The sequence below is a fragment of the Staphylococcus sp. SUC_1.2 genome (assembly GCF_026222585.1).
In genome coordinates, this window is sequence record NZ_JANJPM010000024.1 from 1 (window position 1) to 41,413 (window position 41,413).

The 41,413-nt window shown below is 29.6% G+C and carries 42 protein-coding genes; 11 read left to right on the plus strand and 31 right to left on the minus strand.

The window, feature by feature from the left end; genetic code table 11:
- Positions 1 to 9 precede the first annotated feature (9 nt).
- On the minus strand, positions 10 to 2,103 hold the full coding sequence (locus NR218_RS08950; RefSeq protein ID WP_070813329.1) for a DHA2 family efflux MFS transporter permease subunit: 2,094 nt from the start codon (positions 2,101 to 2,103) through the stop codon (positions 10 to 12).
- Between the two features lie 12 nt (positions 2,104 to 2,115).
- On the minus strand, positions 2,116 to 2,763 hold the full coding sequence (locus tag NR218_RS08955; RefSeq protein WP_048682185.1) for an HlyD family secretion protein: 648 nt from the start codon (positions 2,761 to 2,763) through the stop codon (positions 2,116 to 2,118).
- Between the two features lie 121 nt (positions 2,764 to 2,884).
- Between NR218_RS08955 and NR218_RS08960 the strand changes: the two genes are divergently transcribed.
- Entirely contained in the window at positions 2,885 to 3,436 is a 552-nt protein-coding gene (locus tag NR218_RS08960) for a TetR/AcrR family transcriptional regulator C-terminal domain-containing protein (RefSeq protein ID WP_049413638.1), read from the plus strand.
- A gap of 53 nt (positions 3,437 to 3,489) precedes the next feature.
- Here NR218_RS08960 and NR218_RS08965 read toward each other — a convergent pair whose 3' ends face one another.
- The 3 genes from NR218_RS08965 to NR218_RS08975 form a co-directional block, all read right to left on the minus strand.
- Entirely contained in the window at positions 3,490 to 4,695 is a 1,206-nt protein-coding gene (locus tag NR218_RS08965) for a multidrug effflux MFS transporter (protein WP_049417324.1), read from the minus strand.
- 20 nt (positions 4,696 to 4,715) lie between these two features.
- A complete protein-coding gene (locus tag NR218_RS08970; protein WP_019834778.1) occupies positions 4,716 to 6,080 on the minus strand; it encodes a zinc ribbon domain-containing protein in 1,365 nt (454 codons plus the stop codon).
- A 99-nt stretch (positions 6,081 to 6,179) separates the two neighbouring features.
- Positions 6,180 to 6,641 (minus strand): MarR family winged helix-turn-helix transcriptional regulator, encoded by a 462-nt coding sequence (locus NR218_RS08975; protein ID WP_017174925.1) that lies wholly within the window; start codon positions 6,639 to 6,641, stop codon positions 6,180 to 6,182.
- A 171-nt stretch (positions 6,642 to 6,812) separates the two neighbouring features.
- Here NR218_RS08975 and NR218_RS08980 point away from each other — a divergent pair, with 171 nt between their 5' ends.
- Complete coding sequence (locus NR218_RS08980; RefSeq protein WP_416346228.1) at positions 6,813 to 7,769, plus strand: YdcF family protein; 957 nt, start codon at positions 6,813 to 6,815, stop codon at positions 7,767 to 7,769.
- Between the two features lie 69 nt (positions 7,770 to 7,838).
- On the opposite strand, the gene NR218_RS08985 is transcribed toward NR218_RS08980, so the two are convergent.
- Together NR218_RS08985 and NR218_RS08990 are read right to left on the minus strand one after the other, a co-directional pair.
- Positions 7,839 to 8,504 carry an ABC transporter ATP-binding protein gene (locus tag NR218_RS08985; protein WP_049413630.1) on the minus strand — a complete coding sequence of 222 codons (666 nt, stop codon included), beginning with the start codon at positions 8,502 to 8,504 and terminating at the stop codon, positions 7,839 to 7,841.
- The gene (locus NR218_RS08990; protein ID WP_061815614.1) at positions 8,504 to 9,559 is read right to left on the minus strand and encodes an ABC transporter permease; all 1,056 of its coding nucleotides are present in this window, start codon (positions 9,557 to 9,559) and stop codon (positions 8,504 to 8,506) included. The genes NR218_RS08985 and NR218_RS08990 overlap by 1 nt, the downstream gene beginning before the upstream one ends.
- Before the next feature lie 129 nt (positions 9,560 to 9,688).
- On the opposite strand from NR218_RS08990, the gene NR218_RS08995 reads away from it, so the two are divergent.
- Both NR218_RS08995 and NR218_RS09000 read left to right on the plus strand, forming a co-directional pair.
- On the plus strand, positions 9,689 to 10,363 hold the full coding sequence (locus NR218_RS08995) for a response regulator transcription factor (protein ID WP_017174929.1): 675 nt from the start codon (positions 9,689 to 9,691) through the stop codon (positions 10,361 to 10,363).
- The gene (locus tag NR218_RS09000; protein ID WP_070508191.1) at positions 10,356 to 11,729 is read left to right on the plus strand and encodes a sensor histidine kinase; all 1,374 of its coding nucleotides are present in this window, start codon (positions 10,356 to 10,358) and stop codon (positions 11,727 to 11,729) included. Before NR218_RS08995 ends, NR218_RS09000 begins: the two co-directional genes overlap by 8 nt.
- A 52-nt stretch (positions 11,730 to 11,781) precedes the next feature.
- Here the strand turns inward: NR218_RS09000 and mqo are convergent, their stop codons facing one another.
- Positions 11,782 to 13,260: a malate dehydrogenase (quinone) gene (gene mqo, locus NR218_RS09005; protein ID WP_070508190.1), complete on the minus strand. Its 1,479-nt coding sequence runs from the start codon at positions 13,258 to 13,260 to the stop codon at positions 11,782 to 11,784.
- A 310-nt stretch (positions 13,261 to 13,570) separates the two neighbouring features.
- On the opposite strand from mqo, the gene NR218_RS09010 reads away from it, so the two are divergent.
- A complete protein-coding gene (locus NR218_RS09010) occupies positions 13,571 to 14,716 on the plus strand; it encodes a glycosyltransferase family 4 protein (protein ID WP_017174932.1) in 1,146 nt (381 codons plus the stop codon).
- A gap of 44 nt (positions 14,717 to 14,760) precedes the next feature.
- Here the strand turns inward: NR218_RS09010 and NR218_RS09015 are convergent, their stop codons facing one another.
- Positions 14,761 to 16,362 (minus strand): L-lactate permease, encoded by a 1,602-nt coding sequence (locus tag NR218_RS09015; protein ID WP_002448432.1) that lies wholly within the window; start codon positions 16,360 to 16,362, stop codon positions 14,761 to 14,763.
- Positions 16,363 to 16,717: 355 nt separating this feature from the next.
- On the opposite strand from NR218_RS09015, the gene NR218_RS09020 reads away from it, so the two are divergent.
- The gene (locus NR218_RS09020; RefSeq protein ID WP_049413622.1) at positions 16,718 to 18,403 is read left to right on the plus strand and encodes a CDP-glycerol glycerophosphotransferase family protein; all 1,686 of its coding nucleotides are present in this window, start codon (positions 16,718 to 16,720) and stop codon (positions 18,401 to 18,403) included.
- 55 nt (positions 18,404 to 18,458) lie between these two features.
- Here the strand turns inward: NR218_RS09020 and NR218_RS09025 are convergent, their stop codons facing one another.
- Positions 18,459 to 18,974, minus strand: coding sequence for a GNAT family N-acetyltransferase (locus NR218_RS09025; protein WP_048680377.1), 516 nt, complete (start codon positions 18,972 to 18,974; stop codon positions 18,459 to 18,461).
- Between the two features lie 309 nt (positions 18,975 to 19,283).
- Between NR218_RS09025 and NR218_RS09030 the strand changes: the two genes are divergently transcribed.
- Positions 19,284 to 20,279, plus strand: coding sequence for an acryloyl-CoA reductase (locus tag NR218_RS09030; protein ID WP_048680383.1), 996 nt, complete (start codon positions 19,284 to 19,286; stop codon positions 20,277 to 20,279).
- Between the two features lie 89 nt (positions 20,280 to 20,368).
- On the opposite strand, the gene NR218_RS09035 is transcribed toward NR218_RS09030, so the two are convergent.
- The 21 genes from NR218_RS09035 to NR218_RS09135 all read right to left on the minus strand — a co-directional run bounded on the left by NR218_RS09035 (position 20,369) and on the right by NR218_RS09135 (position 37,296).
- Positions 20,369 to 23,773: a DUF1542 domain-containing protein gene (locus tag NR218_RS09035; RefSeq protein ID WP_265883336.1), complete on the minus strand. Its 3,405-nt coding sequence runs from the start codon at positions 23,771 to 23,773 to the stop codon at positions 20,369 to 20,371.
- Positions 23,774 to 23,935: 162 nt separating this feature from the next.
- Positions 23,936 to 25,159: a hypothetical protein gene (locus tag NR218_RS09040; RefSeq protein ID WP_265883337.1), complete on the minus strand. Its 1,224-nt coding sequence runs from the start codon at positions 25,157 to 25,159 to the stop codon at positions 23,936 to 23,938.
- The gene (locus NR218_RS09045) at positions 25,149 to 25,658 is read right to left on the minus strand and encodes a hypothetical protein (RefSeq protein WP_265883339.1); all 510 of its coding nucleotides are present in this window, start codon (positions 25,656 to 25,658) and stop codon (positions 25,149 to 25,151) included. Before NR218_RS09045 ends, NR218_RS09040 begins: the two co-directional genes overlap by 11 nt.
- 2,502 nt (positions 25,659 to 28,160) lie before the next feature.
- Positions 28,161 to 28,733: a terminase small subunit gene (locus tag NR218_RS09050; RefSeq protein WP_002448435.1), complete on the minus strand. Its 573-nt coding sequence runs from the start codon at positions 28,731 to 28,733 to the stop codon at positions 28,161 to 28,163.
- Between the two features lies 1 nt (position 28,734).
- Positions 28,735 to 29,073 (minus strand): sigma factor-like helix-turn-helix DNA-binding protein, encoded by a 339-nt coding sequence (locus NR218_RS09055; protein ID WP_070813167.1) that lies wholly within the window; start codon positions 29,071 to 29,073, stop codon positions 28,735 to 28,737.
- Positions 29,070 to 29,507 carry a pathogenicity island protein gene (locus NR218_RS09060; RefSeq protein WP_070813166.1) on the minus strand — a complete coding sequence of 146 codons (438 nt, stop codon included), beginning with the start codon at positions 29,505 to 29,507 and terminating at the stop codon, positions 29,070 to 29,072. The genes NR218_RS09055 and NR218_RS09060 overlap by 4 nt, the downstream gene beginning before the upstream one ends.
- A 54-nt stretch (positions 29,508 to 29,561) precedes the next feature.
- A complete protein-coding gene (locus NR218_RS09065) occupies positions 29,562 to 29,774 on the minus strand; it encodes a hypothetical protein (protein ID WP_002476277.1) in 213 nt (70 codons plus the stop codon).
- A complete protein-coding gene (locus NR218_RS09070; protein ID WP_145463050.1) occupies positions 29,774 to 30,364 on the minus strand; it encodes a pathogenicity island protein in 591 nt (196 codons plus the stop codon). Before NR218_RS09070 ends, NR218_RS09065 begins: the two co-directional genes overlap by 1 nt.
- Before the next feature lie 69 nt (positions 30,365 to 30,433).
- Positions 30,434 to 30,766, minus strand: a complete 333-nt coding sequence (locus NR218_RS09075; protein ID WP_002448465.1) for a hypothetical protein — start codon at positions 30,764 to 30,766, stop codon at positions 30,434 to 30,436.
- A gap of 422 nt (positions 30,767 to 31,188) precedes the next feature.
- The gene (locus tag NR218_RS09080) at positions 31,189 to 31,587 is read right to left on the minus strand and encodes a pathogenicity island protein (RefSeq protein ID WP_265883340.1); all 399 of its coding nucleotides are present in this window, start codon (positions 31,585 to 31,587) and stop codon (positions 31,189 to 31,191) included.
- Between the two features lies 1 nt (position 31,588).
- Positions 31,589 to 32,110, minus strand: coding sequence for a hypothetical protein (locus NR218_RS09085; RefSeq protein WP_265883341.1), 522 nt, complete (start codon positions 32,108 to 32,110; stop codon positions 31,589 to 31,591).
- Between the two features lie 325 nt (positions 32,111 to 32,435).
- Positions 32,436 to 34,145, minus strand: coding sequence for a DUF927 domain-containing protein (locus NR218_RS09090; protein WP_265883342.1), 1,710 nt, complete (start codon positions 34,143 to 34,145; stop codon positions 32,436 to 32,438).
- 13 nt (positions 34,146 to 34,158) lie between these two features.
- Complete coding sequence (locus tag NR218_RS09095; RefSeq protein ID WP_265883343.1) at positions 34,159 to 35,028, minus strand: primase alpha helix C-terminal domain-containing protein; 870 nt, start codon at positions 35,026 to 35,028, stop codon at positions 34,159 to 34,161.
- 93 nt (positions 35,029 to 35,121) lie between these two features.
- Positions 35,122 to 35,463 (minus strand): hypothetical protein, encoded by a 342-nt coding sequence (locus NR218_RS09100; RefSeq protein WP_265883344.1) that lies wholly within the window; start codon positions 35,461 to 35,463, stop codon positions 35,122 to 35,124.
- Positions 35,464 to 35,474: 11 nt separating this feature from the next.
- Positions 35,475 to 35,681: a hypothetical protein gene (locus NR218_RS09105; RefSeq protein ID WP_265883345.1), complete on the minus strand. Its 207-nt coding sequence runs from the start codon at positions 35,679 to 35,681 to the stop codon at positions 35,475 to 35,477.
- Between the two features lie 10 nt (positions 35,682 to 35,691).
- Positions 35,692 to 36,030 (minus strand): hypothetical protein, encoded by a 339-nt coding sequence (locus NR218_RS09110; RefSeq protein WP_265883346.1) that lies wholly within the window; start codon positions 36,028 to 36,030, stop codon positions 35,692 to 35,694.
- A 1-nt stretch (position 36,031) separates the two neighbouring features.
- Positions 36,032 to 36,235 carry a hypothetical protein gene (locus tag NR218_RS09115; RefSeq protein WP_265883347.1) on the minus strand — a complete coding sequence of 68 codons (204 nt, stop codon included), beginning with the start codon at positions 36,233 to 36,235 and terminating at the stop codon, positions 36,032 to 36,034.
- On the minus strand, positions 36,225 to 36,380 hold the full coding sequence (locus NR218_RS09120) for a hypothetical protein (RefSeq protein ID WP_265883354.1): 156 nt from the start codon (positions 36,378 to 36,380) through the stop codon (positions 36,225 to 36,227). Before NR218_RS09120 ends, NR218_RS09115 begins: the two co-directional genes overlap by 11 nt.
- 16 nt (positions 36,381 to 36,396) lie before the next feature.
- Positions 36,397 to 36,780, minus strand: a complete 384-nt coding sequence (locus NR218_RS09125; RefSeq protein ID WP_265883348.1) for a hypothetical protein — start codon at positions 36,778 to 36,780, stop codon at positions 36,397 to 36,399.
- Between the two features lie 18 nt (positions 36,781 to 36,798).
- Positions 36,799 to 37,071, minus strand: a complete 273-nt coding sequence (locus NR218_RS09130) for a helix-turn-helix domain-containing protein (RefSeq protein WP_153983440.1) — start codon at positions 37,069 to 37,071, stop codon at positions 36,799 to 36,801.
- Between the two features lie 3 nt (positions 37,072 to 37,074).
- Entirely contained in the window at positions 37,075 to 37,296 is a 222-nt protein-coding gene (locus tag NR218_RS09135; RefSeq protein WP_044466900.1) for a helix-turn-helix domain-containing protein, read from the minus strand.
- A 154-nt stretch (positions 37,297 to 37,450) separates the two neighbouring features.
- Here NR218_RS09135 and NR218_RS09140 point away from each other — a divergent pair, with 154 nt between their 5' ends.
- The 4 genes from NR218_RS09140 to NR218_RS09155 all read left to right on the plus strand — a co-directional run bounded on the left by NR218_RS09140 (position 37,451) and on the right by NR218_RS09155 (position 41,197).
- Positions 37,451 to 38,107 carry a helix-turn-helix domain-containing protein gene (locus tag NR218_RS09140; protein WP_265883350.1) on the plus strand — a complete coding sequence of 219 codons (657 nt, stop codon included), beginning with the start codon at positions 37,451 to 37,453 and terminating at the stop codon, positions 38,105 to 38,107.
- Positions 38,108 to 38,227: 120 nt separating this feature from the next.
- Entirely contained in the window at positions 38,228 to 39,304 is a 1,077-nt protein-coding gene (locus NR218_RS09145; RefSeq protein ID WP_265883351.1) for a DUF5067 domain-containing protein, read from the plus strand.
- 49 nt (positions 39,305 to 39,353) lie between these two features.
- Entirely contained in the window at positions 39,354 to 39,962 is a 609-nt protein-coding gene (locus NR218_RS09150) for a hypothetical protein (protein WP_265883352.1), read from the plus strand.
- A gap of 20 nt (positions 39,963 to 39,982) precedes the next feature.
- Positions 39,983 to 41,197, plus strand: coding sequence for a tyrosine-type recombinase/integrase (locus NR218_RS09155; protein ID WP_265883353.1), 1,215 nt, complete (start codon positions 39,983 to 39,985; stop codon positions 41,195 to 41,197).
- Positions 41,198 to 41,413: the final 216 nt, after the last annotated feature.

Genomic DNA, 41,413 nt, shown 5'->3' on the forward strand with positions numbered 1-41,413 from the left:
TTTTATTTATTAAAATTTATTACTTTCTTTACTCATCAATCTGTCATGTTCAGCTTTAGCACCTTTTTTACCTTTTAAGAATAAACTTAAAACGAATGCTAAGACACTTAATGCTGTAGCAATCCAAAACGCATCATTGATCCCTTCGATTGAGGCTAATTTATTTACATAAGTCAAGATAACTTGTAATGCGCCTTGTTGACCCCCATATTGTGCTGCCATTTCACGTACATGATCTTGAATGACTGGATTAGTTTTATCTAATTCAGTTGAAAATGCATTCAGATGATTTGTAGATTGAGTTGTCATTACAGTAACGAGAATCGCAGTACCAATTGAACCAGCTAATTGTCTCATCGTATTTAAGAACGCATTACCATGAGAAATTAAGCGAGGTGGTAAGGCATTGATAGCTGCAGTCATTAACGGCATCATAACAAATGCCATACCTAGTGAACGTATTACATAAATACTCATAATATGAAGATAAGAAGTATCCATATTCAGTTTTGTTAATTCATACGTTCCGTAAGTCATCACTGCAATACCGAATAAAGCAAGTGGTTTAAGACCAATAGTATCAAGTAATTTACCAGCAACAGGTCCTAATACACCCATTAATAATGAACCTGGTAATAATAGTAAACCAGAATCTAATGCTGAGAAACCACGTAAATTTTGAAGATATAATGGTAATAAAATCATACCTCCAAATAAACTCATCATTACTACCATGTTTATAATAGTAGTAAGCGTGTATGTTGGTGATTTTAGCACTTCTAAATTAAGCATTGGTGCTTTCATTGTTAATTCACGAATAGCAAATAAGATGATGAACACAACACCAATGATAAACATTATAATGATTTCAGTTGAACCCCATCCTTTATTACCAGCTTCACTAAAGCCATATAATAAAGCACCAAATCCAATTGTACTATATACGATACCACGATAATCTGCTTTTGGATTGATTGTTTTTTGATAGATTTTGAACCATACTAATCCAAATAAGAAAGCAAGTAATCCTAAGATAAACATCATATAGAACATAACATTCCAATGATAATTTTGGACGATGTAACCAGATAATGTTGGTCCAATCGCTGGAGCAAGAATCATTGCAATACCCATTGTTCCCATTGCCACACCACGTTTTTCAGGTGGGAAAATAGTAACAATTACATTAGATCCTAATGGCATTAATATACCTGCACCAATTGCTTGTAAAACACGTCCTCCCATCATAATTGGGAAGTTAGTTGAAATACCACAAACTAATGAGCCGATTGTAAATAATAAAAGCGCTATTAAAAATAGCTTACGATATGAATACTTATTAAATAAAAACGCACTTATTGGTATTAAAATACCATTTACTAACATGAATCCTGTCATCAACCATTGCCCAGTTGAAGCAGAAATATTGAACTCTGTATTAATTCTAGGTAAAGCTACATTAAGTAATGTTTGGTTTAAAATTGCGATAAACATACCAAACAACATAGCAGCTAAAATTTTACCTCTTGTAATCCCTGCACCGAAGACAAAATCTTGTGTTTGGTCTTTTATACGTTCGTTCACACGTCCTTCTTGTGAATCAGGATTAATAGGTTCATAAATAGAATCTTTGGAAAGATGTTGATTATTAACATCTCTATCATTATGATTTACTGTATCTTCAGAATGCGTATTGCGTTGTTCATCATCTGAGTAGTGTAAGGAATGTGACGTTTGTTTTTGCTCAGGATGAATTTGTTCTGAAGATGAATCTTGTTGTTCTTGTTCTTCTTCAAAATGATTTTTTCTTTTATCATTATTGATATCGTTATCTTCCTTATAATGAGATTGATCATTATTAAAGTAACGTTTTTTCTCTTCACTGATTTGAGAAGAGGATGCATTCTTTGCATCGTTATTTTGTTCTAAGTCACTCATTTTAAATTTAGATGGATTATTTTGACTCTTAGATTCTTCATTTACTTGTTGTCCCTTTGATTGATTTAATTTAGATTTATGACGTGATTTCAACACGAATAAATTAATTAAACCAACTAAAATGACCGCTGAAACGATATATCCAATAATGAAGGTCACTGTCATTTTATGACCTCCTTAGTCTTTATGGATTTTAACTTCAGCGTTCATTCCAGGAACAACATTTTTAGATGGTTGTGAATCTAAAGAAATTTTCACAGGAATCACTTGTGAAACTTTAGTATAGTTACCGTCACTGTTTGATGATGGCATTAATGAGAAACTATTTGCAGTTGCTTTTCCGATTTCTTTAATTTTACCATCGATTTTAGAATCTTGACCGTCGATTGTTACATCAACTTTATCGCCTTTTTCAATGCTGCTTAAATCATTTTCATCGATATTAGCTGTAATGTATAAATCATCTAAATTATATGCATAAGCAATTGGTGAACCTGCTTGAGCGATAGAGCCTTCCATTCCATCAGTTTTAGCAATTGTACCATCTTGTGGCATTTTAATTTTTTGATCTTGAGTTTGACCATCTTGACCTTGAGCAGTTACTTCTGCCACTGTGTCACCTTTTTTCAATTGATCGCCTTGTTTTGCGTCAAAAGATTTAATTTGTCCAGATGCTGGACTCGCAATTTTAATTTGATTACCGTCAACTTTAGCATTATCAGTTGTTACATAGCTAGTTGCATTATGATAGAAATAAAATCCAACTACTCCGATAATAACTAAAGCAACGATAGTAATGATATTGATTAACACCATTTTCTTCATTGAACTTTCCTCCTATTTGCTTTTAAAAATCACTTTATATATTATAAAGACATATCAATAAAAAAAACACCAACAAAACTTAAAAAATTGTCGGTTATTCTTTTTAATTTAGGTGACATACATGAAATTAAAAGCGAAATATAAAATTATAATAAGTATGATCGATTTGCTAGAAGATTATCCTTTCGAACAAATTTCAATTAAAATGATATGTGCAAAATGTAAAATTAATCGTTCAACCTTTTATGATAATTTTCAGGATAAATACGACTTATTGTCTACAATCCAAAGTTACCATTTAAATAAGTATGAAAAATTATTAAAAGCACTTTCTAATAATTTTCACAATATAAAAAAAGAGCCTGAAAAAGTATTTAAGTTCTTCCATATTATTCTCAAATATATATATAGAAAGAAATCTTTTTTCCACGCTATTTTCATCTCAAATCCAAATAAAAGTTTAACTATGGACTACTTAGATATTACAAAGAAATATTACGCTAAGATTTTAGTTGAAAATGAAACTTTAATTCAAAATAGAGAACTTTTTATTTCTTATACCGTTAGCGGTCAAATTGGAGTAATTCTTTATTGGCTAAGAAGTGGTTGCCAAGAAAGTCCTAAAGAAGTAGCAAATTCTTTATTATCCAATACAATTAAGTTACAGAGATAATAAAGAAGGGAGCAAGACAGAATCAAATTAAACTCTGTTTTGCTCCTTTTTATTTATCTTTTTGTTTTAAACACTTTAAAATTAATAAGGTGTAAAATAACAAGGATTACAATTGCACTAATAATGATTGTTAGATAAGGCATACTGTTATATTCTCCTTTTACATTTACCAAAGGTGTAACAATACCTCCAAATAAAAATTGTACAAGTCCTAATAAACTTGAAGCACTACCATTACCAGTGGTACTTTCCTCCATCGCAATAGAAAACCCTAAAGTAGCTACACCTGTAACTGGAGCTACTAATGTTATAAAACCAATCACTAAAAAAATGAATGATCCATGTTGGATGAGCGTTAACGAAACTATACATACACCAATAACTTGGATACATGTCAATAACCTTAAAAGTGTTTGCGTATGAATATAATCTACTAATTTTCCTGTTAATTGACTAGAGACGATTAATGTTATTCCTATTCCAGCAAACATCCAACTAAAATGCAGTGGAGAGACACCATAAATTTTTTGAACTAAAAACGGTGAAGCAGAAATATAACTAAATAATAAAATAAATGAAACACCTTGTATGAGCATGGGTAGCACAAATCGTGGTGTACCTAATAAGCTTTTAAAATTCTGAAATATCACTTTGATACCACTGCTATCTCTATACTCTAAACTTAACGATTCTGGTATTTTTGTTAGACTCCCCATTACCATTAATATACCGAAGATAGTTAATATAACAAATATGACTCTCCAAACTGCTACACTTAAAATGATACCTCCAAGCGCAGGCGCAATAACCGGAGCAACACCATTAACTAGCATTAATAAAGATAGGAATTTAGTTAATTCATTACCTTTATATAAATCACTTGCAATGGCTCTTGAAATAACTGCCGCGCCTCCCCCAGTAATACCTTGTAAAAGTCTTAAGATAATCATAAGCCATATGTTATGAACAAATATGATTCCGAGACTTGCAAGAGTAAAAATGGTCATAACGATAATTAAAGGTTTTTTACGCCCCAAACTATCGGAAATCGGTCCTACAAATAAATTACCAATTCCAAGACCAATCATAAAAAACGATAGTGTTAATTGAGCATGAGCTGTCGTAGTGTTGAAATCATTTTTCAATTCAGGTAAACCGGGTAAGAACATATCAATCGCTAAAGGTCCTATAGCAGTCAACATACCTAGAATAATAATAAATAACAAGGAATGCTTATCTTGGTTATGTCTTTGTTCCATTTAAATATTCTCCTTAGTATCTATTTAATGTTTATAATTTGTAATATTCCATTATCTTTATTTTCTTCTATTTCATAAGTGACATATTCTATTTCTCCGCGTTGATTAATTTGTTGTACTTTAGCTTTAATAATATCTCCACTTTGAGTTGCACTTAACAACTGTGAGAACTCAAAATGCTTTGAATCACTTAAATGATTTTTTATATCTATATATGCATCAGACTTATTTTTTAGAAATGGACTTATTATATCAAAATTTTGTTGATTAATAGCATTATTTAGAGCATAAGCATATTGATTAAAAAATGGTTCTAACGTAACTCTAAGTATACTTTCTTCTTCAGTTTTCTTTGAAACATAATCAGAAATTTTATCTTCATCAAAGTCCAGTATGGCACTATTAATGTTTCCTAAATCTTTTGCTTTTATTGTTTTACTTGTAGACGTAAATGTTTTGTCTTTAACCATACCTGTAGCTGAAACACTAATGTCTTTATTTTGAGGATATGGACCATATATTTTTGATGCATCATATTTCATTTCTTTATCATTAATAGTTACTTTTAATGTGTTTTTATCTAAGTCACTTTTACCCTTTAATTTAACTTTAAGTGCAGCTTCGTTAAAGTTCTCATTAACATCCACAGTATTTCCTTTAGCATATCTAAAATCAAATTTCATTTGACCTGTAAAATGACCATATTCCGTGTCTTTTTCAGCATCGATAGCATAAACACCTGGAATGTATTTGCCAATAGAAGTTGCTTGATTCGCCTTTGCATGAATGACTCTACGTTTTCCACCAGCTTTAAATTTATATTTTGTATCTATTTTCGGCTTAACAATAACCGTTTTTGTAGGTGGTCTATAACTCATATTATTAAAGATTAAAAAACGCGTTCCATTTTTACTAATTTTTAATACATTTTTATCTGTTTTTGTTTGTATATAGGCAGAATCATGATTACTTTTATTTAATTTATCTGTTGTGTGTTTGACATCGTGAATAAATTTCATCATTCCAACTTCATCTTTAATATATTGAATATAAACACTTGCTTCTTCATCATCTACAGGAACATCTTTAGTACTAATTAACGTAGCTACTTTTTGAGCATCGTTGTTATCAATTGCGTTTACAAGAATTTTAGTTTGAGCTTCGGGGGAATTGAAATTTCTTAATAGTATGAAAACAATACCAATTAAAACAACAATGAAAGCTATAATGACCCACGGAATAAACTTTTTAAATTTTAAATTAGATTGTTCTGATTGAGAGGACGATGTTGCTTTATTTTTTTCTTTTGGTATCATATTTCCACAATTAGAACATTGCTTATCACTTTTATTTAATTCTTGTCCACAATAAGGACATTGTTTCATTTTCTCATCAACTTCCTCTCATAAGATGCAATGTCATTTATATTTTTCACACAAATATTATAACCCTTTTTTCTTGTGGAGATAACTTCCGATTAACGTTTATTTTACCTTAGCATTAAACTGCTTCACACGTTCATCTATAATATAAAGCACACTCAGAGCTTTTTCTATATCACTACTAGATAAGTCTTTAACCATATCATTCACAATTTGACTTATAATTTCGTTATTTTCTTCCGTATATTGGCGCCCTTTCTCTGTTAAAACAATATACTTTAAACGTTGATCTATTTTATCGTTAGGCTTCTGTAATGCAACAAAGTCACTTTCTATTAATTTTTTTATACGACGACTTACTGCCGCTTTATTAACCCCTTGTTTTTCAGTAATTTCTGTTATAGATAAAGCTTGATGATGACTAAGTAATCGTAGTACATTCGATTGCTCAGTAGAAACACCATATTTTACTTGTTGATCTTTTAAAAGTTTAGACGTTAATGTATTTGTATCGTCTATGAAATGTTTCATAAATTCAATATGATTTTTTGAGATTCTATTCATTACAAATCTCCTTACTTAAATAATTTCATATATTATGTAGTTAATTTTTATACTCTGTTAAATAATATCAATAATTTTCCACGTTGAAAACAAATAGAAAAATATAATAGTTGCTAAATTGTGACCCTTTCATTACATTTAAATATATAAATAGATATGAGGTTATTAAATATGCTAGCAATCATTTTATTATTTATTGTTTTAATTATTATCCTAAGTGTTTTGTTTAATATAAGACATTTTATCTCCCTTTCTTTTTTTATTACAAGCGTGATATTATGTTTCACCATTAATCTCATTAATATCATGACCATGACTCTACCAACTGGATTGTTTATATTAATTATCATTTCTACCATCGGTTTGCTTGTCAAACATTCTCATCTATTTAAAATAAAAAAAGGAACCCGTTTCTTAAACAAAATGTTTCGTAGATTAATAAATGGTGTCTTATTTATTGGTATATTTATATATCTTAGTACAATACCATTATCTATTTTAAATGGCATGTTTTTATGGATTGCTTTAATTTTATTTAGTGCTTGTTACACTTTCATTATATATTTAATTTTTTCTTCTGCATTTGGACGTGCTAAAACCCATAAACAATATGATGTGATTCTTATACTTGGCGCAGGTATATTCACTGAAACAATCACTCCTATGCTAGCCTCTAGACTGGATAGAGCTTTAAAAATCTATAAAGTACAGTCGCATAATTGCAACATATTGGTAAGTGGTGGTCAAGGTCCTGACGAACCAATTTCAGAGGCCTTAGCAATGAAGAATTATCTCATTAAATGTGGTGTGTCATCTTCTTCAATATTGATGGAATCACAATCAAGCAGTACATATGAGAACTTTTTATATTCTAAATCTTTCATTAATACATCGTTTGAAAATGTCCCTAGTATTTTATGTGTGACGAGTCAATTTCATATTTTAAGAGCCTTACGTTTTGCACAAAAGTTAAATATAAACATAATAGGATTAGGAAGTTCAACGCCTTATCATTTTCTAGATAAAGCGCTCTTACGAGATTTTCTTTCACTTATATATCAATATAAATTACTTTTGACTTTGTATTTAGTCGGAGTATTTATAGCATCAATTTGGATATTACTTTAATATACAAAAAGTCTGGATCATTTTCTTATATGATCCAGACTTTTCCATAGTATGAATACTATTCACTTTTTAATTAAGTATTTTGCCGTCTTCTAATTTTACAACGCGATCAGCATAGTCAAATAATCGCTCGTCATGTGTAATCATAATACCTACCATCTCTTCAGATTTTATACGTTCCTTAATCATCTCTACTACTTTCGTAGCACGACTTGCATCTAAACTTGCTGTTGGTTCATCTGCAAGAATAATTTTAGGATTATTTGTAAAGGCACGCATAATTGCTACACGTTGCTTTTCTCCTCCTGATAACATATGTGGAAATGCATCCAAACGATCTTTGAGACCAATTTCTGTTAATAAATATTTAGCATTTGAAACGGCTTCTTTTTTATTTACTCCCGCTTCCTTAGCAATAACAGTGAGTTGTTCTTCAACCGTTAGATAAGGCACAAGATGTGACGATTGAAAAATAAAACCAATATCATTAAGTCTTAATTCTGTACTATTTTTATAATTTGAATACAAATCATGACCTTCATATAATATCTTACCATCAGTAGGTGTTAACAACCCACCTAATATATTTAATAGTGTCGATTTACCTGAACCTGATGCACCATTTAAAATAATAAACTCTCCTGGTTGAACGTCTAAATTAATATCCTTTAATACTTTTGTCTTCGCTAAACCTTCTCCAAATGTTTTACTAATATGTTCGAGTTTTAATGTCATTATTCCATACCTCCAATAGCATCAATTGGATCCACTTTTACTACTTTGATAAATGATAGTAAGGCACCGATACATCCTACAATAAGAAAAATAACAATCATTAATAAAATTGTACCGTAACCTAAATAAAATGGCATAGTCACTGGCATAATTAAACTTAATATTAAAATAAGTACTGTGGCTAAAATAACACCAACCATGGTAGTTAAAATAATCTCTATAATTAATGAGCTTAATAAATGTCTCGTTTTAATACCTACTGCTTTTAATATGCCTATTTGTGAGATTTTTTGAATGGTCATAACATAAAAGAATGCACTTAATACAATTGCTGTAATCACAAACAAACTAATTATCATTAAATTCAATGGCATTTGTTCTGTTTGGTAACTTGCAATGTTATCAGTCAATGTTTTTTCACTAACAGTTGTTACATTAGAAATATCATTAATTCTATTTTTATCTTTTTTACTTAATTCTTTAACTGGATAGAATGTAGAATAATTTTTATTAAGCGTTTTAAAATCTGAATGATTCATCATAACCATTGAACTATGAGAATACATTGTATCTTCAATAATACCACTTACTTTATAAGCTTCTTTATGACCTTTAAACTTAATCATATCTCCTTTTTTTACATCTTGTCCCGTTAATTTATCATTTATTGCAACTTCATGTGAATGATTAGGATAGCGACCTTCTTTTAAAGAGGGACGATCTTCTTTAGAAGTAGAGAACGTAAGAATATCTTGATCTTGTTGTTTTAATTTTAATGTTTGTGGTCCAAGATGTGTTGCTTGTTGATTTATAATATCTTCTATCTTATTTTGTTGATTTGAATCAAGTTGTGATGTTTCAATTTTAGGTTCTTTCATTTTTTCAATAATATATGTTTGTGCATTTTGATTATTTAAAAATGACACATTTTCTCTCGCTAAACCTTGAGCTAAACCATTAATAAATAATACCATACTCCCTAGTAAGAAGATGATTAGCATAATTAATATATATCGAAACTTATAAAATTTTATTTCTTTCCAAGCTAAATTCATTTCTTTTTCCTCCCTATTTATCTTTATTAAACAGTATAGAGAGTAAATATGAACTGAATATGAACAACAAAGAAAATTGTCTTAGATTTTAAAGATTCGTATAATAATTAGAAAAGGAGCGAAAAGTAAATGATAAAATGTTTAATTGTAGATGATGATCCAAAACTCTTGCATTACGTTTCTAAACATTTAGAAGCGGATCATATAAAAACCGTGACACATTCGAGTGGAGAACAAGCATTAAAATATCTTAATCATCATCGCGTGGATATCGCAGTTGTAGATATTATGATGACAGGTATGGATGGATTTGAATTATGTCAATTATTAAAAGATCACTATCAATTACCAGTTATTATGCTAACAGCACGAGATGCATTAAGTGATAAAGAACGCGCATTTGTCAGTGGCACAGATGACTATGTAACTAAGCCATTTGAAATTAAAGAATTATTATTTAGAATTCGTGCCGTTTTGCGTCGTTATCAAATTAATACACAAAATAAGATTGAAATAGGAAATGTCATTTTAAATGATGAATTTATGGAGGTAAGTGTAGCATCTAAAAAAATGAATCTTCCTACTAAAGAATTCCAACTCCTATTTTTATTATGCACTCATCCAAGACAAATTTACACAAGAGAGTCTATTATTGAAAAAATTTGGGGTTTCGATTATACAGGCGATGAAAGAACAGTAGACGTTCATATTAAGCGTTTAAGAACACGGTTAAAAAAATTAGAGGCAACTATTGAAATTCAAACAGTAAGAGGCCAGGGATACAAGGTGAATAAAGATGTTTAAAACATTATATAGTCGCATTGCGATTTATACTATTACTGTGATTATTTTTAGTGCATTAGTTAGTTTTTTCATAGCAAATATATATTATCATTTCAATCTCAAAGAAAATAATGACACTAAAATTATGCGTACGTTAAAAGAAGCTCGTACATACGAACATCAACTTCCTTCAAAATACGTAAAGTCTTATTTTCAACATTTAGGACAAATGAATTATCAAATCGTTACCGTCGATAAACAAGGACAAAAAACATTTTATGGTGAACCTTTTAGAAAAGATACACTGTCCTCATCATCTATTAACCAAGTTATGCGTGGTCATGATTATCACGGTATAAAAAACAAACCTTTTGAATTATTTGTGACAGGTTTCTTTGATAACGAAACAGATAACACGGTGGGCATAAGATTTTATGAAGACCATGAACCTATAGCAGTATTTATGCGGCCAGATATAGGTAAAACATTCGGCGAGTTTAGAATATTTTTATTTGTATTACTTATTTTCTTATTGCTGATATCTATTTCGCTTGTTATTGCTTCAACATACTCGATCATTAAACCTATTAAAAAGTTAAAATTGGCGACAGAACAATTAATGAATGGGAATTTTGAAACACCCATTTCTCGTACACGTCATGATGAAATTGGAACTTTACAGTTTCGCTTTGATACCATGCGTCAGTCATTAAAACAATTAGATGACATGCGTCAGCATTTTGTTCAAAATGTTTCACATGAAATTAAAACACCTCTTACACATATTGAAAGACTATTAACTGAATTACAATCTGCGCATTCAGAAGATGAACGTCATAGTTTAATCAATGATATTCATTTAGAAATTACACGTCTTAGTAACTTAATAAAAGAACTACTATTACTATCTGAATTAGATAATGCGAATCACTTATCTGTTGACGATAAATTAGAATTATCTTCACTCATTACTGATATCATTCGACATGAACAATACACGATTGATGATAAATCATTGATGTTATTATCTGATATGCATAACATATATTTCCAGGGAAATCGTCGCCTTTTACATCAAGCATTTTCGAATCTAATTCAAAATGCTATTAAATATTCAGATATAAATGGCATTATCGATATTACTTTGAATCAAGAAAATAATCATATTATTTTTGCGGTAACAAATGAAGGACAAACTATTTCTAAACAAGCGATACCACATCTATTTGATCGTTTTTATAAACTCAATGCTAGTGATAATAGTAATGGTTTAGGACTAGCAATTACTAAGTCCATCATTGATTTACATCACGGTAAAATATGTGTATCTAGTAATTCTGAAAGTGGCACGACATTTAAAATTCTATTTCCACATACCCTATTTTAACTTATTAGACAAAAACAGGCAGTGTTAAAAAGGACACTACCTGTTTTTTTGATTATTTCACATTTAAATATTTTCTTACTTCTTTATTTACTGCGTTATAAACTTCTTCATGCTCATTAAGTTTAAGTCCATACGATGGAATCATCTCTTTAATTTTTGGAATCCAAGCATCAAATTCATTTTTGTAACAGCGTTTTAATACATCTAACATGATATCGACAGCTGTTGAAGCTCCTGGAGAAGCACCTAATAATGCTGCAAGTGATCCATCATCAGAAGTAATGACCTCTGTACCAAATTGTAAGTTCCCTTTACTATCTTCTGTATCTTTAATCACTTGAACACGTTGTCCAGCAATAACAACTTCCCAATCTTTGTCTCTAGCATTCGGTAAAAAGATTCTTAAATCATTCATTCGATCTTTATGACTAAGCATTAATTGAGAAACTAAGTATTTAGTTAAATTGAACTCTTTAACTCCTGCTGTTAACATCGTCACAATATTATTCGGTTTAACAGAGCGAATTAAATCTAAATTTGATCCTGTTTTCAAAAATTTAGGTGAGAAACCTGCAAACGGTCCAAATAATAGAGAGCGTTCTCCATTTACAAATCGTGTATCTAAATGTGGTACAGACATCGGCGGTGCTCCAACATCTGCTTTACCATATACTTTTGCATAGTGACGTTCAATAACGTCTTCGTTTTTACAACGTAAGAAAAGACCACTTACTGGGAAACCACCTACATGTTTAGACTGCTTAATTCCAGTTTTTTGTAGAAGTGGAAGACTTGCTCCTCCAGCACCGATGAACACAAACTCAGATTCAAACGTATGAATTGTATTAGAGTTCAAATCTTTGACAGTCACTTTCCAATAACCATTGTTCAATCGTTCAATATTTTGAACTTCTTGATGATACGTAACGTCTACATTACGTTCTTTTAAATTAGAAATTAATTTTTTAGTGAGTGCTCCAAAGTTTACATCTGTACCAGTTTCATCACGAGATAATGCAATAGGAACGGGTGATGTTCTACCTTCTACCATTAACGGCACCCATTCATCAATTTGATCCCGATCTTCTGTGATTTCCATTTTTTGAAATAAAATATTTTCTTTTAAAGCTTTTACACGTTTTTTCAAAAAGTCTACGTTTAAAATACCTTTAACAAAGCTCATATGTGGCACAGATTGAATAAAATTACCTGGATGTTCTAGTTGACCAGTTCTGACTAGATAAGCCCAAAATTGTTTAGATACTTGGAACTGTTCATTAATTTTAATTGCTTTTGTTACATCAATACTGCCATCTTTATTTTCTTTTGTATAATTCAATTCACATAGAGCTGAATGTCCTGTTCCAGCATTATTCCATACATTAGAACTCTCCTCACCTGATTGTTCCAATTTTTCGAAAATTTTAATTTCTTTTTCTGGAGATAAGTCTTTTAGTAATGTTCCTAATGTTGCGCTCATGATTCCGCCACCGATTAAGATGACATCTGTTTTGCTATGTTCTATACTCATAACAACCCAGTCCCCCTTTTATAATTACATCTTCAGTCGAAATAAATACGACCATTTTCAATTTAAAACGCTTTCTTTAATTGATAAAAAATAAATATTAATTTGACGTTAAAAACGTAAACAAAATTTTAATTACTATAGTAATTATATACATAATTTCTCTTTGAAAAAAGTATTTACACGAATTATTACATTATGTCATCTCTGTTTTCAAAAATATTTTAATTTTATTATAAAGCCCACAATATTTATACAGTTGGTTTATTACATGCTATAATTTTTATAATATTATTAATAACGAGGTACAATCATGAAATCATTTACTTTTTTAATGCATAATATATATGCTTTAGGTGGCACAGTTAAAGCAATGACTGAATTAGCAAATACCTTAGCGGACAAAGGTCATAACGTTAAAATTATCTCTATTTTTAGAGCTAAAGATAAGCCTTACTTCAAACTTAATTCTTCTATTAAAATAAAACACTTAGTTGATTATAGACTAAAACCACAAAATGTGATTTCTATCTTCATGAATCGGCTTAATAAATACACTCCTTTATTAAAGCCTATCTACCTTTCAAAACATGAGCCTGGTTTAAATCAATTCTCGAAGTATATTGAACATAAATTGATACGCGCAATTAATGATATAGATACCGATGTACTCATAGGTACAAGAGCAAGTTTTAATATATTTATTTCTAAATATTATCATGGACATGCAATGACAATAGGTATGGAGCATATGAATTTAAATGCCTATCCCAAAGCGTATCGACAAGAAATATTAGATGCTTATCAACATCTAGACGCACTAACCACTTTAACTCATACGGATAAAGACCATTATGAATCATTCATTAAAACGCCTGTATATGTCGTTCCTAATATTATTCGCACTAAAAAATTAAATCTACCTAAAAAAAATGTTATTTTAAGTGCCGGACGTCTAGAATATGAAAAAGGTTATGATATTTTAATCGAAAGTGTCCAACTCATTAAAGATACGCTTAGACAGAAAAAATATAAAATTGAGATTTATGGTGAAGGTCAAGAACATCAACATTTACAAGAAACTATTAATCATCACCAGCTTAATGACTTAATAACTATATATCCAGCTACTCAACACCTTAATGAAAAATTAGCGCAAAGTCGAATGACTGTCGTTCCTTCACGAAATGAAGGGTTTGGAATGGTCATATTAGAAGCAATGGCTCAAGACAATATTGTTATTAGTTTTAAAGATACACTTGGACCTTCACAACTGATTCAACATAATAAAAATGGTTATTTAGCAGACTATGCGAATGCACAATCATTAGCAAAATATATTGATCTTGCTATTCAAAAGAAAGAGCATTCAGAAAATATGATTGAAGCAAGCCATCAAACTCTTGAAAGCTATTCTCCAGATAAAATCTATAATGCTTTTTATTCTATTTTCAAATAAAAAAAGGATTGCAATTCTCCGAATTGCAATCCTTTTTATTATAACTACATAAACATTGATAAAATAAATGTCCAAATACAGATAAATATCAATAAAGCAACACTGTATTTTAATGTCATTTTAAGTAATTCTGATTCTTTACCCACTTGTTTTACAGCTGCTGTTGCAATCGCAATTGATTGTGGAGATATAAGTTTTGCAGCCACACCACCAACAGTATTCGCTCCAACAAGTAACGGTGCACTTGTACCAATTTGTTGGGCAACTGAAGCTTGAATTGGTGCGAATAATGAGTTGTTATTTACAACAGAACCAGTCATGAACACACCAATCCATCCTAAGATTGGAGATAAAATTGGGAACACGCCGCCTGCTTTTGCGATACCTTGACCCATTGCAGCACTTAAACCACCATATGTAGTGATTTTAGAAATTGCTAAAATGAAACAAATAGTTAAAATTGGTAACCATAGTTCTTTGAATGCTTCTACGAACAAACGTCCTGCATCACCGAAATTAACTTTTTTAGACATTAAAACTGTAATAATAATTGTAAGTAAAATGGCTGTACCAGTTTGACCAATAAAATTAAAACTTAATGTAATAGGTTTATGTGCTACATCACTGTATGTTCCTGGTAAATTAAAGTTAAATACCAATGCTGATAAAGGACCATTTGGTGCAAATAAGTTTTTAAAGAATGTTGCACTCCAAATCATTACAATTACAGTTAAGATAATGAATGGGCTCCATGCATATAAAATTTCTTTACCACTATGTGGAGTAACTGCTTCTGGTTTAACATCTTTTTGTATTCTAAAAATATTTTTAGGTTGGAATTTTTTAGAGAATACTGCTAACACACCCATAGTCACTAATGGTGGAATGATGTCAGCTAATTCTGGACCAACAAATACTGTAATTAAGCCTTGTAATACTGTATAAGTAATTGAAGCTACTAAAATTTGTGGTAATGTTTCCTTAATACCTTTAAAACCATCAATAATAAAGATTAATAAGAATGGAATAATAAAGTTAATAATTGCTAAAGTAAGTGTAGACACTTGAGACACGCTCATTGCTTCAACATGTCCTGGTAAATGAAGTGTATTCACAATACCAACTGGAATACCAATTGCACCGAATGCACCTGAAGCAGCGTTGGCAATTAAACATAACATAGCTGCTTGTAAAGGTTTAAAACCTAGTTGTGCAAGTAATAATGCACAAATTGCAATTGGCACACCGAAACCTGCAGCACCTTCTAAGAAGCCATTAAAAGCAAAACCAATTAATAATAATTGAATACGTTGGTCTTGTGAAATGCTCATAATGCTATCTTGAATTGTACTAAATTGACCAGATTCTTGAGTCGTTTTATATAATAAAACGGCCATAATAACGATATAACCAATTGGGATAATACCTTGATAGAATCCTTCTATTACACCACCTGTAGCAATACCACCAGGTAATTTAAAGAATGGCAATGCAATAAGTAAAGTAACTACTAAAGTAGTGATTGCTGCATAAATCCCTTTCATTTTAAACACAGTTAAACATAACAAGAATAAAATGATTGGAATTGCTGCAATTAAACTAGATAACGCTAAGTTACCAAAAGGGTTAAAAGAATGTACTAACATAGTTTAAACGCTTCTTTCCTTAATATTTTATTATATTGATGAATTATCTAGCTAAACAACTAAAAATTCACTTTTATAATTTTAACAGGTATTCACAAAAATTAACATATTGTATTCAAGTTAAAATTAGAATATTACACTTTTTATTTTTGTGAATATTTTCACAAAAATAATATAACATTTCTTATCACAATTGACAATACTGTAAAAATAATTTATGTCAACAATAGTAGTAAAATCTATTTGAATTTTCATTAATATATGATTTTATATGATCATTCATGTAAATATGAATTTTTTAAAAGTGCATGGTAAAATAAAAATATGAAATTTAGGAGTTAAAGGATAATGCATAATGATTAAACAAATAAATATATCTAATATGGCACATCTAGATATACAACTTAATAAAGCTAAATCTGCAGGGTATTCACATTTTATCCCCTATTCTAACGAAATAAAAATTAATCAAGACATGCTTAATGCTGTCCCATTAGGTGAACATTCTATTGCGGTTGATTACACAATCCATGGTGTTTACCTTAATGATTGTCGTTATTTTGGGAATGATAAATTAAGTTTTCTCGCTTGGATGAATAATATTAATCATTATCCAAATATCATTTATAATATTGATACTGCGCTGATTTACCTTTCAAAATATCAAATTCAATCTATTATGGATCTAGCAGTCATCACTATTTTAAAAAATGAGATCGATATAGATGGACATGTTGTTTTTGATTTTATTGAAGAATTACAGACATCTAGTTCATTTTGGAATTCATTAGATACACGAGAAATTAAAATTGCCAATCACTTTGATTTAAATAAATTAGCTTATATCCACGACCATTCGATTCCATTTCCTAAATATAAGCATCCATTAGCTGACGAAACTCTTCGTTTTGCTGATAGCTGGCTTGTAACAACAAAATTTAAATTACCTAAATGGATGTACAATAAAATTCATCAACGTGCTATTCAAAATCATAAAAAATTAAGTTATATCTATACTAAAGATACATCCAAATTGAAAAATCATGTCGTATTTTTAGGATTCGATTATGGCTATAGGGGTAACTCTAAATACCTTTTTAATTATTTTGTAAAACGAAATCCAACAACAGAAGCTTATTACATTACTGACGATAGACGTGGACCGTATTTCCTTCCCATTGATGCAGAACATAATAAAGAACTTATTGAAACTGCAAAAATTGTAGTCATTGAAAGTTATATGCCTGAAGCTTACCAACCTAATGGTACAGTCATTCAATTATGGCATGGTACACCTATTAAAGAATTATTTTTAGATAGTAAAGAACCTTATCAAAATCAAACTATTTATAATTACAGAGCAAGAAAATATAATAAATGGAAACACCAATCATATGTCTTATTAGATTCAAAAGCTTCAGAAGGTTTATTTGAGACTGCTTTTCCTAATGAAACGGTTCAATTTCTTCCTTTTGGTTATCCAAGAGTAAGTTATTTACTAAACTATAAAGATAATCAAAATCAGCAAAGAAAAATACGTGAAAAATTAAAACTCAATCATACAAAACCTGTTTTATTATATGCGCCAACATGGCATAAAAATACAGAATCATTTACGCCTTTAACGATGACACCAGAGTTACTAGAAAAATACTATGTGATATATAAGGGGCATATTGAAGGTGATGATGCTATTCCAGAAGGTGTCATTGAGGCTCCTATGGATATCGAAACACAAGACTTAATCTTAGTATCAGACATTGTACTTACTGATTATTCTTCTATCATTTTTGATGCCCTAACTATTGATAAAAAAGTTTGTTTATATACTCCTAACCACGAAGAATATAAAGAAGAACGTGGCGTCTATATTGATGTGCTGAATAGTCTAGCAAAAGTTTGGTACACAGACGAAGAATTGTTACTAAATCATTTAATTCATGATAGGATTCCTACCATTCATCAACATGCACTTATAAATCGTAATAATCAATCTCTAAAAAAATTAACTCAACTTATGAGAGATATTTTAGATAAATAATAAAGCACTAAGCGTACAGAACTTTTCTGTACGCTTAGTGCTTTATTGTGTTATTTTAAATTTCTTTTTCCATAATTAAATCCGTGTCTATTACATTACCATTAATAAAATCATGTTGTCCTGTAATTTCAAAGCCTTGCTTTTTATAAAAGCTAATGGCAGAAGGATTATTTTCCCAAACACCTAACCATATTTTTGATTTATTATACTCCCTTGCTTTATCAATCGCTAATTGAATAAATTGACTTCCTCTCCCTCCACCTTGGTAATCCTTATCAAAATAAATGCGCTGAATTTCTAAATATTGATTACCTTTTGGTTCAGTTTGTGTTTCATTAATATTTAATTTTAAATAACCAGCAATCTCATCATCGACCTTATAGAAATAGTGAAATGATTGATGATGTTCGATTTCTGATAATAACTTCGTTTCATTATAGTTTTCTTCAAAAAATTTTTTAAAGTTTTCATCAGTATAACTACCTTTAAAAGTATCATAAAATGTTTTTTCTGCAATTTTTCTTAACTCACTTACATTATCTTGTTTAATTTCTTCAATTTCTTCTTTCATATTTCCCCTCTTTTATTGTACTTATTTTTTCACAAAACTAGATAATACCTTATTCCTTATCAAACACATTTTAAACACTATATTAAATTATTTTATTATAAATTAAAATATATATTGATAATCATTATCAATAAAATTATATATTTATGCTGTTTTACTGTCAATATAATTATTTTTTTATCAAAATACAGACTATTTTATATTTAATTTATATAAACTTTTTAACTTAATGACTCATTTAAAATGTGGTATGGTTATTTAGGATATGCAATTAACATCTAATTTTTTATTTTTAAGGAGTACGATTTTATGAGTGTAAATTTCAAAGCGTTTATGGTTGAAAAAGATAATGATGGCACCGTCACAAGTGATTTCAAGGATTTATCAATCAATGATTTACCTGAAGGTGAAGTTTTAATAAAAGTTCAATATTCTGGTATTAATTATAAAGATGCCTTAGCCACTGTTAAAGATAGCGGTGTACTTAAATCATATCCAATGGTTCCTGGAATTGATTTGGCAGGTACAGTTGTAGAATCTGATGACCCTACAATCGAAAAAGGTGAAGAAGTTATTATTACTGGCTATGATTTAGGCGTCAATCATTACGGTGGATTTAGTGAGTATGCCCGTGTTAAATCAGATTGGATTGTTAAATGTCCTGAAAATCTAACACTTGAAGAAGCGATGATTTATGGGACTGCTGGTTACACAGCTGGTTTAGCAATAGAAAAATTAGAAAAAGCAAACTTTATGACACTTGAAGGCGATAAAGTACTTGTACGTGGCGCTTCTGGTGGTGTTGGGTCTTTAGCTGTAATGATGTTAAATGAACTTGGTTATAAAGTTGTAGCAAGTACTGGAAATAAAAAAGCTACAAATAAATTAAAAGAATTAGGAGCAAGAGAAGTTATCGATCGTATTTCTGAAGATAGTAATGAAATATTAGGAAAAAGAACTTGGCAAGCTGCTATTGATCCTTGCGGTGGTCCTGGAACACCTTATATAGCAAAGCATCTAACAAATGGTGGTGGTGTTGCATTAATTGGTATGACTGGAGGTAACCACTTTGAAACTTCAGTATTTCCATTTATTCTTCGCGGTGTAAGCGTCGTTGGACTTGATTCAGTTATGACACCAATGAAATTACGTCAACGTGTATGGAGAAGATTAGCAACTGATTTAAAATCTGATAAATTACATGAAATTAAAAATACAATTGCTTTTAAAGATTTAAAACATTCTATTGAGACAGTACTTAATCATGAGAACGCTGGAAGGATTATTATAGATTTTGAAGCATAGTTAATATTTATTTAATAAAAAAGAGCAAGAAACCCAGTTTATATCGGTTTCCTGCTCTTTATTTTTAAAGATAATAAGTTATATCTTTTTTATCTTTTATTCTTGTTATTTTTTTGTTTTTTTCTACGATTCTTTAATACTAATCCTAGACCAACTAATAGTGTCATTAATTCAATTTCTAATTGAATAGATGTACCTTCTGAACCAGTATCAGGTAATCTATGTAATTTAGATAAATGACTGTTATTAGATTTAATACCGTCAGTGTTAACATTTGATTGATTTTGATTATTATCTTTGTTGTTATGACTTAAGATATTTTCAATTTTGTCAATATCAAACATATTCAATTTGTTTATTAATTTTTGGATAATTGAACCGATATCATCAATGTGTGATTTATCAATTTCTTTTAATGTATCATGTCTAAGTTTTTCAAGATAATCAATTAATTTAGCTTTTTGTTCATCTGTTAAATCTTTGCGTGCTTTAATTTCTTTAATTTTATTATTTATTAACGCATTAGTAATTTCTTTTGCAACAATTTTCGCTATATTATCTTTGCCTTCTTTAAGTTTATGGTTAATTTCATTGATATCATTTGCGTTATCAATGTTTTTAAGTACTTTTTGTAAAGCTTTATCTATTTCAGCTAACGCTTTTTGTTTCTGGGCACTAGTTAAGTTAGAATTATTTAGAATTTCTTGGCGTTTTTTATTAGCGAAATCAATAATTTCTTGTTTAGCCAAAATTTTAGCATCAATTAATGCTTTTAATTTATCGATTTCTTTTTGAATATTATCTTTAATCTTAATAAGGTCTGTTAATGTAGTTGCATTATTAATCTGACCTTTTGCACCTTCAAGAAGACGCTCTAATTTAGATTTAAGTTTTTCTTTATCTTCTTTAGAAAGATTAGGATTGTTGTCAATTTCATCTTTCAATCGGTTAACTTCATTTTCTAACTCTACTAAAGCTTTTTGTTTAGCTAATTCAACTTGATGTTTTCCATCTAAATCATATTTTGCTTTTTTAATATCTTGAATTAATTTATTAATTTCTTCAAGTGATGCATTTGTACCAATACCTTTATTTATTAAGTCTTCAGCTTTTTTAATAAGTTCATCGTAAGCGGATTTTTTATCTGGTGAAGCTTCTGAATAATTAACAGAATGCTTGATATCTAAATTATCAGCTATTTCATCAATTAAATGTTTCATAGCTTTATCCACTTCTTTAGCTTTATTAATAATTATATCTAAATTATCACGTGAATTTTCATTATCTACCATATTGTTAAACGCATCTTTTTGTGCATTGTTCAAATGTTCTAAGTTTTCCAATATGTGTTTAACATTATTTCTAGCATTTTGTAATTTTTCTGCACCATTTAAATTATTTTTAGCATCAATTATCTTATCTTTAAGTTGATTTATCACGCTAGGATCAATAATAGGATTTTTTGCATCATTAATTAGTTTTTCAGCTTCTTTTAAAGCATCATCATAGGTATCTTTTTTATCTTTATCTCCATCAGTATAATTAATACTTGCTTTGATTTTATCTTTTTCAGCGATGTTTTCTTTTAATTGTTTCATCGCATCATTTAATAAATTAGTATTATGTTTAATATTTTCTAATTCATCAGAAGTTGTAGAAGCTTTTGTCTTTTCTATTAATTTATCCTTCTGTGATTCTGTTAAATCAGTTTGTTGTTTAATTTTTTTAATGACAGCATCATAATCTAATATTAAGTCATGTTTAGCTTGTTCAAGTTCATCTTTAGCACGTTTCACATTTTCGATAGTTTTATGAATTTCATCAACTGTTGAAGTTGGGTTATCAATAACTTTTTGTGCATTAGCTAATGTATCTTTTGCTTGACTTAATTTATTTCTATAATTTTCAACAGAATCACTAGTCATATTTTTAGTTTCAGGCACCTGATTAATGCTTGTTTCTAAATTGTTTTTAGCATTATTCAATAAAGTTTTGTCTGGAATTAAATCATGTTTAGCTTGTTTTAATGCAACTGTAGCTTCATTTACTTTAGCTATTGCTTGCGCAATTTCCCCAGATGTTGCATCGTCATTTTCAATCACTTTTTGTGCGTCTCTGCTGACTTGTTCTGCTTCTGCTTTTTTCGCTCTATAATTATCTGCTGTTGCTGGCGTCATTCCTGGCGTTGGATCTTCCTCGCTAGTCGCTGCATCTAATTTCGCTTTTGCTTTCACTAATTCACTGTTGTTTTCTTTGTCGTGAAGTAAACTAATGGCATTATCTAACTTAGGTTGTACCGCGTCAATTTTTGCGATAGCCGCTGTTACTTGTGCTGGTGTCGCATTGTCATCATGAATCACTCTATCTGCTTCTGTTTTCGCTGCTTCCAGTTCATCATGAATTTTAGTCATTTCATTATTGTATGCAGTCACGCTCGCTGGTTTCTTACCTTCGGTAACTCCCACATGATTTAATCCTGGACGTTTTTGTTCTAGCACTGACTTATCTGCTTTTAATGCATTTTTTGCTTCAGTTAAATGAATTAATGCTTCTTCTACTTTTGCTTTCTCATCTCTGATTTCTTCAGCTGTCGCATCACCGTTATTAATCACACCTTGAGCTTCTGCACTAATTCGCTCTGCTTCTACTTTTTTCGCTCTATAATTATCTGCTGTTGCTGGCGTCATTCCTGGTGTTGGATCTTCTTCACCAATCGCTGCATCTAATTTTGTTTTTGCTTTCACTAATTCGCTGTTATTTTCTTTGTCGTGAAGTAAGCTAATGGCATTATCTAACTTAGGTTGTACCGCGTCAATTTTTGCGATAGCCGCTGTTACTTGTGCTGGTGTCGCATTGTCATCATGAATCACTCTATCTGCTTCTGTTTTTGCTGCTTCTAGTTCATCATGAATTTTAGTCATTTCATTATTGTATGCAGTCACGCTCGCTGGTTTCTTACCTTCGGTAACTCCCACATGATTTAATCCTGGACGTTTTTGTTCTAACACTGACTTATCTGCTTTTAATGCATTTTTCGCTTCAGTTAATTGAGTTAATGCTTCTTCTACTTTTACTTTTTCATCCCTGATTTCTTCAGCTGTCGCATCACCGTTGTTAATCACACCTTGAGCTTCTGCACTAATTCGCTCTGCTTCTGCTTTCTTCGCTCTATAGTTATCTGCTGTTGCTTGCGTCATTCCTGGTGTTGGGTCTTGTTCTGCTATTGCTTCATCAAGTTGACGTTTCGCTTCAACTAACTCACTATTATTTTCTTTGTCATGAAGTAAACTAATCGCTTCAGTAAGTTTTGGTAAGACTGCTTTCACTTTGTCTAATGCTTCTTTCACTTCTGCTGGTGTTGCTTTTTCTTTATTTAACACTTCTTGTGCTTTCGTCTTAGCTTCTTCAATTTCACTTTGTATTCTTCCTAGAGCTTCATTATAAGCAGTGATGCTTGCTGGTTTTTTACCTTCGAAAACACCATAATAAATCATTATATTTCTAATCCATTCAAAATACTATTAAATCAATGATTATAACCTTTCAATATTAAATATCACATTCATACCTTTGCCCTTTGTTTCAAATAAATGCCCTAAAATTGCCCTTGATTTTATTATTACATTTTAATATTTTCTAAATACATTTGTAAATTTCTATCTATCAAAATTCTTTTTGTTGTTTTCATTATCATTTTTTATCTCATTTTCAATATCATCTTTTATCTCATTTTCTTCTTCGTTAATTTCGATACCTGTCAAATGAATTTTATTTTCCTTTAGTGAACTTATATTCCCCTCAGTTAAACCATTTCTCATTTCATAAACTTTTGATTTTAATTTATTTGGTAATTTCTTAATTTTTTCATCTAATTCTTTTTCATTTTCATTAATCTCATTTAGCGTTAAGTCAGGATTTGTATAGGTTTTTTCCATCATTTCAATAATTTCATCTAAAGACCGCAAATCATCTTCTTGCGATTTATCTTTTTCCTTAGAATTACGCAAAGATTTCGACAATTTAATTAGTATAGGTATAAATTGTATTGATACTGCTAGTTCTATATACAAAGGACTATTTTGTTCTATTTTATTTATATCTAAAAACTTCGGATTAGAATGTTTAAAATACTCTTCTTTAATCATTTTAATACCTAGCATTTGCCATTCATTTTTTAAGTTCGAATTATCGTTTACTTTATTATCTAATTGAATATATAATATGGGTTTAGAAAGTCTAGAAAAGTTTTGTAAAAATTCGTTTTTTATTTTTTTAACATCTTGATAATTATCTTCTTCATTTTTATTTTCATTGATTTTGTTTTCTTTTTCTAATTTTTCATAAGTCTTAACTCTTTTATAAAGATTTATTGTTTTTTTAATACTCTTTATGATACTATTTATCTTTTCTTTACTATAAGAAGAATGAGATTTAAAGAACTTTTGAACTTTTAAATAATCTTCATCAAGAATAAATTTATAAAGTTCAAAAAGTAATGCTTCTTTGTCACCTAATGTCATTTTAATGTTTCTTTGATTATTATGTTGATATAAATTTTCGAATAACTCGAAAGTCTTATTCATCAACATAATATTTTTATCAATAATTAATGAAATAGGTTTTCCTTTATGGTATATATCAAGTAATGAGTTAGAATCGATCTCAAATTCATTTTCATTTATATCTTTATATTTTTGATTAATCTTTGTTGATTCAGATAAAATAATGATATTTTTTATTTTATCTGAATTTGCTATTTCATTAATTATTTCGTTTTTATAATGTTTTTCGCTAATTATATCAATGATTTGTGTTATCTGACGCGTACTATATAAATACTCTTTTTGACCTGTAATATTAATTTTTATTTTACTTTTCATCATTCTCACCTTTATACTTTTTCAGTTCTTTTTCATATTCTTCTATCTCTTTTTTATATTTTATTTCATTTTTAGCATATTGTTTTATAAGTTCTAATTTTTTCATATACTCAATTTTCATTTCAACTCTTTCGTTATATAACTTTTCTTTTTCTAAATTATTATTCTCAATTTCTAGCATAGCTATATTTGCAAATAAAATAGCTGTGTTAGATCCCCAAATAAAACCACTACTCATAATTGTTTCAAACCATTCAAGATTTTTTGAAGAAAAATATGATATAATTCCGATTACGATTGCAATTCCTAGAGATATAATAAAACTAATACCTTTTACATCTTTTTTATCTTCATATTCCTTTTTATTAAATTTAGAATAAATTTTTTCAATTACTGGTATAATGATGTTCATCAAAAAAATAGCTATGGTTCCAATTATTATAATTGGTTTTGGAAGTGAAGATAATACGCCTATCCCTACAAAAAATGTTAAAACCATCAATATCAAAGCTGAAGATATAAAAAAATAAACTTTAAATTTTATATTGTACACCTACTTTCTATAATTTACTTTATTATTTAATTTTTATAAAAAAAAATCAACTAGTATCATAATAAGTTACACTAGTTGTACACAAAAAAATATATCGTCCCATTCAAAAAAATATACAATCTAATGATTTTTTATTTATCATTTATATATAAATATCCTATCTTCACAAGTGGGGCTATTCTTCTATCTATATTCTTCACCAGCATTAAATTGAAACTATTAGCGTTAAAAAAAATATTAAATATAGAAAAAACACATCTTACTTACGCTCAGGTGTGTTTTTCTATGCTTTTATATTATCAGTTTATATTCATTTATTTTTCTCACTGCAATATAATGCGTCTCTCAGCGCCTAAAAATACAAAAAACGCCACTGAAAAAGTGACGTTTGAACTATTTCATTATTAATCGTTTTTATTATCTTTAATTTTGAAAATATCTCTTATCAATTCGCTACTTCCTATCCAATTAGAAATAGTGCTCATAATAAAGTTTGCTAACTTTCCTATTAGTTCCATAGACATATCTCCTTTAATATCTCTACTTTACTAATACCACTATTCAACTTTTTTAATTATAAATAAATATCCTATCATCATCTAACTTCACAGATGGTACTATTCTTCTATCTACACCATTCTTCACTAACAATAAATTAAAGGATAGTATAATGCCTACCCTTTCTGCTACATTTAGTTCGTTCCATATCTTTATTTCCTTATACGTCATTAGATCAATTAGCGTCATGTTTCTCCACTAACTAAATGAATTTTTCATGCAGTTCCTCTCATGAAAGATTACATAAAGTATATGTCTATTAAATAAAGTAGAGGTATGTTAAAATAATTCGTAGTTAACATTACTTTCATTGAAACTTAGTCTTACTAGTCGTGTACTAGTGAGGCTTTTTCGCATACAAAAAGGGGCTTTACGCCCCTAAAGAATTATGCTATTTATGAAAGCTTTTGAAATGTCGAGATTGCCTAAACAAACAGTATTTTCGATGGAGAAGAAATACTTAATGGAAAGGAAAAGTCGCCATTTAGACAATCTCAATTGTTATTATTACACACTAATTTTTATTTAGCCACATTATTATAATAAAAATCATTAATTGTATGTAATAAAGTAATAAAAACGTTTCACTCCTTACTTTTCATCTACACTCTCACTTAGTCCGTCATGAGCTAAGTTGAGAGTGCTTTTTTACGCAAAAGTTGAGATAGAGTAAAAACTCTATATGTACGTAAAGAAGTTAGAGGTCTTAAACCTCTTTTGCTATTATCTCATTATTTATATATTTGTCTACAATAAAATAAAAAGCTATGCCCAATGGACATAGCCAAGAAAAAATGACTCACATATAGAAAAATATAATATAGAAGTGCTTCATAAGGGAACAACTTCTAATGTTATTATACGCATTAAATTTATTCATTGTCTACAATTTTTACAGTATCTATAAATTGTTTACATTCTCACTCCCCACATTTGGGGATAATAAAACTAATACTAGATCATTATGTATGCTGCGTTGCCATTTTGACTACGCAGAGAAGCCACAAACTTCTTTTCTGAATTAGATAACCGACATTTCGGTTTTCTAATGCACTAACTTAGTGCGTCAGCTATTAAATTGATTAATAAGTCTATATTTAAATTTCTGATACGCTAACTTGACGTATCAGCTTTTAGAAGCGAAATACAACTTTCAATATATTCCCTTAATCCAAATTGTTTTTAGTAAATGCATTTATAATAACAAACTCACATTTGAGCTCATTACATATAATTAAAAGGTACCCCTAATTTGAGGTACGCTTTTTGTTTTACAAACCACTTCCCTATTTTAAGGTACTGGTTACAAGTAGACTTTTAAGTTCGTTTGTTATTGTATGAAATGTAAGGTTTTGACAGGTTATAAATAAAAAGACTGCACCCAAAGGATACAGTCATTTTAAAGGATACTCAATTTTGAGTAGTAAATTTTAGTAGCTACGGTTATTATCTTATAAAAGGCTCTAAATGTAAATAGAAAACGCTTACTTTTTATAACTAAAAAATAATACTACTCAAATATGTATACCTTACTTACTTCTTTTTCTTAAGAGATTTAAAGACTAAAACTAAAATTAAGAATATTAAAGCAACAGTGAGAACTGAGCCCATTTCTATTCCCTCCTAGCTATCTTTAAATTAGATACTACCAAACTAATCTCTTAATTAAAACTAAATACAAAATAAAGGTACTGTAAAATACCAATACCTTAATTATTTATTAATAAAAATATGCTTATATTCTTTTTGAGCAATAGTTTTGGTTAATCAAAAACTTAATAAAAAGCACCTACTCAAAATTGAGTAAGTACTATTTTCATAATCATTTTTTAATCTTCTTCATGCACATCATCAATGAATATCGATGTAGTAATTTCTACCTCATGCTTATCAGTCCTCATCTGGAATATCATTAATAATCATTGTTCTATTAGGGTGTTGTTCGTGTATTTCATCTAGTGCTTTACGTTTTTCTTCTTCCTCATCTTCTGGCCACTCACCTATATTAATAAAAATTGGTGTGTCCGTAGATAACTCTTTCTTATCAGTAAATAACTTATGATACTTACCTAACATATCTCTAGCACGTAAACGGTCACTAGGCTTAATAGGTACTTCCACCATTTCTACATGCTCATTGTACACTAAGTTCATTTTGTCAGTGTCTGGGTTGCGTTGAAACTCACCACGTTTAACAACGACCTCTCTTACTTCACTCTCATCTCCTACTGCTGCATTACTTAGGATATGAAGTAGTTCGTTAGCAGATAGTACACCTTCATCAATCACTTTCTTACGTTGCTCATCAATGTACTTAGCCACTTTTTCATTCTTAAGCAACCTACTACCTTGTACAGTTGCAGTATGAGGACTATAACCAGCCTTAATTGCACTTTGTGTTACATTTAGCGTCTTTAGGTATTCAGATATAAACTTTTCTTGTCTAGGGTTTAAATCACTCATGTTATCCCTCCTCTAATTTGTCTAATAAACCATTCAATAGTTGACGTATTCTTTCTCTACTTAACTCAAATATCTTTGCAATTTCATTCATAGATTTCCCTTCACATAGTAAGAAAAATATATAGTATTCCCTTCTAGTCGCTACTGCATAAATTAACTGATCTAGTTCATTAAAGAATACTTGATTACCAGTATTCTCACTTAGTTCAAAAGGTTCGACTTCATCACTCAGTGAAAAGAAATCATCTATATTAGTATCATCATAACTTACAACATTTGACGCTTTCTCTTTGTGATAGTCCATTATAAACTGTTTAATCGCTTGTTTATCGTACATCATGTAGCAACACTTACTTTATGCTTATAAGCGTATAAATCACGTTGTAGGCGTTCTATAAGGTCATAATCTATGACTGAGCCATTAGACTGCATATAATACATGACTTCCTTTTGTTCACTAGGTGTATATCGCTTAATAACCTGTTTTAATTGCTGCATGTTTCTATTCGATTTTGTTTTGAAACGATGTAACTTCTCTTTTTCATCAATTATATTAATCACTAGCTTTTCTAGTGGGTATGATATAGACACAACGCCATGAACATCACTTGTAGTCATATGTGAGATATTTAAGTGATACATCATCTCTATTTGTGTTGTGATGGCCTTAATCTTGGTATTTATAAACTTAGGGTTATATTCTGTTAGCAAAGTATATTCAGATATTTTAGTTTCATAATATGATAGTGAGTAGTTTACTCTTTTAAGGTTCATGTCTGCACCTCACAAATAAAATGAGCCTATCGCTAAGGATAGGCGTGTATGATATTAACCTTTGATAATGCGATTTTCTCTAGCCATCTGCATAAGACTTACATCTCTTTTTGATTTTTGTGATAATTCTTTTCTACGTTGTTCATTATTATTTTGGTTAATTTGAGCCTCAACGACATCTAATAATTTATCACGATCTTTATCTGACAAATCAGTTTCTAACATGATGTGATTGGATACCTTATCTAAATTGTGTTTTCTAGTCATTATTTATCACCTCTAAATTTAAGTTTATGATTGTATTGATCTGTGAATGGTAATTCTATACCTGTAATGTATGGACTATACAGAATATCTCTAAAGTGATTTCGCAATTCCCTTTTTACTTCATCATCTTCATCAAAGTTTTCTCTATGATATGGAATAGTGTAACGGTTATACTCTTCTTCGTATTTAGCATTTAAATCATTAATTTCAGTTAATACTGTGTTAAATTCTTCAATAATTGGCTTGAATTTTGCTAATATACGTTCTTTGTCTTTTTTGTACAAATGAGGTAAATCTGCTTGATGTTTAATAAGTTCAATCGCCTTTTTACGTCTAGCCTCATCAAACACTTCTTTTTTAGTCGATAAGCGTTTCTCTAAGGCTTTCAGTTTCTTCTCATTGCTATCAAATGTAGTATAGAGTTCATCAGCCTCATCATCTTGTGAGTTAGCAATTAGTTCTTTATATTTAGCTTTATCTTCTTTAATTTGTTGTGTGAGTTCCTGACGTTCTTTTTCAAGTTTATTGATACCCTCTCTTTGACCTATTACATATTCGTTGTATTCATCAAAATATTTTGCAGTTTTCAATGATATGCCTCTTTTCAATTTGTTTTTAAGCCTATTTTTCTTATGCAAATAGTTTTTTGTTACTTTATCTTAAATTTCAGTTTTCTTTAGTGCCTCATATCGTTTCATACTGCCCTCAATATGACGCTTTATACTTAGTAAGGCCAATTCCTTTTGTTCTTTCGACTTTATCCAGAAATAGCCTCTAGTATCTTTCTTATAGCTATATCCGATTGGATAGCCATAATCTACAACTAAACTATTAATAGTATGTTGTAACCATCTTTCATTGTTTTTAGTAAACTCCATATTCAATTGATTGAATATATTTTGTTTAGTAATAATATTGTGCTTAGTGTTGCGTAATACATTTAATACTTTAATATGATCTTGAGTTAATTCTTTTTCAATTGTTATTGTCATTATTTAATACCTCATTTTTTAGTTATTTTGAGCAGACCTAATTAAATGAGGAGGTAATAAATGAAAATCTAGTGAATTTGCATTTTTTAACTATCGTACTCATGATTTCAGAGAACAAGAAAACTAATCAAATTATATAAAAGTATAATTACTTCTATAACACTATTATACTAAATTTACACCAAAATTACAAACAAACGTTCTGTTTTTGTAGAATTTAAATAACTTCTTAACATTCCATTTAACACTATAAATGAAGTATTTATACTACTTTTCATACAATTTCATACGCTTTCTATTATAGAACTAATGTTCGTTTATTACCTTAACTCAATCTAAAATCATTAACAAATCTTAACAATTACGATTTACATATAAAAAAGCCATGCACCTACTAAGTGCATGACCTATAAATTTATATATTAAATTGTTTGTTCAATATCTATATTCCCAACAATTTGATTTAACGCCCACTCTAATATTCTAATGATATGGCCTTTTCTATCAGTAGTATGATAATGTTCACCATTCTCATCAGTCACGCTATACTGATATACGCTCTCTGTTTCTTTCATTACACTATCTAATGTTTCGTTCACTTCATTCAATAAGATAAATTCATTAGTATCAAATTCCAACGTTTCAACAATTTCCCACGTTTTACGCTCAAAGAATATGAGTGTGAACTCTAAAAATGTTGTCTTATTTACTTGTTGCTGCGTAAGTATATTAAAATCTCTTACGCTATTATCTGTTTCATTAATTACACTTTCCATAAAATGAGCAATCTTAGTTAATTCTTTTAATTGTTTATTATTCATACTATACACGTTCCTTTCTTCTAATCATTAGATTTTCATTATCTTTTCCAACTTTACCGATACTTTTAAAATTATGTCTTTCAAAATATTTTGTATTATTATCGCTTTCAGTCCATAAGCAAGACTCAAGATTGAGCTTTGTAGAAATCGCTAGTATATCTTTTAGTAGCATCTTGCCATGTCCTTTTTTAAGTGAATTTAAGTTATCTATTTCAATGATCCAATCACTATTAAAATACTGACTAAGTAACGGATTAGGCTTTCTAATATTAAATTTTATGAGTGCTTTGAAATCTTTAGTAATCAATAATATATCCCCACCATCACAATAGAGATAGTATTTCTTGGTTAGTTGAATTACTTCCTGTATAAAAGTTTGATGTGTGTCAGTTGGATTTGTTAAAAGACTTATAATCAAACCTTTAGCCATGTTTTCTTGTTCCTTCTTCACAAGCTGCTGAAATTTATTATTATTTATAAACATCTTAAATTGTTGGTGTCCTATTTCTGTAATTGTTGACATACTTAACCTCCATATTTATTAAATGTAGTACTAGTACCCAATGCGTACCCGTCATTAATAATTAAATGGGTACTCTTGAAATCGTTGATAGACAAGGATTTAAGGTTATTAGTACCCGTTGTACCCGTTAAAATACTTTTAGCATGTACATTTAAATAGTGAGTATTAATTAGTTATAAAATCTAAATTTCTTAAAATTATATACACTATTATTAATTAGTGGGTACTTCGGGTACTATCTTTTTCAAACCTTGATATTACAATGTTTATCGAGTACCCGTTTTCTATTTCTAAGTGGGTACTCAACGGGTACATGTGGTACTTTTTAAAATTCTGAATGTGGATTGTGTGAATTTGAGAAATCAAATCCCATTTCTTTTATGACTTCATCTTTAATAGCAAAACCTCTATGTTTTTTAGTCTCATGTCTAACTTGTATTTGTAAACGATCTTTTTCTTTCTTAACTAAATAACTTTTTTTGTCCCATTGTTTTGTTATAGTTTGCATTTCATGACCTAATATATCTTTGACTGTATCGCCTAAAATACATAAGTAACCCATTTTATATATTGCTTTAACTTCACCATTTTTAACCGGACTATATCCATCACCAGTGATGTTATTTCGATTAGCGTCTAAATATTGCAGCATATCCTCAAGCATTTGTTTAGGTTTATCTATCGTTTTATTATTCTTCAACATGTTTTCATATGCTTGGTTAATAATCTTATAGTAGTCATGTTCAAACCCATCAATATCATTAAGAATTTCACCAGTAAGCTGTAATAAGGCAAAGCACTTCCCAATACGTTGCATTACTCCATTGATACCTTTTTCATTAAAGTATCTTAAATAGCTTTCAAAACTTTCTTTGTATTCATCTTTTTTTGATTGATATTGTTTAATAAATTCAATTCCTAGAGTTCCGTAATTCTCTCTAAATTCATGATCTAATGAGATGAAATCATAATTATCTGGATATGGTTGTTCTTCTAAAGTAACGACACGAGCCGATACTCCAGCTTTATCATCTGCCATATTCGTAATTGAGGCCTCACCAGTAGAAAGTAAAATATTTTTCCATTCTTTCTTTTCATCAATAGTTAATTTTTTATTACTTCGACTTTTACTCTCACCACTTGAATAGTTATAGACTGCATCAGATACAAATGAAGTTGATGTATTACGTGTATCATCTTTAAATATTGGAAAAGAGTTCAGAAATGCAGCCATAGCCTCAATACTATTTCTAGTAGAACTCCATGTAGTTGTAAGGTCAGTAGTTCCCCACACACTAGCTACTAAATTTAAAGTGAATGTCTTACCTGTTGAAGTACTTCCAGCAAGTTCAACGATGAATGGCATAATATCAAATTCATAAAGTAATACTGATCCTAGTGAGGCGTATAACATCACCATAACCATAGGCAAATCTTTAATTTTTATAAATACTTTTTTTGAGTAATCTTCGATTGTCCCTTTAGATTTAAATGAATTGACTAGCTTTTGAAAGCCTTTATCATTATTAAAAAACTTGATATTTTTATGTTCCATTTCATCTTTATATGGATAAATGAAGTAATCTTTTACATGCCCTAATCGAGTTGCTACCTTTATATTGATAGGTGGGCTATATCTCTTAGATTGATTAATATAATCAACTAATTTTGATGAAGTGTTTGAAGTTACATCTAGTTTCCTATTTGCTAGTTTAAGGAGTTGTCTATTATCTGTGATTTCTTCGGCAGTAACATTTAAATTTACTGGTGTTCTATTATCAAAAAAGTGCATGTTATAACTCACTTCACCATTTTCAATATTTTCATATCTAGTATTGATTTCTGGAATAGTAGTAGTGATAAATCTTTCTTTATCTGGTTCACCATCTTTTCTACTTGGGATAATTTGATAAAGTGCTGCACCATAACTATTAGGTTTCACTTTGTAACCATCTGGAATAAAATTAGGAGTATATGTCTTTTTATTCATATTCTCCTTAATTTCGTTCATAATTTCATCATTAGTAAAGTTCATAGAAAACTCCTCTCTAGTTGTTATAGTGTTTTTTCATAATTGAATAAAAAGTAGCGTTTATCTCGCGATCATTCATTGGTGGTGTGCATGATTGCCCCCACATCTGAGCGAAAGAATAAATAATGTGTTCATTTACTCTACGCTGAAATAAGTGGCCTAAAATACTTGCTAGCGACGAATTGCGTCCTCCCTCACTAACGCCAAATGCTTTTTCTTCCCAATGACTTGCGTCACGTCTTTTAAAGTTTTGAGTAGAATTTTCTTGAGTAGAAATATCAAATAATTTAGCCCACTCTTTAAGTGTTGATTTATCTAAAATTACAGCATCGTTAAATTGAAATTCAAAAGGACTTTCATTACTTTTTCTGACTGGTAACGCCATAGCCCTAGATGGTTGATAACTGCCTTCATCAATTTTGCACGCTATTTTTTGTGCTAGTGTTCTCACATATGCACGATATTCATTTGCACTTATACGCTCACTCAGTGGCACGTACAAACGTATTCTAGGACTTTCACTTGTGTGATTAAATGTTGTATGCCAAAACCATGAAAAACCTTCTAATTCGCTTTTAATTGACTTGTGTAGCATGTTTAAATCTTCTTCGTCATCATAATCAAGTACAAGTACATCTCTATATAAAACATTGTCATCATTTCTATATTTCTCATACTCTATACCTTCATTATCTACACCATTAGAAATATCACCATATACTACTGAACCTCTAGTATATTTATCTGAATTTACTACTGGATCAGATAAAAGACTTACTAATTCACTCCATTTAGGTGTATAGAAGTTTTTAAATGATTTTGAACTTACGCTTTTATACCAAACAACACTCACTTGAGTGTCATTATCCAATTGAATTTTGTTCAATTTAATACCTCCATGTATTAATATCAGAACAAAGGTGTTATAATACAAATAGAGTATTTTCCTATTGCTCTGATATTAATTAAAATAATTACATTATTCGTTATCTGATTTAGTCGCCAAACTATTATTATCAGGTAACGTTTTTTCTATTTCTTTCGTTGCGTTTTCGTAATGCTTTCCAATTTCTTCATACATTGCTTCAACATCTGTATAGATTGCATTGATAACTGATTGTAAAACGAAATTATATTCTAAATTTTGTTTCGCTGTGTAAGAAGCTACTACATCATTTTTTGCGTCTAACAATGACTTATAATCTTCAATGTCTTCCATTTCATCTGCTATTAAATTCCTAACTGAGTTAAGTTTTGAAAGTATATTTGTACATTCAATTTCTTCTTTTATACTTTTGATTTGATATTTTAAATTTTCCATTTTTTACTCTCCTAACTAATTTTTTGTTTATTATAGATTACTTTAGCTTCTAGTAGACTTTCTAAAGTACGTTTGCAGTAGTCGATTTTTTCTAAATCTTCACGACTAAAGAAACTTAATTGATTTTGACTTTCAAATATAATTCGTTCTTCGTTTATAATGATCCATTCAATAGCTCGCATGATATTTTGTTTATTCACATCTAATTTAGCAGCCATTGTATCACTCCTATTTATAGAAATTGATAACTTTTTCACTTTTTAATGAAGGTACTGGAATACCGTAATATTTACATACGTTTTCAAGTTTTTTATATTTTTGTTCCCATTCTTTCTCAGCTTCTTGAAATTTGCTATATACACTATCAACTTCAAATTTAATATCATCTAATACAATTAATTCGATAGCCTTAGCACCTTTAATATCTCCTTCTTCTCTATATGCTTTAGCTTTTTCACCTAAGTAACCAGTTAGCTCTGAAAGTCTTAACATGTCACCTTTTAACTCAGATTTTTTCATACTTACTATCGCTAATTCTTTAAATCCTTTTAAAATTTCTTCCATCATCTTATTTATTCTCCCATTCAAAATTATTTTCTATTTGCTGCATAACCCACTCACAAATAAATTGTAGTTGCTGTTCACGATTAAGTGTTTCTTTCCATTCTTGGTTGCCTTCTTCTACTATGTGAGTGTATTCTGTACGTTTATCTTTTACTGCGTAATCAAGTGTTTTATAAATACTTTTTATTACTTCAATATCATTGTTCATTTACTACTCCTCCATTTTCTTCAATATTTAACGCTGCGATTACACTACTTAACATGTAAATAGTGAAAGCTACATGTATTCCTAGTAACCAGCCACTTATGAATGAAATTAATGAGATGAGTAATAATTTAATTAAGAATTTCATCATTATCATCACCTGCTTATTTATAAAAGATAATATAATCTTCATGTTGCTCTTTAATTTTTTCGATTAATTCATTGATACTTTTTTGTAATAAAAATAAATCGTTCAAATCATCTTCACGAGAAAATTTTGCTAAATTTTGCATATCTCCATCCATAGCATCTAATAGATTTCTAGTATCTCCATATGTTTTAAATACACGTCTGTACATTAGTGCTAAAGAACCAGCTAATTTATCATTTTCTTCTGGTTCCATGCCCCAACGTTCAAAAAGTACTTTGATTATTGCTCTATCTCTGTTAAATCTTTCATCAAAAGTTAAATTCTCTTTTGAGCCTATACGATCTGCATATAATTGATACATAATATTTTTAGTTTGTTCTTTACTTAATGTTTTCATTTTAAAAACTCCTTTGATTTATAAATATTTTTTGTGCTTTGATTTCAAATACTTTTCAAACTGTTCTACGTTCACAAGTGTTAGTGTGCTGCTAATGTCGATATACATATCCTCAATGCCTAAATTGTCATCTTCATAAGACTTTAGAAGTCGATAGAAAGTTGAGTAACTAATATTGAAGATTTCACAGATTAGCTTCGGCTTTGCGTATTTGACTGGGAATACGATTTGCTTTTCTTCAAGTGCAGTATTCTGTTTAGTTGGTAAATCTTGCAGCTTTACATGTGGCATAGTTTAGACCTCCTCTTTTTGTTCAATTTCAAAAATTTCACTTATTTCTACATTTAATCCACTAGCAATTTTTTTAGCGTATCTTCCACTAGGAATTACTTTGAGGTTTAATACATCACTTAAATAAGGTGCTGATAAATTATTAGCAATAGAAAAACTTCTAAGTGAATGCCCTTTTTTAAACATCAATAATTTTATAATTTCTGTTTTAGGTTTTATATTCATTTTCTCACTCCCTTCATAATGTAACTGAATATAGTTACATTTTCATCTTACAAATCTATAATATAACTTTTTCAGGAACATTTCAAGAACATTTTTTGAATTTAATCATAATTTTAACTTTTTTTGTTACAATAATGAAAAAGGAGGTAGAAAAATGGAATTATTTGCAATGAGTGACTCTCATGGAAGATTAATACAAAGTTATAGAAAACAAAAAAATATGACACTTGTTGAATTAGGAAGGAAAACAGATTTATCTCATGCGTATCTAAGTAAAATCGAGAATAATAAAGCTACTCCTTCTAGAGAAGTTTTAAAAAAAATAAGCGAAATACTTGATCCAGATGGTAACGAAGATTTATTCAATAAATTAGCAACTGCTACTGGCAAAACTCATGAAGTTGAAAAAGATAGTGAAGTATACAAATGGTTGCTTAAATCTGGAAGAATTAAAGAAAACGGATTAGGAAAAATTGAAGTTTTAGAATACTCATATTTTAAATTGAATTATATTCTAGAAGAATGTAGTCCACTTGTTTACGATGTTAAAAAAGAAATTGAAGGTGAACCTCTGGCTACTATACCGTTAACAGAAAGAATGATTAACAAAATTTATGCAGCTATTAATAAAATTGTTTTTCAAGAATTAGTTGAGAATCCTGATTTATTAAATTCTATTGAAAATGAAGAGATTTTGAGTCATCATGTGCGAGAACAAGAAGATAAATTACACCTTTTATCAAATTCAATAAACAATTTAACTTTAGAAGAATTAGCTATGATAATACATGATGATGACAAATTAGTTTAAATAACTATATTTAGTTAAACTTATGTCCACTTATTTAACAGTAAAGCGTGACGATCAATGCACAATACACCATAGAAAAATGAATATAAAAGGTAATAAAATTAGGGAGTTATATATAAAATGAAAAGATTATGTGGCATATTATTAGCAAGTACATTGGTTTTAGGTGCTTGTGGAAATAACGATAGTAATTCAGAAGATAAAAAGTCTACTAATACTGAAACAAAATCAGTAAATGAAAATAAACCGCAATTCGCAAATGACACTCTAGTTATTGATCAAGCAGTATTAAAAATTGATGATACTTTTATTCTTAATGACAAAGATTCAGGAGATAAATTATTAGCTTTCAAGTATCATGTTAAAAACAAATCAGATAGCGAAGATATAACTTCAATGAATGTATGGATTGCTTGTTTTGAAGCAACTCAAGATAGTGATAATACTGTAAATAAATTAGATGTAGGAATTACACCTACTACTGGAAAACTTGGTGAATGGAACGAACATAGTAATGACACTATTAAAAAAGGTAAAACTGCAAAAGGTATCATGACTTACAAGTTACAAAATGATGAAGATGTAGTTTTAAAAGCTACAAAAGGTGCTGATGGTAAAAAATTAGGTACTAAAACAATTAAGTTAGATGACTTAAAATCTGAAGATTATTCAGTAACTGAAGATTTAACAGATAATAGTAAAAGAGATGATTCATCAGAAGATAATAATTCAAAAAATGTAGCTAGCGCTAAATCAGATGACAACAATTCAAAAGAAAGTAAAACTGAAGATGACAAAACAACTAGTGATTCAAATGAACAATCTTCAGAAAGTGCTACATCAAATGACTCTAGCTCAACTAGTAATTCAAATAATAATAGTCAATCAACAAATAGTAATCAAAATAACGTAGCTAGTGCTAGTAGCAATTCACAAACTGACCAATCAACTCAAAATAATAATCAACAAGTAAATAATCAACCTTCAAATACTCAAGAAATACCACCTACAACTCATGATGAATCTCAAATGGGTTATGGTCGTGGCGATTATGAAGCTGCTAAAGAAGCAAGTGAAAAAGTTGCTAACGATCCTAATGCTCATGTTGGTGGCCCAGGTTGGGTTGGCAAAAATGAAAGCTATGACAGTTGGGCAAATAGACAAAAGGAAGTACAAGAATCAGCAATGCAACAATAACTTATTTAGGATAGTTATCTACCCTTACTTTAATTAAAGGAGAATACATATGAAAAAATTACTAGGAACATTATTTGCAGCTACGCTTGTATTAAGTGCTTGTAGTCAAGATGACACTAAAGAAGATGAAAATAAAAAATCAGAAAGCACTACTGAAAAGAAAGCTGACGATAAAAAAGATAAGAAAACTAAAGAAGATAAAAAGTCTAAAGAAGAAAAGAAATCTCAAGAGAATGAAGATAACAAGTCTACACAAAACGATAACTCTACTGATAATCAAGAAACACAAGAAACTGCTACAAATGAACAAGTTCAATCTCAACAACAAACACAACAACCTGCAACTCAAGAGCAGCAGCAAACACAACAAGCTAATAACACTCCACAAACTCCACAACAACAGCAAAATAATCAAAACTATAATCAAACTCAACAACCTAATCAAAATGTAAAGTTACCTAAAAATACAGAGATTGATGATCAGTATATACATGGTGAAGTTGCTGAAGCTTTACAACGTAAAACTGAAATCGAAAGACAAGCTAGTGAAGATTATGAAAATGGCTTGATTAGTGAAGATGAAGCAATGGAGAGAGACGAACAAGCTTCCAAAATTTTAAATCAAGCAGTAGAAAATCAATATGGACCACAAGATTAAGTAAAAGGAGGCACACTCACATGTGGCATGAGAAATTTACTAATAAACATGGTGAAACTAAATATCGCTATTATGAGAAGTATAAAGATCCACTCACAAACAAATGGCGACGTGTTAGCGTGGTACTTAATAAGAATGGTAAGCAGTCACAGAAAGAGGCTCAGAAACGCTTAAATGAGCGTATAGAGGAAAAGCAAAGTAATAAGATACCTACTACACTCAAGACGCTAACTTTCCATGCTGCATGTGATGAGTGGTTTGAGAATTACAAATTAACATCTGGTGCTAAACAATCAACTATAAGAGCAAAAACTTACAGACTTGCTCACATCAAAGAGCGAATAAATGAGGATATTCTTGTCGATAAAATGAACGCTCAAGTTATCCAAGATTACATCAATACATCAATGAAAGAAAATAATATTAAACACGTTACAATTAAGGTCAATGTGAGCCTTATAAAAAATGTATTGAAGTTTGCTCAGAAAAGGTACAATATCTCAGATATATCATATATAGATAATGTGTCATTACCTAAGAAGGCAGTAACTAGAGAAGAAATCAAAGCTAAACGTGAGAATTACCTAGAAATGAATGAAGTACATAAACTCATTGATGAACTTAATCATAAGGCAAACACTAGTAATAAAGGCTATATTAAACGCTCATATATGATGACTGCATACATTACTGAGTTTCAAGTATTGAACGGTTTAAGAATTGGTGAGTTATTAGCACTTCAACCTGAAAACATTGATTTTAAGAATAAAAAGATTGAGATTGATGGCACAATAGCATGGATAACTAAAGATGGTGTACGTGGCTTTAAAGATACAACTAAGACTGAGGCCTCTTATCGTACTATATCTATTACCACTAGAAGTTGTGAGATATTGCGTAAGGTAATGTTGGAAAATAAGAAATCAGCTAAGTGGGATAGTAATTTTAAAGAGAGAAATTTTATATTTACAAATAGTAAAGGTAGTCCTATGCCCTTATCATCTATCAATGCTAACATTAAGAACGTTGCAAAGAATATAGGTATTGAAAAAGATATTTCAACTCACACAATGCGTCACAGTCACATATCTTTATTATCACAATTAGGTGTGTCACTGCGTGCAATAATGGATCGTGTAGGCCATAAAGATTATAAAACAACTTTACAGATATATAGTCATGTTACCGAACAAATGGATAAAGATATGATGAGTAAGTTGGAAAATATAAATTAAATGCGTTCAAATTTGAGCGTATTTTTTTATGCTTAAAATCAAGTTTTTCACATCATGCCCTTATTCTGCCCTTTTTTATGTATAAATAAATCAAAAATACCTTATAAACGTTGATATATCAACAATTCATAAAACTTATGTTGTTTAACCTTCGGTAACACCTACATGATTTAATCCTGGACGTTTTTGTTCTAACACTGACTTATCTGCTTTTAA

Excerpts from the sequence above, each read along its gene's own strand:
- NR218_RS08990 (WP_061815614.1), bottom strand. The coding sequence starts at position 9,559 with ATGAATTTAGCTTGGAAAGAAATAAAATTTTATAAGTTTCGATATATA.
- NR218_RS08950 (WP_070813329.1), bottom strand. The coding sequence starts at position 2,103 with ATGACAGTGACCTTCATTATTGGATATATCGTTTCAGCGGTCATTTTA.
- NR218_RS09035 (WP_265883336.1), bottom strand. The coding sequence starts at position 23,773 with ATGATTTATTATGGTGTTTTCGAAGGTAAAAAACCAGCAAGCATCACT.
- NR218_RS09060 (WP_070813166.1), bottom strand. The coding sequence starts at position 29,507 with ATGAACCTTAAAAGAGTAAACTACTCACTATCATATTATGAAACTAAA.
- NR218_RS09040 (WP_265883337.1), bottom strand. The coding sequence starts at position 25,159 with ATGAAAAGTAAAATAAAAATTAATATTACAGGTCAAAAAGAGTATTTA.
- NR218_RS09015 (WP_002448432.1), bottom strand. The coding sequence starts at position 16,362 with ATGTTAGTACATTCTTTTAACCCTTTTGGTAACTTAGCGTTATCTAGT.
- NR218_RS09000 (WP_070508191.1), top strand. The coding sequence starts at position 10,356 with ATGTTTAAAACATTATATAGTCGCATTGCGATTTATACTATTACTGTG.
- NR218_RS09145 (WP_265883351.1), top strand. The coding sequence starts at position 38,228 with ATGAAAAGATTATGTGGCATATTATTAGCAAGTACATTGGTTTTAGGT.
- NR218_RS09065 (WP_002476277.1), bottom strand. The coding sequence starts at position 29,774 with ATGACTAGAAAACACAATTTAGATAAGGTATCCAATCACATCATGTTA.
- NR218_RS08975 (WP_017174925.1), bottom strand. The coding sequence starts at position 6,641 with ATGAATAGAATCTCAAAAAATCATATTGAATTTATGAAACATTTCATA.
- NR218_RS09150 (WP_265883352.1), top strand. The coding sequence starts at position 39,354 with ATGAAAAAATTACTAGGAACATTATTTGCAGCTACGCTTGTATTAAGT.
- NR218_RS09055 (WP_070813167.1), bottom strand. The coding sequence starts at position 29,073 with ATGATGTACGATAAACAAGCGATTAAACAGTTTATAATGGACTATCAC.
- NR218_RS09075 (WP_002448465.1), bottom strand. The coding sequence starts at position 30,766 with ATGACAATAACAATTGAAAAAGAATTAACTCAAGATCATATTAAAGTA.
- NR218_RS09135 (WP_044466900.1), bottom strand. The coding sequence starts at position 37,296 with ATGAATATAAAACCTAAAACAGAAATTATAAAATTATTGATGTTTAAA.
- NR218_RS09110 (WP_265883346.1), bottom strand. The coding sequence starts at position 36,030 with ATGATGGAAGAAATTTTAAAAGGATTTAAAGAATTAGCGATAGTAAGT.
- NR218_RS09105 (WP_265883345.1), bottom strand. The coding sequence starts at position 35,681 with ATGGCTGCTAAATTAGATGTGAATAAACAAAATATCATGCGAGCTATT.
- NR218_RS08960 (WP_049413638.1), top strand. The coding sequence starts at position 2,885 with ATGAAATTAAAAGCGAAATATAAAATTATAATAAGTATGATCGATTTG.
- NR218_RS09080 (WP_265883340.1), bottom strand. The coding sequence starts at position 31,587 with ATGAATAATAAACAATTAAAAGAATTAACTAAGATTGCTCATTTTATG.
- NR218_RS09140 (WP_265883350.1), top strand. The coding sequence starts at position 37,451 with ATGGAATTATTTGCAATGAGTGACTCTCATGGAAGATTAATACAAAGT.
- NR218_RS09085 (WP_265883341.1), bottom strand. The coding sequence starts at position 32,110 with ATGTCAACAATTACAGAAATAGGACACCAACAATTTAAGATGTTTATA.
- NR218_RS09115 (WP_265883347.1), bottom strand. The coding sequence starts at position 36,235 with ATGAACAATGATATTGAAGTAATAAAAAGTATTTATAAAACACTTGAT.
- NR218_RS09120 (WP_265883354.1), bottom strand. The coding sequence starts at position 36,380 with ATGAAATTCTTAATTAAATTATTACTCATCTCATTAATTTCATTCATA.
- NR218_RS08970 (WP_019834778.1), bottom strand. The coding sequence starts at position 6,080 with ATGAAACAATGTCCTTATTGTGGACAAGAATTAAATAAAAGTGATAAG.
- NR218_RS08955 (WP_048682185.1), bottom strand. The coding sequence starts at position 2,763 with ATGAAGAAAATGGTGTTAATCAATATCATTACTATCGTTGCTTTAGTT.
- NR218_RS09100 (WP_265883344.1), bottom strand. The coding sequence starts at position 35,463 with ATGGAAAATTTAAAATATCAAATCAAAAGTATAAAAGAAGAAATTGAA.
- NR218_RS09010 (WP_017174932.1), top strand. The coding sequence starts at position 13,571 with ATGAAATCATTTACTTTTTTAATGCATAATATATATGCTTTAGGTGGC.
- NR218_RS09090 (WP_265883342.1), bottom strand. The coding sequence starts at position 34,145 with ATGAACTTTACTAATGATGAAATTATGAACGAAATTAAGGAGAATATG.
- NR218_RS09125 (WP_265883348.1), bottom strand. The coding sequence starts at position 36,780 with ATGAAAACATTAAGTAAAGAACAAACTAAAAATATTATGTATCAATTA.
- NR218_RS09130 (WP_153983440.1), bottom strand. The coding sequence starts at position 37,071 with ATGCCACATGTAAAGCTGCAAGATTTACCAACTAAACAGAATACTGCA.
- NR218_RS09045 (WP_265883339.1), bottom strand. The coding sequence starts at position 25,658 with ATGGTTTTAACATTTTTTGTAGGGATAGGCGTATTATCTTCACTTCCA.
- NR218_RS09155 (WP_265883353.1), top strand. The coding sequence starts at position 39,983 with ATGTGGCATGAGAAATTTACTAATAAACATGGTGAAACTAAATATCGC.
- NR218_RS09050 (WP_002448435.1), bottom strand. The coding sequence starts at position 28,733 with ATGAGTGATTTAAACCCTAGACAAGAAAAGTTTATATCTGAATACCTA.
- NR218_RS08985 (WP_049413630.1), bottom strand. The coding sequence starts at position 8,504 with ATGACATTAAAACTCGAACATATTAGTAAAACATTTGGAGAAGGTTTA.
- NR218_RS08965 (WP_049417324.1), bottom strand. The coding sequence starts at position 4,695 with ATGGAACAAAGACATAACCAAGATAAGCATTCCTTGTTATTTATTATT.
- NR218_RS09025 (WP_048680377.1), bottom strand. The coding sequence starts at position 18,974 with ATGAAAGAAGAAATTGAAGAAATTAAACAAGATAATGTAAGTGAGTTA.
- NR218_RS08980 (WP_416346228.1), top strand. The coding sequence starts at position 6,813 with ATGCTAGCAATCATTTTATTATTTATTGTTTTAATTATTATCCTAAGT.
- NR218_RS09020 (WP_049413622.1), top strand. The coding sequence starts at position 16,718 with ATGATTAAACAAATAAATATATCTAATATGGCACATCTAGATATACAA.
- mqo (WP_070508190.1), bottom strand. The coding sequence starts at position 13,260 with ATGAGTATAGAACATAGCAAAACAGATGTCATCTTAATCGGTGGCGGA.
- NR218_RS09030 (WP_048680383.1), top strand. The coding sequence starts at position 19,284 with ATGAGTGTAAATTTCAAAGCGTTTATGGTTGAAAAAGATAATGATGGC.
- NR218_RS08995 (WP_017174929.1), top strand. The coding sequence starts at position 9,689 with ATGATAAAATGTTTAATTGTAGATGATGATCCAAAACTCTTGCATTAC.